Genomic DNA, 40,626 nt, shown 5'->3' on the forward strand with positions numbered 1-40,626 from the left:
TTAGTCTGGAAACCATAGCATTGTGGCCCCACCTGATCCCATCTCGAACTCAGAAGTGAAACGCAATCGCGCCGATGGTAGTGTGGGGTCTCCCCATGTGAGAGTAGGTCATTTCCAGGCGCCTAATTAAGTGACGAAGCCACCTGAATAAGGTGGCTTTTTTGCGTCTGGGGTTTAATAAGATTTTGGCTGTTTAGCTCGAACTTATCAGTACAGATATCAGGTGACTTATCCACTTAGGAAGGCATGAATGCCTACCCCCGATGTCGCCCCGCCGCTGAGCGGGGTCCCCAGTTCAGTGACTACGTTGCTTCTCGCTACAAAACAGTTGAATGCTGCGCATCCAAAGCACTGGTTTTTCGCCCCCATGTGTCCACTTCGTGGATCGAGTAGGTCATTTCCAGGCGCCTAATAACGATAAAGCCCGTTGCTAACGCAACGGGCTTTTTTCGTTTTTAGTCTGGAAAGATGACCACTCGAACATGGGGAATAGATAGCGCATGCGAAGCATGCATCTTATCCATGTGATAGGCAGTAAATAGCTCCTGCATTTACTGCATTCCCTACATTCATGTAGGTCATAGGGGGGAACTGCTGCGCTTATCAAGCGAAGCTTGATGCAGCGGTGTAACGCGGAGGATTTATCCGCAGCTGACCATGACAGGCGCACTCCTTAATTAACACGAAAAAGCCCTAGCACTTCGTGTTGGGGATTTTTTCGTTTAACAGCTGTTGAAATGACCACTCGAACATGAGAGCTGGCATTGTTTAATTGTGTAGGACCGGCTTTAGCCGGGAATGGGTCGTTTAGTTATACAAGCTTTGCGGCTGAAGCACGCTCCTACAGAGAGGCTGGGCATTGTTCGATTGTGTAGGACTGGCTTTAGCCGGGAATGGCTCATTTCGTTATACAAGCTTCGCGGCTAAAGCGCGCTCCTACATGGGGGCTGGGCATTGTTCGGTTGTGTAGGGCCGGCTTTAGCCGGGAAGAAGGTATTAAATAGGCCTTGCATATTTTTTTGCTAACCCCTTCGCGGCTAAAGCACGCTCCTACAGAGGGAGCCGCTTATTTCTGGCACTACTTGTTTTTAATGCGAGCCTTGAAGGCTTTTCGTGTCTCTTCATCGGCCTGTTGGTACCAAAAGTCGAGTATCTGTCCAACATTAATCTGATCGGGTATCTCTTTGCTTTGAGTGGTGGCTTGCTTGTTTACCGATGACTTAGCTAAGGCTGTGGTAGCAACGACATCGGCGCTATGAACCTTAGCGGTCTGCTTTTCAACAGAAAAATGATTCACAGCGGCATTAGCTCCACTCTGGTTATAGAGTGATATTTCATCGCTGTAATCCCGGCCTAACTGTAACCCCTCTTTGGTTAGAATGTCAGTGTCGTAGTTTACTGCCTGGCCTTTATTATCTGAGAGCTTAATAGCGGGAGTTGAATTGAATTTGTCGGCATCACTACTGGATTTCAATTTAGGCAAGATTAGCTTGTAGGTTTGATTGCTCGCTTCAAAACTTAGAATGATAGCTTCCGATGAAAACCTTTTCTGTTGTCCCTGTTGTCTGAAGCTCGTGTTGTATTTAAGTACTATCTGGTTTTTTCCCTCGGAGAGTGTCACTGGAGAGTCTGATTCTGTGGCTTTGCCGTTGACTACCAATAACTCTGCAGAATTTGGAAAACTGAGGGTGGGCTCTGCCCAGGCCTGTGAGGCGAAGAGTAATGTTGTGATTGTGGATAGACTGGCCAATAAGGTGAGGTGCTTCATTTCAAATCCTAAGTTTTCGTAATTTTCATGATAAACCGCCCTATAAATTGTGCTTACTTTGTTGACGCAACATGCAAGGTTAAAAATTCATGCTGAAGTTTGTATCGGGGCGGTTTGTATAGAGAATAGTACAGTTTGTTGGAAAAAATACTAGCCGGAATATATTAGTAATTAAATACATTTAGTCTGTTTGATTAGAGATTTATAACAGTTTTATCGGATAATTGGCGCTATAATCTGTCACGTTTGTTTCCATTGGAGTTTGTTGTGCTTACAAAAATACTCGTTACTCTACTCGTGATCGCTGGCGCACTTTTTTATATTCGAAAGCCTGCCAGGGCAGCAAAGGCTGAAAGAACTTCTGATGTCGGGAAACAGATTTTATTTAGGTATGTTATTTATGGCTTGATCGCCTTATCTCTGCTTGGAAGCAGTGGGTACTGGTACTGGAATTGGCAAGATGGAAACGAAATTGTAGATGTTACTATTGTCTCTCCAAGTATTGCGAGTTCTGAAGTTTATCAGGTAAGAAAGAGAGACATCACCAACAATATGCTAACAACCGTTGATGGTATTAGCATCAGGTTATCGAATCAAGAACGTGTTATCATCGCGAAAAGCAAAAAACAGTAAAATTTAGTTTTATTCAAGTTTTTATATCTTTTCAATGGGGTTTATTAAGGTAGAATAGCCTCGTTTTTTACCCTGCGCTTTGTCATTTACTTTTATAGGCAAGGTGTTTTTTCAGGAGGCCTCCATGATAACTGCTTATGTCTACCAAGATCGCAAACTTACGATTAATGAACTACATATTCAGGATATAGTCCCTCCGGGTACGTTATGGCTCGATCTTTTTAAACCGTCCGATTCTGAGCGTGAATGGTTAAGTCATTATTCGGTGGAAGAAGTTCCTGATGAAGATGATATCAATGAGATTGAAGCATCTGCACGTTTTTATCAGAACAACGATGGTCTTCATATTAACTCACTGTTTCCTCAACGTGTGGGTCAAGATGTTCGTGGCGTAAACGTCTCTTTCAACTTGCGTAAGGACTTTCTGCTTACTATCCGTGAAGAGGATGTGGGGCTGATACGTTTATTACGTAATTATCTCAGACTCGGCAGGCTTGAAGTGACAACCCCTCAGGCGCTATTTCTTGAGCTGTTTAATCTCAAAGTTGATTACCTCTCGGATCTCATTGAGGACGTCTATTCTGTTGTAGATGGAGTTAGCGAGCAAGTATTCGAAAATGATGAACTTGATGACGTATTTAAGTTGATCACACTGCAGGAAGACTCAAATGGTAAGATTCGGTTAAGTCTGCTGGATACTCAGCGTTCGTTAAGATACATGCAGCGATATTATCGTGGGCAGCTTACCGATGATAACCTAAAAGATCTGCGTGAGATGTTGTTAGACATTGAATCTTTGATGCCGCACAGCCAATTTATCTTCGATAAGTTAAACTTTTTACTCGATGCTGCCATGGGCTTTAGTGGTTTACAGCAGAATAAGATCATTAAAATATTTTCAGTTGCAGCTGTCATTTTTTTACCACCGACAGTAATTGCAAGTGCTTATGGTATGAACTTTACCAATATGCCAGAGCTCGATTGGCGTTTTGGCTACCCTATGGCAATTCTGATGATGGTAGCGAGTGCAGCCGGAACGTATCTGTTTTTTAAACGTAAAGGCTGGTTATAACTTCTTAGCAGGCAAATTGAGTATCTCGGCATTATTCTGTCGAAACTCTATTGGATTGTTAATTATTGTATTTAAAGCAAGAAATTTTTCATTCATGATACTCATCGCCAGATAACACCTGTGATAAGGATTAGAGCAGCGAGATAATTGCTGCTCAAGGTGATGTTGCATCGATATCAACTGCTTCTTATTGGCTTCAGGGCAATGTTCAATAGCTTCATTGCAGAGTTTTCTTTGAAGTTCTTCCAGTTCATTCGGTTCGTTTTCTGCGAGCCATTTTAGACTATCGAAGTTTGGAAGTTGTGTCATATCATCTCCTCATTGAAGATACTGATACTTTCAACCTAGCGAATAGTTTGGCATTCGGCAAGAAAACTTAAGAATAATAGGGTGATTAATACAATTTTTAGTTCTAAGGACTAAAATCGCGACTGTCCGATTGGGTTATTCAGCCAATCGGTTTATACCAATCAGTATAAGAAAGTGACCTACTCAGAGTTTTTTTGGCCAACTAATTCAAGGCGAATGGATGAGAGAATGGTGATCCCTTCTGAAGTCATTCAACGCAGAAGTAGGCAGCCAAAAATACTCCTGAAAGGCGAGTTTTAGTGCATCCGATGCTGTGTTAACGAGCTTAAACGTAGAATAACTATGCTCTGCACTCGTTGCCTTGCCTCAGAAGCGCTAAATTCTCGCTGAGCGATCACATCTTTATACCGATTGGTATCACTGCTAGCTTTTACTATCGGAACCTAAGAAATAGCTGACTCTTTCTCTGGGATTCAGGTATTTAAAGATCTTCTCTGGTAGGGCGGCGGGGGGAAGGCATCGAACGATACTGAGTCCTTCGGCTTCGAGATCTACGATAGGAGCCTGATCTTTAGGAACCAGAGCATCGTAAGCAAGAATTCTCGGAAAGAGGATCTTATCTAAGTTTACCGACATCACCATAGCAAACTGACCCGATGATAACTCTACTATGCTGCCGGGCGGGTAGATCCCGAGCATTTTTATCATCTTGCCCGTGACTTCCTGATTCAACTGCGTTTTAAAGTTCTTAAAGATATGTCCCAGCGCAGCATAAGGCGTACGAGCTTTATTCTGAAAGTTAGGGTGACATAAAGAATCATAAAGGTTAACGACAGTCACCAACTGGCATAGCTTGTCTAAGCTTTCAGCCTTAAGCCCCTTAGGGTAGCCCGAACCGTCGAGATATTCATGATGGTTAACGACTATGGGCAGAGCCTCGGCTGGAAAGTTATCGGCGAGTTTAAGCAGGTCTGCGCCCATGTTGGGGTGCTGTTTCAAAAAATTAGTTTCGGGTGCCGTTAGCGGTGTTTTCTTTCTCAACAGCTGAGGTGGGACTTTTAGTTTTCCTGTATCGTGGAAAAGTGCGCCAATTCCCACTAATTCCATCTCTTCTTTAGTCCAGCCCAACTCTTTTGCCATCAACATCGAGAGGACTGCCACATTCAGTGAATGGTAGTAGATGGTCTCATCATTCTTGGCTTCGCCCATAAGGTGAAGCACTAAATTATCTGAATTAAGTAATTGATCACTGAGATCATTGATTAACTCTTTGGCATCATCGATAGCATTGAGGGGGCGATTACGCAGCTTAGAGACTAAGTTACGCATTTTGGAGATCGAACGGTCAAACTCCTTTTCAGTTTTTTGTAGATCCCGGCGCATTTTTTTCAAGCTCTCAATACGTTCGCCCTTATATTTGTTCATGTTTTTTGTCAGACGATCGAGTTCTTCTTGATTGATTTCGCTCTTCTGCTCTTTAGCTTCACTCTCATTTAATACAGAGACGTCGCTGCGTTGCAGATCGACAAAAACATGGGTGATCCCTAATTTTTTTATGAGTTCGATTTGTGCTTGTTGTTTGATTCTAAAGCTACTAAATAAAAAGGGGTGATCTTTCCATGAAACCGGCAGCCGGACAAAATTGCCCACTTGTAACTGTTCGACGGAGACTTTACGGTTTTTGTTCATATTATTCTTATAGGTCTTATGAGACGTCTCAATACTTCTACTGACAATTATTTCAGAATTCCATTACTTGTTGTAGTGGTATTTTAACTTAACCCCACGACTTTACAATTACTTAACCTATATGTAAGCATAGTTAGATTAGTCAGTAAGCAAAGATGGTTAAAATGGATTTCATTGAAGTATACCCTAATGCACTACCGGATGAGCTGTGTAAGAAATTAATTCGGGCATTTGAGAGTCATAATGGGGTAACAGAAGGTCGGACGGGTCATGGCGTCGATATCGAAAAGAAAAACAGTCGAGATCTTATGCTCGATAATTTTGATGATCTGCAGCCTCTGAAAAATGAGCTTTTGGCCCATACGCTAGCTTGTTCTACCGAATACTTTAAAAAATACTCTATGGCGTTAATGGGAGGCGTGTCGGTTCAGGTTGCGGATGAAAATGGTAAGGCGGTGACGCTAACACCAGATAATTTTGCTAATTACGGCGAACAAAGAAGCCAAGCTTTGGTTAAGTACCTTTATCGTAGCGGCATGATAAACATTCAGAAGTATGAGAAAGGTGTGGGGGGCTACCCCCATTGGCATTCTGAGCAGTTTCCTCAAGCGGGTCACAATGAAGCATTGCATCGAGTCGTGTTATATATGTTTTACTTGAATGACGTGGAAGAGGGAGGTGAAACGGAGTTCTTTTATCAAAACCGCAAACTGACTCCCAGGCGCGGCACTATGGTGATAGCGCCTGCCGGTTTTACTCATTCCCACCGCGGAAATACGCCTAAGAGTGGTGATAAATATATCGCCACATCTTGGGTGATGTTTAATCGTGCAGAACAATTATACCAATCGGTATAAAGATGTGGCCGCTCAGCGAGAATTTAGCACATCTGAGGCAAGGCAACGAGTGAAGAGCATAGTTACTCTACGTTTAAGCTCGTTAACACTGTATCAGATGTGCTAAAACTCGCCTTTCAGGAGTGTTTTAGGCTGCCAACTTCTGTGTTGAATGACTTCAAAAGGGAACACCATTTCCTCAATCATTCGCCTAGAATTAGATAGCCCAAAATAACTCTGAATGGACCACTTTCTTATACAGATTGGTATCATACCAATCTGTAAAGAGTTAAATCTGCAGGGGGGGTATAGATACTGAATTAATAGTTCAGTGCTAAGCCCCTATAAAGGGGGTTAGCACCTCAAGCGTATCTGTCGATTGAGATAGGATTAAATAGGGATAGTTATCCTGAATTTTGCACCTTCCAATTCAGACGTTTCGATGGACAATTTACCGTTGTAACTGATGACGATTTCGTTACATACCGCAAGCCCGATCCCTTGTCCGGCCTTTTGAGTATCGGCCCTGACACCTCTTTCAATGATCTTCTTCCTGATACTCTCTTCAACGCCTTGCCCGTCATCTTCGACTATCAGTTCAAACTCACCTGCGTCGTTGTAACTGGCAGAAACCCTAACCTGGCTGATACAGAGTTTGAATGCATTTTCCATCAGGTTGCCACACAGTTCCATCAGGTCACCTTTATCACCCGGGAATACATGCTCGATAGGAATATTAGCGGTAAACTCAACTTGCTTGTCACGGTAAACTTTAAACAACATTTGTGAAAGCTGGTTAACCAAGGGAGCGACTTGGGTTTGCTCCTGCTTCAACCCTTTGCGCCCCAACATGGCACGTTTCAGTTGATACTTAACCAATTGATCCATCTGACTCACTTGCTCCATGATTTTTTCACTGGTGGCCTGTTTGTCGAGTGTTGCGTCATCGGTAATGGCATGCACCGCGGCTAGTCGAGTCTTTAAACTATGAGCAAGGTCGTTCATCGCATTTTGATATCGCTGTTGCTGAGCACTGGATTGAACCAATAGTTGGTTTAGTGCCTGGGTGACGCCTTCTAATTCTACAGGGTAGTCTTGTGATAACTCCGTCGATTTTCCGCTATTAACGCTGTCCAGTTCATTTCTCATGCGTACCAGAGGACGCATTCCCCAGTATCCGGCACTGATCAGTAGCACTAGCGCTAAAGCCAACACCAAAGCTAGCCTGAAATAGGTTCGACGACTGAATTTATCCATCTCCTTCTCGAGCTTTTCAGCATCTTTCATCACCAACAAATTGTATTGGTTGCTGGCGATCTCAACCGACAGCAGGTAGATGAAATAGCCTTTGTTATCGGCAAGGTTCAAATAATAGGGTGGGGAGTCATTGCGGATCTCATCGAAACGTTCACAAGTATCAAACAGCCCTTTATCTACGGCAAGGGAAGAGGTCCAAACTTGCTTAAAATGTTGATCGCAACTGGCAATGACGTAACGTTCCGGGGTGTTGTTCTCATCGAGCCACTCACTGGTTTCAGGGATGAGATCGTGCTCTTTCAGCTCTGCGGCGACTTTGGGGATCTCGGCGATCAGCTGAGCCGTCTCCTCATTATAATTATTTTGTGCATGGAGGAGGTTAACTAACCAAGCCAGACCAAAGCCGACTAAAGCTATGATAGACAGAGAGGTGAGAAACATCCGCGTAAGCAGACGTTTCTTGGGTTTAAAGTTCAGACCGAACCTCATAAATAGGTGCTCTTTTTTAGACGGTTCTTAGAGTGATATACCCAAACTACTTCATGAAGACCACCACGGATGGGGGAATGTGGTTTATGCAAGAGCAATTAACCACCTAGAATACTGTAACTTCTCGATATGCTGAATCTTGCATTTCGAGGTCGTTTGGGTATACGGCATTAACTACAAGGTAAGTTAAATTTATAACCTTGGCCGCGAATGGTAACTACTGGGTTTTCAATTCCCCCTTTCGTGAGTTTTTTCCTCAGTCTGGAGACCATCACTTCGATCGTATTAGGGTCACCCTCTTTATCACCATAGATAACATCGAGTAGACGCTGCTTTGCGACGACCTCATGGCAGTGGCGCATTAAGTACTCAAGAATTAAGTATTCAAATGCTGTGACTTCCATGGGCTCGTTATTTAATGAAACTTGTTTGGCGGCGAGGTCCAACTCAAGCGCACCACTGGTTATTATGGGTTTTACAAAACCGGCACTGCGTCTGACCAGAGCATCTAGCCTGGCAACAAGTTCCTCTTTTTGAAATGGTTTAACCAGATAGTCATCTGCACCGGCATTGAGTCCTTCGACCTTATCTTGCCAGTTAACTCGAGCGGTTAAGATCAATACAGGTGCCTTTAACCCTGCATCTCTTAAGTTTTGAATTAAGCTGATCCCATCTTGATCAGGAAGACCTAAATCAACGATGGCAATGTCTATGGGATAATTGGTTGCTTGATAAAATCCCTCTTTTGCCGTGAGGGCTACCTGTACTTGGTTACCTAGTTCTGACAGCTGAACTTTAAGGTGGTGGGATAATAGGGGGTCATCTTCAACAACCAAAATTCTCATAATTAAAACGCCTTAATAATTCTTGAGGCCAGTTTACTCAGTTAAGTACTCTGTGCCAACTGTGTTATACCACTCCTGATACTTACCCGGGAATGATATGAATTTTTGTTCAATGCATTATTTTACTTGAAGTTAACTTAACCTAAGCTGACTTAAATATAGGGGAGATGTCACTGAGTTCAGCATTCATCACACTTTAAACCATAAAAGGCTATGTTTGTAGGTAGATTTTGGTTAAAATCCTGCAAAATTTTTACCAATAGGAAACATTTCATGAGGCTTTTACATATGGTCTGTTTAGCGTTGCTCAGCACGCTCTCTACCAGTGCTCTGTCTGCCGTTTTTACCTTTACAGCCATTCCTGATGAAAATGAAAGTCAACTTAGAACACGTTTCGAAAAAGTAGCCCTCTATTTAGAGAAAGAGCTAGGTGTAGAAGTAAAATATGTGCCGGTAAAATCCTATTCGGCAGCTGTCACCGCTTTTAGAAATAATCAGGTACAACTTGCCTGGTTTGGAGGCTTATCCGGTGTTCAGGCCCGTCGTTTAGTACCTGGCTCGTCAGCGGTTGCTCAGGGTAACGAAGACCAATTTTTTAAAAGTTACTTTATTGCTCATAAGTCTGCCGATCTAATTCCATCAGATAGTTTTCCTAATTTGAATGGTCTTACTTTCACTTTCGGTTCGAAAAGCTCCACATCAGGGCGTTTAATGCCTCAGTTTTTTATCGAAAGAAATTTAGGCAAGAAATCTGAAGATGTGTTTACACGTATCGGATTTTCCGGCGATCACAGTAGAACGATCACACAAGTTCAGGCTGGTGCCTATCAGGTCGGTGCGGTGAATTATAAGGTGTGGGAAACGGCGGTGGAAAACGGCACGGTCGATCTTGAAAAAGTGAATGTTATTTGGCAGAGCCCTGCCTATCCGGATTATCAGTGGACCGTACGAGAGGGGGTTGATAAAAAATTCGGTGCAGGTTTTAAAGCGAAAATTGAAGCCGCGCTTCTTGGAATGAAAGATCCTGATTTATTAAAAAGCTTTCCCAGGCATTCTTTCGTTCCGGCTGAGAACGCAGATTATGAGCCTATTGAGAGTGTAGCGAAAGCTATCGGTCTTATCGATTAGTCATACTCGGTCCTTTATGCTCAGAATTGAAAATTTAACACTCAAATATGAAGAAAAGCTGGCGATTCGTCAGCTTTCTTTGTCAATTAAGGCCGGAGAAAAGTTGGCTATTATTGGTACCTCAGGTGCCGGTAAATCGACACTCTTGGCTCATCTGTATCAATGCTTAAAGAATGATGCTGCCTATAGCTCTCAGAAACAGGGACTCGTAGAGGGGCTCAGCACCTATCACAATGTGTTTATGGGATCGCTTTCAAGACATCATTGGAGCTACAATCTATTCAACTTAGTCTCGCCATTTAAACTGCCCCTGTCAGAAGTGACACTGCTTTGTCAGGAGTTGGAGCTTGATTTTCCAGTGAGTAAGAGGTTGTCTGAGCTTTCTGGAGGTCAAAGACAAAGGGTCGCGCTGGCAAGAGCCTTGTATCAACAAAAAGATATATTTATTGGCGATGAGCCGTTTTCCGCGTTAGATCCTCTAATGAGTAGACGTTTACTCGACATGGTTTTTGAGCGCCATAACACGGTTATTATGGTCCTCCACGATAAGTCATTAGCATTAGAGCACTTCGACCGTATCATCGGCTTAAAGCAGGGACAACTTCATCTGGATGCCCGACAGGATGAGTTGAATTCACAACTTGTTGATGACTTTTATTCTGATGTTCCACCTCCAGCAGTGAGTCCTATTTTAACGGGCAGTGATGTTTAAGTCTCTGCCTTTCATCGGTTATTGGCAAAAAACAACCTTAAGCTTATGGTTGATTGCGGCACAGTGTTTCTATTTTGCAGATACTGAGATCATCTCTTTAGATCCCTGGAATGAGTTTCGCCTGATGGTTGAAGGCTTTATCCGCCCTGACTTTTTCGCTACCGAATATCTGCTTGAAGCTATGTGGCAGACGGTGAGTTTTGCGTTGCTCGGAGTGGTGTTTGGCTTGTTATGGGGAGCGCCGTTATCACTCGTCTATTCTAACCGTTTTGTTGCCACGCTATGTGCCCTGACTCGGTCAATACACGAGATTTTTTGGGCCTTGTTGTTTCTGCAAATTTTCGGACTATCTCCGATAACGGGTATTCTCGCCATAGGTTTGCCTTATGGCGCGACCTTTGCGCGTGTTTTTCACGATATCTTGCTGCAATCACCGAAAACGACAGTTCAAACCTTACCTTATGGTACTGACAAGGTAAGTCGATACTTTTACGGTCGAATTAGTCATGTTCTTGTGCCAATAATGGCGTATATCCGTTATCGTTTCGAATGCGCATTAAGAAGTAGTGCGGTGCTTGGGTTTATTGGCATGCCAACGCTGGGCTTCTATTTAGAAACGGCTTTCAGGCAGGGACATTATCATGAGGGAGCTGCACTCTTGATGTTGTTTATCGCATTGATAGGTACGATATCGCTTTGGTGTCGTCCCAGATTAATTGCTGTCTATTTTGTCGCGGCATTATTCACCTTACCGAGTATTCCGCCTGTCGATGGGGCGCTGTTATGGCGTTTCATTACTCAAGATATTCTTCCTCCGGCCTTACAGAATCTGAGCACTTGGTCCCAAATCGACCTTGGGGTTATGAAATCGCTATCGAATTGGAGTCTGGACTTATTGGTGGAACAAGCCTTTCCGGGCATGATCGTAACACTTTTGTTAGCGCTGGTATCTTTGGCCATGGCTCATGGTATTGCTGTTGCGGGTTCGGGATTGGCGTCAAGCTTACTGACTGGCAGGTTTATCTCAAAAGTTACTCACGCCTGCCTCCTCGTCATAAGATCTGTTCCGGAATATATCTTTGCCTTTATATTTATGATGTTGCTAGGGCCGTCGATGTTGCCTGCTATGTTAGCGCTTGCGCTGCATAACGGGGCATTAATCGCTTACCTCACGGTCAGACAATCGGACACGACTCAGGTCGGCCCCCATTATAATGGTCGAATCGATGGGTATTGTTATGATGTATTGCCTCAAATTTATCCTAATTTGATGGGACTGCTATTTTATCGCTTTGAAGTGATACTCAGGGAAACGGCCATTTTTGGTATCTTGGGAATAGCAAGTTTAGGCTTTTATATCGACAGTGGTTTTTCTGAGATACGATATAGCACAGCTCTATTTTTAATGGGATGCACAGCATTATTAAACATAGTCGTCGATATCATCAGCCGTCGTTTATTGACTGCAAACACAGGAACTCAGATAAGTTGTGCCCGGGATAGTGCCACCAGGGCGGACAGATAGGTAACCGCAAAGGGTAAGGCGCGTTATTTAATTTAGGGCTTAGCAGGTGAGATGATTACGTCTAAGTCGCTTAAGCTATTTAAACAAATTCAATTTAAACAACTTCAGTGAATCAGACGTAATTTTTATTCGGGATAGCCGCCGGAGTTAGTCGTAGGGATTAACTTTAGCTCTTTTGGTTATGACTCCGTTGCAGCAGAGCGCCGCAGTCAGTGTAAACAGGGTCACGGCACTCATGATGGCACCCAATCGATACCAAGGCTCCCCCATGGTGATGCGCATCTGAATGTAGTTATAACTGCTCATTCCCCACACTAACACTGCACTGATCACCAAGACGATTTGTAGCAACTTGGTGATGGCAGGATGTTTAAAGAAGAGCAATAAAGGCGCGCTGGCATAGGCGGCACATAAAATGACCTGTCCATAGCGCATAAAGTGTGCACCCAAAAGCAGATAGGCCAAGGTAATAATTGTTACACGCCACCACATACAGATATCCAGTCAACTTTTTAATGGCACCTAGAGTACGTTAATGACAAAGTGATAATCTATACCCTTGTTCACATTTTTTTAATTTAGTGCATCTTTAATTGCCCGTTTCTCCATGTCGGTCAATTTGCTAGCTTTTATGGCCTTTATCAGGTGCTCGACGTGTTTGTCTTCATTGCCATCACCGATAATAATGATGCGACTCCCATCGGAACCTATCTCATCGAAATCGATGTCAATATCATCGATATGCGACACTATCTCACTTACGTGTTGTTCGAGCGCCTCGATAACAACTTCAAACTCTAGCTCTTGCTGCTCCTGTAATACCTCAAAATCGAGCGCGTGAGCCTCTATCTCTGCGGCCTTGGCCTCTAACTTGATGGCTATTTTATGCATTTCAGCTTCTTTGCCCTCCATCTTTATCGCCAGTGCCTGAAGTTGTTTTTCAATTTTTGGGTCTAGCTCGGGAGTTTGAATGATATGAAATTTGTGTTCTCCGGCTTTATTCATCCGGCTCAATAGCTTTGCCAGTTTTTTACGTGACTCCTCAGGCAGGGGAGCGAGTCTGGACTCGATAATATTAACGTCTTTCAACTCCTCGGGGGTGAAAGTGAACTCATGTTTCTCATTATTCACCTGAACAGTCACCTGAGTCATCTCATTCTCATCTTGATTGACATGGGCAAGTGTTTCACTGTCTTCAAATTCGATGGTTCTCAGATTTATCGGTGCCGCGGTAAGTGTGAATGCCAGCAGGCCGGTACAAGTCAATAGTGTTGCGAGTTTGTTCAGTTTCATAATGTATCCCTTTAAGTGTGCGCTTGGTGTTTTATAACTGATTAGGTTTTGTCGAATCGCTAATGCCAATCGGTATAAGCGTATTCGTTCTCTTCCCTTTCGCTCTCTAACTGTTAACTCCCTAGCAGTTAACTTCCTAGTACAGCTAATACCGTGCCAACTGAATTTAAGACTTATAAAATAATGGGTTATGGGGTAAGTGTGATTGTTTTTTAGAAGGGGACTGCCTTATATCAGTATTTAATTTCCGCATTTGAGGATTTTTGTTAAAAATATGATAAATTTCATAACAGAGTTCGCGCTACAGCAAGGTTTGCCTGCTTGGTATTGTTTTTGTATAGCCAGTTAGAGTCCTGAATTATTTTGAGGTTTGCATGTCGATAAAGCGTTACGTTTTCTTACTTTTTGGAGCTTTGATTCTTTTACTGGCGGTAAGTCAGTTATTCATCTCTCAGTATTTCAAGTCAGAGCTTCAATCTGAGCTCAGCCACAGCTCTAAAGCCTTGTCTCAGAATTTAGTGAAGGTGTTGATTGATAATGTGGGTGATGAAAATGAGTTTTTTCGCGAGTTTGATGTTGAGGCGTTAGCCGAGATTGAGGAGGTGGCGGTTGCGTTTGCTGAAGATATTCGTGAGTTAGAGATTGAAATTAATGAGCTATCCATCGAGATGGAGCAAGAGCTTTCCTCCCCCAATCCTCCTCCACAGATCACCGATGTATATAGACGGGAAATTGCGGAAAGGCAGGTGGAACTTAAAACACATCTAAAAGCGATGGCTGAGCATGGTCGCGAGATGGAGAGGGCTGAGCGTAAAAACACCATTGAGATCCGCAAAGAGGCGGCCAGAGAATATCGGCAGCGATTGCATGATGCGGTCAGAGATGTCGAAATCCAGACTGATAATTGGTTAGATAGCGGCAGCATCGCTATCGTTGAAGGCGGTAAAGATGTCACGTTTACTATGACAAATGACTTTAACCTCTCTAACGAGAAGACAAATACCGAACTCGAACGTTTCAACGATTCTATGTTACTGCTTATCCTGGTGACATCTTTAGTGGCCTTGATGCTGGCTTACCTTCTGAGTCATTACGTCAGTGCTCCTCTTTCAAAACTTGCCGTGGGACACCAAAAACTCGGGGAGGGGGAGCTGGGTTATCAGCTTAAAGAGGAGGGAGTGAAAGAGCTGAAACAGATCTTAACCGGATTCAATGCCATGAGCCGAAAGTTGTCATTGCTCAGTGAAAAAGAGCACCTAATGAGTCAACAGCAGCAGTTGGCTGAGCTAGGTGAGGTGACTCGTGGCATTGCTCATAGCCTGCGAAATCCGCTACACACGGTTGGTTTACTGTCTGATGGAGTCGTCTTAGCCGACAGTGCCGAAGAGCGCTCACAGCTGATACTGAAGATCCAACAAAAAATATCCATGATGGATAAGAGCATCCAGTCATTGTTGACCCTGTCGAGTAATGAGGTGAACAGAAACGGTTCGGTGCCTTTGACCGCGATCATTCAGGATATCTTGCTGGAACTGTCTATCAACGGCTCCAAACCTGCGATCAACTTCGACTGTGATGATGCCAGTATCAGTGTACTCGGCGCAGAATCCGAGTTACGCAGTATCTTGCATGCCGTGATAATTAACGCTGTGGAAGCGACACCTGACGAAGGCGATGTCAGTATCGGATTAAAAGTCGAAGAGGAGGCTTATCACGTTATTGTCACTGACACAGGCAGTGGGATCCTCCCAGAGGTTCGTGAGCGCTTATCTCAACCCCATGTCACCACGAAAGCGGAAGGCACCGGGATGGGGATATACATTGCAGAGCGTCTGCTTAAGGGGCATTACGGTGGTGACTTAGTGTTTCAGGATAATCCCGATGGGGGCACGATAGTGACAATCAGTTTCAAACGACCCAGTGCAAATACCAGTATTGATGAGACATTAAAATGAAACAGCAACCCCTTAAAATTTTAGTCGTAGAAGATGAGCCCGATCAACGTAGCCTGATCACCAAGATGTTGGCCGCCAATGGTTATCAAATCAGCAGTGCTGCGAGCGTAGAAGAAGCCATTGTAATGATTAAATCGGATCTTCCTGATCTGGTTTTTTCCGATTGGAAATTAGGACAACTCAGTGGCATGGATCTGCTGATCTACGTCCGCCACGAACATCCGGACATGGGCTTTATCATAGCGACGGCTTACGGCACGATAACTCATGCCGTCGATGCCATGCAGGCGGGGGCCGATGATTACCTGGCTAAACCTTATCAAAGGCAGTCCCTGTTATTAGCCATCGATAAAGTGGCCAAATCATTAGTCTTGAAAAAACAAAACCGCAGGCTGACTTCCGAACTGTCCCAACAACAGGAACTGGTGGGGTTAGTCGGCAAAGCGCCCTGTATGCAGAAGGTTTACACTCGGGTTCAACGCGTCAGCGCCACCGATGCAACAGTGCTCATCGGCGGGGAGAGTGGGACGGGCAAAGAGCTCGCGGCTCGGGCCCTCTATCAGCTTTCACAGAGAAAACATAAACCGTTTATTGCGATTAACTGTGGTGCCATACCTGAGTCGCTTGCAGAAGCCGAGCTGTTTGGTGCAGAAAAGGGGGCATTTACCGGTGCAACAGCACTGAAGATCGGTAAGCTTGAAGCTGCCGATGGCGGGACCGTCTTTCTCGATGAGATTGGCGAACTGCCATTACTGCAACAGACAAATTTGCTTAGGTTCCTGCAGGAGGGAGTGATCAGTCGTTTGGGACAAAATGGGGAGATTAAGTTGGATGTCAGGGTCATTGCGGCGACCCACAGAGATCTACAACACGAGGTGAAAGAGGGGCGCTTTCGGGAAGATCTCTACTACCGATTGAATGTTGTGCCGATCCATATGCCGCCTCTGCGCGACAGACAGGAGGATATTGGCAGGCTGGTCGAACATTTTCTTAAGCTCAATAGCAGCCAATACAAGATGGATCTCCCCAAATTATCCGCAGCTACCATGAAACAGTTACTCGATTACCCTTGGCCCGGTAATGTCAGAGAGTTGGCAAACCGTATCGAGCGTTTCGTTTTGCTTGGCGATGAAGAGGAGATGGTTGAAGAACTGAGTGGCCAACCTCGACCCATAAACGCCAGCCAGTTTTCACTGCCCGAAACCGGTATTGAATGGGAGGCATTCGAGAAAGACTGCCTGGAGCAAGCGATGAATAAGCACCAAGGCAACCGAACTAAGGCCGCCAAGTTTCTGGGACTCAGTTACAAGGCATTCCTGTATCGGCTAGAGAAGTATCATTTGGTGTAGTTATGAAGTAGAGATTATTAACATACCTAGTGAATATTATTAATAATGTCGGTGTGATAAAAACACGCCGACTTATTAGTAAATAGTGTGAATTTAATTGCGAGTTAATATTGTTTTAAGGTTTGTGTTTGCAAAAGGGGGTTATTGATGCAGCGTACGGTTTACTTTATTGTTGTTCAAGGGTTTTAGTTTAAATATACTCTGTAAGTGTAATTATTAATTGTTTGGTATTGACATATGTTCTCAGGCTTTTATAATTCAGCTCAAACTTATTAGGCGAGGCCATTCCATGGACGTAGACTGTTTAAAGGGAACTAGCAGAAGCTGTATTGAGGCGTTGATTATAATAAAATGATCAGATTTGATTTATTTCAGTCCCCCTCCTTGTTTTTGTTTCTAGTGCTCCCCTGCCTCTGATTTTGTTACATGTGATTCAATTAACTGATTTTTCATCATGCTTAGATTTTAAGCCTTGTTTTAAACGTTAGGGTTTGAGTTCTCTCATTGTATTTCAACTTCTTAGCGGTTTACCTGCCCGTTCTGTCACTGTGTTTGAGTGGTGGTTTTTTAGTTTTCATTTATCAATTAGGAGTTTTTAATGGAAAGCGATATCCCTCCGAGTAGAGAAAACAGTCTAGGTGGATGTATGCAGTGAAACTAGTTATATATTTAGTTACCCTCTCTGATTTATCAATTCCCACCTTGCTGTTCACCTAATTACATTTACTAATTAACCTCTTCTTGTTGTTATTATAGGACAAGGTGATTACTGCTATCCATTAATTACTCTGTTGTTTAGTACGAAACGGTGAAGAGAAGTTTAAAATCCTATTTTATGGGAGGGCTTTACATGCCAGGTATTACAGCAAACACTTCAAATGTTATTAATGACGGTTTACTTTTTGATTTCGAACTATTAAATATAGGTCGTTCTCAATTTAAAAATGAAGAAACCAACAATCAATTAATTATTTTCATTCAAACAAAAAGTAGTGGTGTCATCCAGCGTTGGCTAGAGAATCAATCTCTGATGCATTACTTTCATATCTATAAGTGCCTGCCTAAGGCTGAGCAGGATGTCATTTATCGCGTTATGCCTGCTTGCTTTAAGAGCGATATGGAAAAAATCAACGCCGAGGCACACCCGGTTATCGCAGTCGCTGCAATAAGCCCTCAGCTTTGTTTTACTGGTGATATGCGGGTAGGCGAAGCTATCGACAAGATACTGCTAGCTTGTGACTCATTCGACGGTCGAGTGGTTTTCGTCATCGATGAACAGGGCTGTTATCGTTTCACCTTAGAATTACACCAACTACTTAAGCATGAGCAATCAACACTGTTAGCAGACATTGCTCATTGTGTTGAACCATGCCATGTCAGTACAGATAGAGAGATGGCTGTCACCCAACTACACCTCAGTGATTATGACCATCTACCTTTAGTCGACCTTTGGGGTAAGCCTGTCGGAGTTTTATATGCCAAAGAGGCGATGTCAGTATTGCGACAAGAGCAAACTCAAGATGTCGAAATGTTGATGGGCATTCAGGGGGATCACGATGATACACCCTATATGCAGACGACAGTATTGGAACACGTTAAGAAACGCATTTTCTGGATAGTAGGCTTATCTGCAGTTGGCATTTTATCTGGCATGGTGATCCAAAGTTATGATGATGCGATTATGGCACTGACTATTCTGGCGCTATATATGCCTATGGTTGCAGATACGGGTGGTAACGCCGGGAGTCAAGCGGCAACGGTGATCGTCCGATCTATGGCATTGGGTGAACTGAAGCTTAAAAATTGGTGCGATGTATTATGGAAAGAGTTGCGTGTGTCGCTGTTTATCGGTTTTGGGCTTGCGTGCGTCTCTTTTGCTAAAGTGTATTTTCTCTCCCACAGTGCTTATTTACCAGGCAATATTACTTTATCCATGCTTGGAAGTGCAATTGCATTAGCGCTATTCATTCAGGTGGTTACTGCGACGGTAATAGGCGCAGCTTTACCACTAGTCGCAAAGCTATGTAGACAAGATCCCGCCGTCATCGCCAGTCCTGCCATTACCACCATAGTGGATGTCACTGGTCTACTTATTTACTTCTATGTTACATCATTGATTTTACTTAATTAACCTTATACGGATTAGTTTGTCACTGACTTTACTCATTAGTATTACGTAGAGTCAGTCGTTCTCCAATGTTTCACGTAAATCAGCGACTAAGTTGATGACTAGACTCGCTTGTATGACTCTCTGTTGAAGTTTTGGTTTAGACCGCACCAAGGTGATGGATGTAAACCAGCACTGAGACAAAGTTGCGCTGAATGAACGGCTATATCCGGTGTGAGTTAGTTTGTTAAACCACCCGCCGCTGAAAACGGGTTGGTGTTATCAGATTGGCTTGTTTAAAGGGGGTTATTGATGTGCCTCTCTTCTCCGGGAGGCACCTCTCCTCATACCTCAAAAGTTCCTTCATTACTCAAGGATGCTGGCTATACTTTTACTCGAGTAAGATTCGTTAATCCTGCAAGGTAAATATCGAATGTTCAGTTATCGATAGAGAGTATTGTTATGTCAAAAAATCATAGAGTTGATTCAAACCATCAAGATAAAGAGATCCCCATAGCTAAGCTAAAACCCGGTATGTATGTCGTCTCAATCTCGAGCGAGAATGGGAGTGTCAGCGTTAAATCTGAAGGGTATGTGCTAAATGCCTCCAGTATTAATCAGTTGATCCAATCCGGGATATCCCATGTCGTCGTCGACCCCTCCAGAGAAAAGAAAACAGAAAAAATTGATAAAGTATTGCCGGATATAGGCGCGAGTGCTTTAGATAAGAAAAGGGAAAAGCCTGAGATCTCTCTCGAGCAAGAGATGAAAGCGGCGAATAAACTCTATGACAATGCGAAAAGTTTACAGCAGAAGATGATTCATGCCATCACCGAGGGCAAAGTAATCGATGTTGAAGGAATACAAGAAAGTACCAATGCTATTGTTGATTCAATATTCAGAAATCAAGATGCGCTCTCCTGTTTATCTCGTTTAAGGATTAAAGATGACTACTTAGTGGAGCATTCGCTTAATAGTTCGATCTTAATGACGATATTTGCAAAGCATCTGGATGTCGACAGAGCGACGATTGAACAACTCGCCCTTGGTGCTTTCTTGCATGATATTGGTAAGGTGATGATCCCCGATGAGATCCTCTGTAAACCGGGTAAACTCACATTGCCTGAATATGAGATTATAAAGAACCATGTGTCTTTGGGCGTCAATATTTTAGAAGATACGCCGCATATCTCCCATATGGTGATGAGTATGATAAAGGAGCATCATGAGCGCATCGACGGCAGCGGCTACCCATTACAATTAAGCGCCGACTCAATTTCAAAGTACGGCCGTATGATCGCAATCGTAGACAGTTACGATGCCATGACGGCTGAGCGGGTGTTTAAGTCCGGGGTTCATCCGATCACCGCGTTTAAAAACCTGATTAAAGAGTCTCCTTCCTGTTATGACGATGCTCTGGTAGAGCAATTTATTCAATGTTTAGGCGTCTATCCTGTTGGCACTCTTGTCGAACTTAACAGTGGCAAGCTTGGCCTGATTAGTCGATTAAACAAGAAGAAGCCGCTACACCCTTATGTTCGTGTTTTTTATAACACCCGATTAAAGCAAGCTATTGCAATGGAAGAGGTGGATCTGAGTCGTTCAAAATATAAAGACCAGATCGATCGCTGTATTAAACCTGAGGAATTTAACATTAACCTGCTCGGTTTCTTTAAAGCCGCGTTTCTTGATTGATGAAGCTAAATGGACAGAGGCGCGCCATCAAGAGGTTCTCTTAACATTAGGCTCAGAACAGCCCGGACACAATAATGAAGGCTACGCTGACAAACAGGAGTCCGGTGAGTAGGTTGATGACAGGCGTAGCCTTGCGGATCGTCTGTTGTATGGAGGGCTTTGACAATACTAATGCGATAAATACAAACCAGAATAAGGATAAAACCAGCAAAATAACGGCTGCGCAAACCTTTGTCGCCAGGCTCACTTCAGGGGTTATCATGGCAGAGAACAGGGTGATAAAAAATACCATGGCCTTTGGGTTAAGCAGGTTAGTGTACAGGCCCTGCATAAACCCTTGTGATGGCGTTAATTGATTGAATATTTTTGTCGTTTCTTTCTCTACGCGTCTTGCCTTAAAGTTCTGTAGGGTACTGATTATGGCATTTATCCCCATCCAGCCCAGATAACTTGCCCCTGCCAGCTGCACGATAATAAATAGGGTATTTGAGCTTTTAATCAGCAGGCTGACTCCGGTTAAACTCAACAGGGTGTGCAGCAAAATAGCAATGGAAATACCGACCGCAGAGGCAACGGCGGTCACTCTTCTCTCTTGGCTGGCCATTTTTACGACTAACGCAAAGTCTGGGCCCGGACTGGCCAATGCGACGCTGTGAATGACGGCAAGTGAAACGAGTAAACTAAGATCCATTAAATTATCCATAAAGTAATTATTGTAGTCATCATGCCGTGTCTCGATGCGCCGTGATAGGACAAAATTGCGCTGAATAAAAACAGCCATATCTGGTTTGAGTCGGTTTGAGTCAGAGTTGGTTTGAGTTAGTAGATTAAACCACTCGCCGTTGAAAATTAGCGGGGGTGATCAAATAGGCTTGCTTAAAGGCTTTATTGAGATGGCTCTGATCAAAGAAGCCGACTCGATGTGCGATATCCGCAACATTCCCACCTTTAATTAAGGCTTTTTTGGCATACTCGAGCCGCACCCTCTTGAGGTAAGCGTGGGGTGTCATTCCTATCGATTGCTTAAACCTCCTTAAAAACTGAAATTTACTTAACCCAACAGTGTTTGCCAGTGTTTCGAGTAAAAATTCCTGGCCCGGATCGTCATGAAACATGGCCATGACCTCCTTGATTTGGGACTGAGACAGAGCGTTATTATTGTCTGCGGTTTGTTCAGGTACGTTACCGTGGCGTAGAAAAAGCTCGGTGGTGAAGGCCATCATGCTGGTCTCTAACTGTAAACTACTGAGGTTGCTTTGATGCTGAGTCAACATCATATGAAGCTTTAAAAATGCCTGATATAGATGAGTATCATCGATTAAGGGGGTATGAAAGAAGCCCTCCGCTTGACTCATCTCCTGACTTATTTGAGACACATAATGAAGTGGAACAGACATCACATGGACTTGGTATCCTTCAGAGGTATAGCTTTGACCATTGTGGGTTTCGTCGGGGTTGAGGGTTGATATCAATCCCGGCCCCAAATGATAAGCACTGCCTCTATGGGTATATTGCTGACAACCGCTTGAAACCACACCTATGTGATAATCGAGATGTACATGTCTGTCGAACTCAAATTGCTTAAAATTGGCTCGGGTCAGCTCTCCCCCTGATAATGCAGGGTTATGCCAATATTGAATACTCTCTTTGTGCATAATGTTCATCTGGATTCGGTTAAGCGATCATTCTAACGTTAGCCTAAGGCGGTCTTCTAGTAAATAATTGCAGCGCCGATTTAAACCCCATCAGATAACCGTGTATTTCATTATTAAATAGCTCATAATATCTAACTGGCTAATTTGAAAACCCGATTGGAGCTCAGCTTGTGAAAGGACAGATTTTACGTGAAATGAAAGTACAACCTGCTATAGAGCCTGAATATGAGGTGCAAAGACGTGTTGCTTTTATTAAGTCTAAGCTGAAAGAGTCGTACACTCATACTTTGGTACTTGGGATCAGTGGTGGTGTCGACTCAACGCTTGCCGGTCGATTATGCCAGTTGGCCGTCGATGAGCTAAATGGGGAGAGCCAGCAGACCGGTTATCAGTTTATTGCCGTGCGTCTGCCTTATCATATTCAGAAAGATGAGCATGAAGCACAGCTAGCCTGTGATTTTATCTCTCCGTCGAAGCAAGTATCTGTAAATATCCATGATGGTGTCCTCGGGACCCACCATAACACGCTTAATGGCCTCGAAGCTGCTGGTGTTGACCTTGCTCAGGTTGATAATGTCGACTTTGTAAAAGGTAACGTTAAGGCCAGGATGCGCATGATAGTGCAGTATGAAATAGCCGGGTTGACCGGTGGACTGGTTGTCGGTACCGATCACAGCGCGGAGAATATCACCGGATTCTATACCAAGTGGGGAGACGGCGCCTGTGATCTGGCACCGCTGTTTGGATTGAATAAACGTCAGGTTCGTCTGTTAGCGGATTATTTAGGCGCTCCTAAATTGTTGGTTCACAAGGCGCCAACCGCGGATCTCGAGTGTGATAAACCTCAGCTAGAAGATGAGGCAGCCCTTGGGGTTACCTATGATCAGATTGATGACTTCTTAGAGGGTAAACCGGTCGATTCTGCTGTGAATGATAGACTCATAGGGATCTATAAAGCGACGCAACACAAACGTCAGCCAATCCCGACGATTTACGACTAGCCCCTGAGTTTAGGTGGTTTTGATGTTACTCATAGAGAAAGGCGCTATCGGCGCCTTTTTATTTGCTCTCGGGTCACTTCGATAAGTCTATTCGGGTATTGTCGATAGTCTAAGTAGGGCACTTTGAGTATTCGCTCGCCATCAAAATGTAACTTCTCTTCACTATCGAGAGGTATGAACAGCTTTTCTCTCGTCTCTGACTCCAGCAGTTTCTGTGAAACGCCGCCGACGATGAAGTGCCACTCAACCAGAGAAGATAAATGAGAAGCACCGACTAAGATCTGCTCATCTTGTTTTAGCAGTTGAGTATCACGATAGTGTTTCCAATTATCATCGGGTGCCGTAATCTTTGCCATAATGGTGAGGATCTTTCGCCAATGATTTCCATTGAGTTCGATGAGCTGGGCAACGGCACCGAGATGGTTGTGATGCCAGTTTTGAGGCATCACGGGGGGAGTCGGTAAATAAAAGCAAAACTTTGCTGATGGGCTACCTAAGTTATTTATGATGGGACGATCCAACATTATCTATACTGATACGCGATAGGAGTTTGATATAAGATACTCAAAGTGTGTAAGTTATACCAATCGATATAAGAAAGTGGTCTACTCAGAGTTTTTTTTGCAAACTAATTCAAGGCGAATGGATGAGGGAATGGTGCTCCCTTGTGAAGTTTTTCAACGCAGAAGTAGGCAGCCAAAAACACTCCTGAAAGGCGAGTTTTAGCGCATCCGATGCTGTGTTAACGAGCTTAAACGTAGAATAACTATGTTCTTCACTCGTTGCGAACAACACGGATGTTGTGAATGCCCTTTATGCAGGAGCAATAAAGGGCCTTGCCTCAGAAGCGCTAAATTCTCGCTGAGCGAGCACATCTTTATACCGATTGGTATTGGCAAATGGATCGGCTCTTTTCAGTTATCAGGCTTTCAATACCGTCTTCAAGGGAATTCATGAGAACGATAGTTATCGGTTCGACTAAGCATCTTATTCTGGCGCTCATTTATGCTTCGCTTGGGATCGCTATCGCATTGCTTACCGTCGGAGTTTGGTTGTTAAACTCCAGACCAGATCTTGATATTTGGCATACAACACAATTGACTTCTGAGTATGACAGAAGGCTTGAACTTACCGGTTTTACCGAGTATCAAGAGCTTGAAAAGCGGCTTTTTGAAGAGCTTGAGACCGAGATCTACAGTCACACTACAGGTCCACATTCATCAATATTAAATCGCTATGTACATGGCAGTTTAGCCGATCCTAAAAAGTGGCGAAATGATTGGAATCGAACTTACGAATGGCCGCTACCTGATGCCAGGTTTGGTGTTCTGCTGCTTCATGGCATGTCTGACTCTCCCTACGCCTTATCCCACGTAGCAAAGCATTTTAAGGGGGAGGCGCATCTGCTTGGTTTGAGATTACCCGGACACGGCACCATACCTTCGGGGCTGGTGGCGCTTGAGTGGCAAGATATGGCATCGGCGGTATCACTTGCTACCCGGCATATGCGAGAAGTACTGAAAGGGCGGCCACTCTATGTGGTTGGGTTTTCGACAGGGGCAGCCTTGGCGTTAAACCATGAATTGGAGCGACTCTCGAAAAACCAGGAGATGGATTACGCCGGGATGATATTTATCTCTCCGGCTATAGGTTTACCTCCCGTGGCAGCTGGAGCTAAGTGGCAAGCACGTTTAGGACAGATGTTAGGGTTAGAAAAACTCAGTTGGAATAGTATTCAAACGGAATACGATCCGTTTAAATATAACTCTTTTGCGGTGAATGCTGGTGATGTGGTCTATCAACTAGCCGAACGTAATCAAGCTATTATGGATAAGCTGTCGGCGGAGCAGTTATTGACTATACCGCCCATATTATCGTTTCAGTCTATCACCGACGCGACCGTCTCGAGTTTGTCAGTTATCTCCGATCTCTATCTGCGATTGCCTGATAATGGTCACCAGTTGGTGATGTTCGATATCAATCGAACCCAGGTGAATATGAGCTTGATACCCTATGATCCCTTATCTGCATTGAATGAGCTGATAAGGGGCCAAAATTTACAATTTGAGTATACCTTGATTGAAAACCTTAATGATTCAGATGAAAGCCTAAGTCGGGTACAGGCGACAAGTCACGTTTTTGATCGTCTCCCCACTAGCACATTGTTAACACAGAGATGGCCAAGAAATGTCTATTCTCTGTCCCATGTAGCATTGCCATACCCTATGGAGGACAGTCTCTATGGTCCGGAAGGAGTGCATTTTGTAGAGCGTGTTCAAATTGGTGCAGCCTCATCGAGAGGGGAGAGAGGCGTTTTGAACGTATCTGCCGATGAAATATTAAGACAGAAATGGAATCCCTTCTTCCCATATACTATCCAAAAGATTGATGACTTCTTGTTATCCCTTGATATTGAACCTTGATATTTTTACGCTGAGGGTTGGGTATCGGGGATTGAGATGATGACGCGATCCCTTCCTTGGTTCTTAGCATTATATAAATTCTGATCGGCCTCTTTAAACCAGGTTTCTAACGATTCACTATAACTCGCATTGGACACTATAGCGCCGATACTCACTGTCATGGTCATGCTTGTATTACCCTGTGGATTGTCAATTTGTAACTGACTGATCGTACGCCTGAACTCATTAAGGTGCTCTTCAATCATGAGCACATTACACAGGGGCAGGATTAACAGAAATTCCTCTCCACCATATCTGGCTATGACATCGGTATCCCGTTTGAAAAACTGCTTCATTTTATTGGCAATAACACGTAAGCATTCATCACCGCCTTGGTGCCCATAGGTGTCATTAATGTCTTTAAAATTGTCGATATCGAGAATCGCCAACGCCATGGCTTCATCACTTCGGTGACAAAATTCCTGTGTCGTACGGAATTTGTCTTCGGCATAGCGGCGATTATACAGCCCGGTTAACTCATCGCTTTCGGCGAGTGATTGAAGTTTCTTATTCACCTTTTCAAGTTCAAAGGTACGTATTGCCACTTTCTCTTCCAACTCTAACTGATGACTTATCAGTTGCTGTTTACTCTGACGCAAGCTTTGAAAAAGGGTCAGAAATTCGCGGGGAGACTCCTGATCGATATTATAATCGCTCGCATCTTGATATCCCTTTTCTGCAAACTTATTTGCCAAGATACTCAAAGGGGTGGTTAACCTTTGGCTGATAACGCGGGTCAGTATGATAGTGATGATAAGTGAAAGCATCAGGATAGCAAAAGTGGTGAGGTATTGAGTCTCTACTGTTTTCAATAGTGGCGCGAAGGGGTGAACAACATATAGCTGCCAGCCGTTGTTGAGTGTGTAGCTGGCATAGACAAATTCAGGGTTTGGGTTATCGATGTCGTGTAGGTTGAGCATATCTAAATTGGTTTTGTACTTTTTGCCACTCTTAGCCCTGGTGAATTGTGACAATGGGGCAAGACTAAGAGGAGACGATGCATAGATGACCCGGTCATTCTCGTCGACGATTATCATCGACTGTTGGTGATGATTATGGCTCGCGCTTTTTTTATCGATATCAGCAAAGGTCTTCAGGTTCAAAGAGCCTTCGATAATGCCTATGGGCTGATTTGTATTTTCACTTTGATAGATTGGCGCACTGACCGCGACGATGGGATCGCTGCCAAAACCTCTTCCTAGAAAAACGGGGGAGACGTAGGTTATCTGGTTGAAAAAAGCCTCCTGAAAGTAATGTCGGTCTTTAATATTTAAATTGTTAGTGTTTTCCTTATCATGATTAAGACGGGAAAAGGGACTCGCAGAGACGATTTTTGCATCGGCATCGGCAACCAGCATAGTGATGAAACCAGGATAACTTTGGTGAAGTTTTGAGAGTCGATTCTGCCAATTTTGACTATTCGTTTGAGACAGACTAAGCAATCTTGATGCATTATCTATCGCTTTCTTATGAGTATCGATAAATACTTCTGTGGCCAGACCTAAATGTGTTGCTGAGTCCTGTAAGCTTTGCTGAAGCCTAGCTTGCTGTTTTTCTATCATCTGGTGATTGAATATTAATGTCGAGCCTAGCAGAGAGATGGTGAGGACTAAGGTGAAGCTATAGGTGAGTTGTGCATTAAAGGTTCTGCGTTTTTGATCTTTTACCTTACCTTCTAAATTCCAAAGTGAAGAAAACAAGGTGACCACGAGTGAGCCAAGCGCTGCGTAGATTAAACCATTGACCCCTTGTTTAAGCGTAATAAATGAGATGTGACTCTCGGGTTGGTTGGAAAACAGAAGGATATAAGCGTAAAAAAGTGGCATACCGATGACCAGCCAATAACCAATGTCGGCATAAAGAGCGTAAATATCTTTTCTGCGGGCGTAACCCAGCCAGATGGCTTCCAGGCTAAATAATATGAATACATGCCAACTCCCCCAAGTGATAAAAAGACCAATAGCGCAAAGTATGGCAGTGAGCAGGGCGAACCAGGGGCCGAGCAGAATTGCCGAAATAACGACGACAATATTTCCTAAGATAAGCTGAACATTACCGAAAAGGGGGATAGGGTATAGGTTAGCCAATAGGCCCATCAGGCCTAGTACCAGAGATATTGTGAAATGTTGTCGATTTATTTTGAACATAAAGCCTTATAATTATTGATATCATGGCTAATTATAGATGCTAGCGGCTAAAACCAAGTTACTCAATATAAATGTAACATGTGGGGCGTTTTTGCTTAAAAAGCAGACAGCCCTAGTTCGATGCGTTCCGAGAGCAGGTGTTCATAAAGTGGATAAATACGAATGGAGATAAAAGTTCGGGGGGTCAACCGGAGACGATGATTTGCAGCCCGATCTAAGCCGCCGCTTGGTGAAGCCGGCAGCTTAATAAAGGCTCAGAATTTTTTCAGCTTATTTAGAATCTGCACGACTCATAAATTTATGCTCGGCAGTATTAATCTTAATCTTCTCACCGTTTGCAATATATTCAGGAACTTGTACCGAAAGACCGGTAGAGAGGATGGCAGGCTTAGTGCGTGCACTGGCAGAGGCGCCCTTAATGGAAGGATCTGTCTCAACAATGACCAGCTCGACGTTAGCGGGAAGCTCGATAGCCACAGGTGTCCCATCGACGGTAAGTACTTGCAGCCCTTGAGTCTCTTCATTAATAAAGAGGATCTCGTCTGCAATCGAGTCCTTATTGAAGTGGTAGGGAGTATAGTCAGCGATATCCATGAAAACATATTCATCGCCATCAATATAGGAGAAGCTCACTTCGTGGCGGCTTAGGTCTGCCAAATTGATCATCTCATCGGCTTTGAAAGTATGATCGAGTTTCGACCCGGTTGCCACATCGTACATACGCATGCGATATAAACTGCCACCGGAGCGACCTTGCGGTACAGAACGTTCAATGTCTCGGATGAGATAAACATTATTGTTAAACTCGATTGCGGTATTCTTTTTTACGTCACTAGCCTTAGGCATGATAAAGATCTCGAAAAATTCAGTGGCAGACAAAATATCATGAAGTTAGTCAGATACCAATCCAGCCTTGACCAAATCCAGCGGATTTGTGCACCAAAGCCCTGCGATTACCCTTTAATCTGTCGTTTATTCATCTTGCATTTTCGTTAATCAAATCCGTGTTATCTGACTAGGTTGAATAATACTCAACACTTGCGAATAATACATGCAAATAGTCAGTCGGAAAGTGCTTGGGTGGCGGTGACGCCAGACTCTTTAATAAACTCTTTATCGTGACTGACCAATATAAAGCTCCCCGGATACCGGTTAAGCGCTGCAGCGAGTAACTGTTTCGAAGCGATATCTAAATGATTGTCGGGCTCATCTAGCAAGAGTAAGGGAAGAGGGGTTTGATGAGTGACAATCAAAATACAGAGTTTCATCTTTTCTCCGCCACTAAGAACACCGACATTCCGGTTAACACTCTGCCCCCTGAATCCTATTCCTGCAAGTAGGGTTCGTGATCGAGTATCTGGGAGAGCCGGGCAGTAATGGCTGATATTTTCTAACAGGGATACCTCAGGCTTGAGCAGGTCAAAATATTGGTCCAGATAGAAGAGGGGGGCGTTTAGATAAACCCGACCACTTGCAGGTTCCAGCTCGCCTGATAATACTTTCATCAGGGTCGATTTACCCATACCATTATTACCTGACAGGTGGAGTTTATCCCCTGTAGACAATAAAAAGTTTAATGGGTTTACCCCTTTATAGGGCAGGATTAGCTCCTCGACGCGGATCTGGAGATGTTGTTTCTCTATGACCGACTGCATGTGTAATGCTTGGGGTTTTAACGTTTCTCTTTGCTGAGTTAATTGAGATATCGTTGCGTCATTCAGACTGAGTTGCTTATCTCTTTGGATTGCCCTGGCGGAAGCGGATTGCTCGGCTCTGTCACGCATGGTATTGAGTAACACCTTAGCCTGACTACCTGACCTTCTTAATCTTGTACCACCTGCGGCTCTCCTTTGCGCTTTTTCGTGACTCATTTGAGTTTGCTGTCGGATCTGCTTATGCTTAAGTTTTTCGTTGGCAAGTTTGCGGTCTATGGCGGTTAACTGGGCTCGCTTTTGGGCCTCATAACAGGTGTAATTACCACGGTATTGAGTTAGGCCTAAGGTATTTAACTCAAATATTACTTCGACATGCTTAAGCAGTTCACGGTCATGGCTGACGATGAGTATTCGTGCGCGTGATTTTTGTATCTGCTCAATGAGCCAGTTTTTCCCTTGGTTATCCAGATGATTTGAGGGTTCATCTAGAATGAGCAGTTCAGCACCTGAATTAAATAGTTTTTGCAGGCGTAATTTAGCCATCTCTCCACCACTTAATTGAGCGCAAGGGCGGTGGATAGAACGGGATAAATTGATAGCGCTAAGCTGGCTCTCTAAAGTCTCCCTGATATGCCAATTATCGCCTATGGTGTCGATATCCTCTAAGGAGGCTTGGCCTTGCTCTATTCTGCTTAGTGCGAGTAGCAGATGCTCTACCTCCATAAATTGCGCGATATTTTGCAGTTTCTTCCCGCTTGGCTCTTGCTGCCTGAAGTAGCCTAACTTAGCGCGACAAGAGACAGAGCCTAAATCTGGCTGGCATTCTCCCGCCAATATTGAAGCCAATACAGACTTTCCTGCGCCATTGCGGCCGACAAGAGCCGTTAATTTAGAATCAATGGATAATGAGAGTTCACTGAAAAGTCTCTCGCCTGTGTTTAACTTAAACGATACTCGATGAGCATGTAATATTGGCATAGCGCCTCCTGATAGCAACTTACAAAAGATGGATCAGGGGAGGCCTGTCTGCATAAGAAAGATCGTTCGTTCTTAGCAATTTGTTTATGCCTTAAGGATCTTCTGACTGAGACGACTATTAAGCTGTTAATAGCCGAACACGGACAATAGAGATACTTGAGCTGCGCCTTCTAACCCTGAGGTTCCATAAAAATTAAGATGGAAAACTTAGAGTTAGTTGTTCATCGAGGCGAAGACTCCAATAATAAGGATAGGAAAATTGACGCGCCAGTCTCAAGGGGAGAGTAGGCACTTATACCGATTGGTATTAGTGGGATGAATAGTAAAAGGCGGTGAATGAAAAGTAAACGTATTTTGTTCTTTTTAGAATATGGTCTGGCTGGCCATCAATTTAAGTTACAGACAAAATGGTGGGTTTGCTCGGTAGAAGATGCCTGCTGCACATATGTGGCTTTTAGGCCGGAAAGCAAAAAGGCAGAACTCTTTCGAATTCTGCCTTTTTAGAATGTGGTCGGGATAGCAGGATTTGAACCTGCGATCTCTTGTCCCCCAGACAAGCGCCTTACCGGACTAGGCCATATCCCGAATTCGCAATTTTTAGTTGCCTCTAAGCAGTTTTACTTGGGGGCTGCTTAGTTGAGGCAGAACTTTATCAACTCAATTACGCTTCTGCAAGCCCTTAGTGATGACTGATGATTTAATTGCTTAGTTTGTATACTTAATATGTGTTTCCGGCTATTTATACCACGATGTGCCGTTTGCCCTTAGCCGTAAAATCTAGTCGTAAAATCCACTGTCATGCACACTATCGGCACCGGCATGAGTTACCGGTGCTGGCTCAGTTAAAGATACGACTAATGATGATACATCCTACGGCCTTCGCGCATCACTTCGATAAGCTCTGGTGCACTCATTTTTTTGCGCAATCTTTTATCGAAGTTTTCATCATAGATACGGTATTGCCCGTGTCTGTCGATCACGGTGATCTCTGATTTTTGATAGATACCAAAGATACGGCTATCCCCGATATAAACCCAAGATTCGGTATCCGGTTCGAGTAAGCTTCTACCCGCGCTATAATCCGTTGCCGCATTGGTACAGCCCAACACTTGGGTCATCAATGTCGGTACTATTCCATAATGGCTGGTGCGGTAGTTGACATGTTTGCTCGTAGCTTGTCCTGGCCAATGAATGATCATAGGTACATGAACATTGGCTGGAGACATATTTCTTCTCGCTTCATCGGGATTACTGGTGAACAGCTTGCCGCTAACGCCAGTAATGATGACTAATGTATCGTCTGAAGTGGCTTCGAGCACTTCTTTTAGCTTCTGATCGATGAAGCTCAATGACTGCCTGTATTGATTGAACAATACCCGTTGAGCGGGTTTCAGCTTTTTATCGGCCTTGACGGTTTCTATGCCTAAGAAACCGACTGGAGTGTCGTAGGTTTCAGGAGAGCGTAAGTTTAACATTCCAAACCAGGGGGTTGTCTGGGTGGCTTGCCAGTTCTGAAATGCTGCAACAGATTGAATGTCCGCATCGGCATAACTGTCGTTTACTTTCGATGTGGTAAGTTCAAAATCGGCGAAAATCGCACCAGGTTGTAACTCAGACTCTTGGGTTGCGAACAGGCCTAATTGATAGTTTTGTTGCTTGAGTGTTTGCGTCAATACCGGGGTTGTATGGTTTAGACCGGCTGCATTGATGTAACTGCCCTGGAGTCCATAGAGGATGGAGAACATACCACTATCATATTGAGTGCCACCGCTTAAGTGCTGATGGAAAGACTGATTGTCTTCACTGTATTGGGTCAGGTAAGGCATGGTATTGACGTCGACCATGTCGGCTCTGAGATTATTAATGGTGATCAGTAAGATATTTGGTTGTGCTTCAGCACTACACTGCAATGGTGTTATCGGGTAGTTTAAGCTGCTTCTAAGATCTGAGCCGCGACGAGTCGTGTTTTTACCCTCTATACCATGGCTCTCCATAAACGAGCGTGCAGTAGCAGGGTAGGAGAGTGGGTAGGCGTCGTCCAATTGAGTGATCTCGGAAATATCGGCTGCATCGGCCCAGATATGGATCAGATGACTACTGACAAAACAGATACCGACGAAAGCCACCACCTTATTACCACAATTCACCTTATGAATTTTTTCAATTCGTTTCCAAAGGAAGTTGGCTAAGGTGAGTTCTAAAGCGATGATCCCAAGGGGTGTAATAATATAGGAGGTACCACGGAGCAATGCGTTGAGATCGGCCCAAGCCAGATCAAATACAAAGGGACTCAGATGGAGCCCATAATCATCATAGATGATGGTGTCATACAATAAGATACACAGGCTGAGCGTGGCAACGACTGCAGCAAACCCTCGTAATATTTTGGAGTAAGGCAGCAATAACGTGACCGGAAAAACCAGAACCAGATAGACGATGAAAGCTAAGAAACTGAAATGACCAATCGTGCTGATGGCAAGGTAACACCAACCCAACAAGGTTTCCGGATAGCCGACGCTATCGAGATAGCGGATCCCCACGATCATTGCGAGAAAGCCGTTGAAGAAGGCAAACCAATGTCCCCAACTAACTAGTCGTGATACGCGATCGCGTACCATCTCTTTTTTACGCTTGACCATGTGGCTCCGCTTACTGATTTAGATGCTGATGTATCTTAAGTGTTTTTTACTGTGATGTGCTAGTTTTTCAATCAGTAAAGACTGAATTAACCTTTAACAGATTGCGCAAGTGCCTTAGAAAATTGCTCTGCAACGGCAGCTCTCGCTTCTTGAGGAACTTTGCGAGCCAAAAGATCGGTGACGCAGTTTCCAAGCACCATGAGTCTCAGGTCGGTAGGGGCCTGGTGCTTATCAAGTACGGCGCTGACTTCGGCGATAATTGATTCAACTTGTGTGTTTGAATATTTAGATTGGATAGCCATATTTAAAACTGTTTCGCTTTGAAAGATATTTGGGGTCTATGATAACCGAATTTTCATAGGATCTCGATATCAATACGCAGAGTATATGCACTGAACATCGAGGGGCGGTATTCAATGAGTATTCAATTAGTATTCGAGTTAATACATCCAAGATCTTGCGCTTGAAGCGCTATCTCAATTGGGGCAATATAGGCACAAATTTTATGTTTGTGGATGGGGCTTTTACTCGTCTGCTACAAACTCCATTTTATGTGGCCGGTGTCTATTGTGTCATTAACCTGTTTTGCTAAAGGTTAAATGTCTCAGGCTTTACAAGCGGTAGTGAACACAGCTATCGGCTACTCAATCATTATTTTTATCGAGGCTTATGAGTATTAACGTCGAACAAGCAATTATTCACGCGATTTCACAAGACCGTGAAGGACAGTTAAGCTGTCGATTGCGTCCACAGCCGCTTCTTAACAGCGAAGCCGTTGAAGCCATGCTCGAAGAACTTCACCAAACTTATACTACCAAAGCAGGTAAAGGTTTTGGTTACTTTGGTACTCATGGCGAAGACGGCGAGGCCAATCCAAAGTTTGAACAGGCATTGACCGAGTACCGTAATGGTGAGTTAGGTTTTGTCGAGTTTTCAGGTCTTGCAGGCAAACTATTGCAAGAGGAACTCTCGAAATATGACTTTAGCCAAGGCGGTTTCTTGTTGATGTCTTGCTATACCCATATGACGAGTGACTACCTTTATGTCTCATTACTGAATGCAAAATCGTCAATGACGGTATTAGATGATATGGAGTTGTCGCAAAATACCCATCTGGATCTGAACAATGTGCAACTTGCGGCTCGCATCGATTTGACCGAATGGCAGGCCGATAGTGACTCAAATAAATACATTTCATTTATTCGTGGGCGAGCGGGGCGTAAAGTTGCTGACTTTTTCCTCGACTTTATGGGGTGTGTGGAAGGGGTTAATACTAAGGCGCAGAACAAGCAGCTGATGAATGCGGTTGAAGATTTTGTTGCAGGTAGCGAGTTGACCAAAGACGAGCGTCAGCAGTGTCGTGAGAAAGTATTCGATTATTGTACCGAGCGTTGTGATATCGGTGCCGATATCGAGATTAAAGATCTGGCTGATGAACTTGCCGATAGTGGCATGGACTCTTTCTATGATTTCGCCCAAAGTGGTGAATATGAATTAGAAGATGAGTTTCCCGGTGATAAGCCAACCTTAAGACAGTTGAAGAAGTTTTCCGGTACCGGCGGCGGAGTTACCCTAAGCTTCGATGGTGCGCACTTGGGCGAACGTGTGATGTATGATCCTATCTCTGACACCATCATGATCAAAGGGGTTCCGGCGAACCTCAAAGATCAGCTCGATAGACGCCTTAAGGGCGGTAATTGATAGAGCGGCTAATTGGTTGACACATAGAGGCCAATTAGCCGTCACTGTTGTTAAAAAGAGCGCCCTTGGCGCTCTTTTCGATCTTGTCCCTCATTAATCTGAATTCTTTGTAGAATTTTTCTTATTTAGTAGCCAACATGCCCCTATAGCCAATGAGATCGTTTGATTTTCACACTTTTTTATATCGGACAACGAAAACTTGTAAAAGCGGGCTAGAATTAGCTTGTAAACGACTCGAAAAAATCTATTCACCAAGGTAAACTTGCCAAATATGAAACGAGGAGACGTTCTTCTCTATTCAATGGATATTTTGTCCCTTGGCCATCGCCGATAGGACGTATACAGGTAGACTGTTTTTCTGCCTAGGAGAGTAAATGCAACTTTTTGTCAGAGATTTAACCGTAATCGATTTTTCATACTTATGCCCGATACGCGGTATGGTGGGCGAAAGCTGGACAGTCGATGTGCTCCTCGATGGTGCCTTAGATGAACAAAATATGGTTTTGGACTTCTCTAAAGTGAAGCGCACCATAAAAGACACTATCGATGATATTGCCGATCATCGATTACTTATTCCTACCGCATATAGTGATGTTCGCTGGCAACAGCAAGGGGATAGGGTATGGATGGATTTTAACAGCCTACAAGGTGACATCCATTTAGCCTGCCCTCAACAAGCCTTCGCATTGATACCGAGTGAAATTATCGATTTCGATAGTGTGAATACCTTCCTGCAGAAGGCGTTAAAGGAAGCCCTGCCTGACAATGTTGACGGTATTGCCCTGACATTGAGAAATGAGATACACGACGCCCCCTTCTATCACTACTCTCATGGCCTTAGAAAGCATGATGGAAACTGCCAACGCATAGCCCATGGACATCGAAGCCCGATAAATGTGTTTGAAAATGGCATGGCAGCCCCTAAATGGGATGAATATTGGGCCGAGCGTTGGAAAGATATCTACTTAGGCAGCGAAGAGGATGTGGTTAGCGTCGGTGAACTGACTCTCTCGCCTCAGGCTAAAGTGTCCGATGATACTCACTTTGGTTTCCATTATCAGGCGCCACAGGGAGACTTTCAGTTGGCCATGCCTAAGGCTCGTTGTGAGATCATTCCCCATGATACGACAGTAGAGTTACTGGCCGAATTTATGGCAAGTACCTTAGTGGAAAAGTCTCCCCAGAGTGAGTTTAAAGTGATCGCTTATGAAGGTATCGGCAAAGGCGCGATATCGGTAAAGGGCAACCAAGCCTAGAATAGTTTTTGTTGGAGCTGAATTTGAAATACCTGACGTCTGTGTCGCTGACACTATTATCTCTGGTGACGACGAGTCTGCTAATCTCATCTGAGGTAAGCGCGCAAGTGTTACTCACGGGGCAAATGGAGCAAGGCGCCTTAATTCGTGGTCAAGTAACACCGGGCACAACTGCATTTTTAAATGGAGAAGCGCTGAAGGTAACGCCTCAGGGGGATTTTGCCTTTGGTTTTTCCCGGGATGCTGAACTCAAACAGGAATTGAAACTCGTTTATCCCGACGGTTTAACACAAATTAAACCGCTATCGCTTCTTGCCAAAAAGTACAAGATAGACAGACTGACCGGGATCAGTAAGAAGATCATGAAGCCGGATCCTAAGGCGCAAGCGAGGGCGGCGAAAGACAGTAAGCAGGTGAAGGCGGCAAGGGCGCAATTTTCAGATAAAACGGCATTTAGTCAGGAGTTTATCTGGCCTCTGACAGGCAGAATATCTGGCGTCTACGGCAGTCAGCGTGTCTATAACGGTAAGCCGGGCAACCCTCATTACGGGGTGGATGTTGCGGCTAAAACCGGAACGGTTGTGGTCGCACCCGCCGATGGGAAAATCAGCCTTTCGGTGCCCGATATGTTTTACTCGGGTGGGACCATTATTTTAGATCATGGTTATGGCGTGAGCTCGAGTTTCCTGCATCTCAGTAAGTTATACGTTAAAGAGGGGCAGGAGATAAAGCAGGGACAACCCATTGCCGAGGTTGGTGCTACGGGTCGTGTAACCGGACCACACCTCGATTGGCGGGTTAACTGGTATCAGATGCGATTAGACCCAGTGACCATAGTGCCCTCTATGGCCACTGTGCTTAAACAGCAAAAGAGCCAATGACGCTGGTCTGAAAAGATTTAGCTAAAGCTTAAAGAAAAAGCCGCCTCTATGAAAATCGAGGCGGCTTTTTTGTCTGCTGTTCTTAATCAAACTGTTGTTTAACGTGTTGTTATTTAGGGGCAACTCAACTATCTTCTGAGATAACAATAAAGCCACGGCTATTTTGCTTATCTATTCTTGCCATTGCCTGCATCAGCTGTTTGCTCTCAACCCAAACCCAGGTTTGGAAGGTATTGGATACGTCCATGATAAGAAATGAATCAGATGCTGCATGGTACGCGGCCAATGGCGAAAAGTGGCCGTCGCCTCTTTGATTCAAGGGCTTTCTGGAGTAATTGATGATGACGAATTGCTCATTGTTGCTCAATGCATCGATGAGGTGCTGTTTAACCTTGATGCTGTACGTCTGGTCAAGGAGTTTATCTTCGGCAACATAGGTGGTTTGTGTTTTAAATTTTAATGATGCTGCCAGAGCATCAAGATCTGAAAGCTTCATTCCATAGTCACCCTCAGAGTCAGAGTCTGAAGGTGCCCCCATGATCTCTATTCGGGTCTTACCCTGGCCGGTTAAAATAGATTCTTGTGTATAGCGATGGAAAAACGGACTCCAATCTCCCTTTGGAAAGAAGCGCCTTTCCTGAGTACTGATCCGGCTTTCATCCAATGGGATGTCGGTGGCATCTCTGTCTACCCTCAGCGTGTTGGCCACTATGGCCATAGAAGCTACGCCACAAAAGACCTTATTTGATTGTCCTTCGAAGTGAGGAGTGAGTGCATAAAAATCGTGTTTAACTCTGGCTTGTTCCAGCCTGCTTATCCCCTCATTACTGTTCCAACTGACAAGTTCATCGGCGAAGCTTGGCGCCTGGTTGAGTAACAAACCAATGAGAAGGATTAACAGGCTAACAGTGGTTCTGCGTATTGTCGGGTTCATGTTCTTGAGTCTTTTAGAATTTAATTTATATCTTAGGGAGATCTGATTTACTAATCATTAATAAAGCTCTTAGAAAAGATTAGTGATAGAGAGCCAGGCAAACTGGCGTTTTTTACGCATAACTCACCGCTTGGTGAGAGTTCTATAGGAGCTTAAATGCATCCATCTAATAGCGCAGCTTTAATGGCTTTCTCGGCGCTGACCTCTTCATCAGTCTATGCACACGATCACCATGATGAGATCGAAATAATCTCCGTCATGGGGGCGAAACAGGCTCTATCTTCAAATAGCTCGGCGATGAAGATGGATCTGAGTCAGCTTGAAACCCCGGGCTCAATTTCGGTTTATAACCAGGATCTTATCGAGGCGCAGGGTGCAGTGTCCCTGGGGGAGGTGCTGAAGAATGACGCGAGTGTTTCAACGGGGAATGTCAGGAGAGGGCGCGAGCGTTTCTACATGCGCGGCTTCGTATTAGAGCCCGATCAGAGCTATCTGCGTGATGGTCAGTTTCACCTTTCGCGCTACTCTCAACCCATAGAGCTCTACGAGCGTATCGAAGTATTGAAGGGACCTTCGGCACTGCTATACGGTAAGTCGACGCCGGGCGGTATGATAAATTTAGTGACAAAGCGGGCTCAGGAAGAGGAGTTTCACTTTAACTTTCAGCAAGAATTTGGCTCGTTCGGCTATAACAAGTCGATGTTGGATGTAGGGGGAGCCCTGAACGAGAGTGGCAGTATCAGAGCCCGTTCAATTCTGTCTAAGTCGAGCGAAGACGGTTGGCGTGAATATAAAGATGGCAGCAAGGCGACTCAGGAGCGCTTTGTCGGTGCCTTGATGCTAGAGGCTGATCTCAGCGATGACACGGTATTGAGTGTTAATTATGATCGCACCGAAGATGAGGGGGGGATAGACATGGGTCCCCAACATATCAGGAATAAGACAAACGGTAAGTATGAACTGGCGGGAAAGTGAGACTACATCTGGGATATGCCATGGTCATCGCGTGACTCCAGTGTAGAAAATATGGGGTTCACCCTCAACTCATACCTCAATGATGACTGGACTATCAGCGCAGGCTTTAATCGGCAACGACATCAACGTCAGACGACAGAGAGCCTATACGGCAAGGTCCAGAATATGGATCTCGGCGTTGGTGAATATGCACTGCGTGGCAGAGACACCTACGAACAATACGATGTGTCGACCGGCTTCTTCGATTTTAAGGGGGAGTTCTATACCGGTGACGTACACCACAGAATGCTCATCGGCTCGAGCGTGGTCGATTATCAAAAAAGTGGTATGCAGAAAAAGTTGAAGATAGCCGGTAAGGTAAACATCAACGACGCAATCACTATTGGCAAGCCAGAGGAGCTGGATTATCGCAATGGCACAGCGCTGAAACAGGTTCAGCGAAAAACCTACGGCGTTTACATTCAGGACCTTATCGAATTCAATGACAGCTGGCACCTGTTGGCTGGTGTCAGGTTGGACAGAGAGGAGAGTCAGGAGGCGACCCATAACAACATCTTACCTAAGTTAGGCGTCATGTATCACCCGACACCAAATACGACTCTGTATACTACCTATAGCGAGAGTTTTGAGCCCAAAGATCCTGTCAGTGAAAGCGATGACATTAACTTTGGCAAGCAACTGGATGCCGAAAGAGGTGAGTCATTGGAAGTGGGCGCTAAGGGTGAGTTTCTCGATGGTACGCTCTTAGTTACAACTGCGGTTTTTGATATCGAAAAAAGCAACAAGGTGGTTACCGAAAAGAGAGAGAACCAACCATCCATAACGACTCAGAGCGGTAAAGTTCGCCATAAGGGGGTTGAGTTTTCGATCGAAGGTCAGCTGAGTGATAACTTATCGATACTAAGCTCTATGATGTACCTCGATGGTAAGATTATCAGTGACCCCAAGTTTGCGGGAAAGCGCTCTAAAGACACCCCAAAATTCAGTGCCAGCACTTGGTTTAATTACCGTGTGGGTGATAACAGTCAACTCTCTGTCGGTGCCATATATGTGGGTGAACGCTTCGGAGATACGCCTAACTACTTTAAGAAAGATGCCTACGTTAAAGTCGATATGGGCTTTAGCCACACCATTAACTTTGCCAATGAACAGCAAGGTATTATCTCGATCAATATCGATAATCTGTTCGATGAGGATTACCTGCGAGGTGGCTGTAATAACAGCGCGATGTTTGGCTCTGCAAGATCGGTAAAGGCCTCATTTCAGTATAAGTTTTAGTGTGTGGGATTTAAGCTGAGCGGTTAATATCACAAGTTTGTCAGCCTTCGAATGAAGGCTGTTTAACAGCCAGTTCGATATCCCTATCTCTCGCTCGGTGAGTTTCACCTTGTGAAACCTCGCCATGCTGTCAACGACCACTGCCGCATCTACACTTGGTGATTTCCCCTCTTCGATTAGTCTTTATAGCTAGGCTTCGTAGCTCGTTTATGCCTCAAACTGAGTTAACGTAATTACTCAGTTGCGGAGCAGCCCACTGAGCTTTAGATACTTTTCCGGCTCTTCTCCGCTTAGGTGAGTCGACTCATATCAAAGATCGTAAATAACATTATTATTTATAACACTTTTTTGTTTGTGAATAAGTGAATATACCTTGTCATCATTATCATCCGCCCTATTTAG

The 40,626-nt window shown here is 44.3% G+C and carries 34 protein-coding genes, 1 tRNA gene and 1 rRNA gene; 19 read left to right on the forward strand and 17 right to left on the reverse strand.

Annotation, left to right across the window (positions count from 1 at the left end):
* Nucleotides 1–4 precede the first annotated feature (4 nt).
* Nucleotides 5–120 (forward strand): 5S ribosomal RNA (gene rrf, locus EKG38_RS23690).
* Between the two features lie 958 nt (nucleotides 121–1,078).
* Here the strand turns inward: rrf and EKG38_RS23695 are convergent.
* Nucleotides 1,079–1,768, reverse strand: a complete 690-nt coding sequence (locus tag EKG38_RS23695) for a YccT family protein (RefSeq protein WP_126523362.1) — start codon at nucleotides 1,766–1,768, stop codon at nucleotides 1,079–1,081.
* Between the two features lie 267 nt (nucleotides 1,769–2,035).
* On the opposite strand from EKG38_RS23695, the gene EKG38_RS23700 reads away from it, so the two are divergent.
* Nucleotides 2,036–2,401: a hypothetical protein gene (locus EKG38_RS23700; protein ID WP_185826943.1), complete on the forward strand. Its 366-nt coding sequence runs from the start codon at nucleotides 2,036–2,038 to the stop codon at nucleotides 2,399–2,401.
* A 124-nt stretch (nucleotides 2,402–2,525) separates the two neighbouring features.
* On the forward strand, nucleotides 2,526–3,473 hold the full coding sequence (gene corA / locus EKG38_RS23705; RefSeq protein ID WP_126523363.1) for a magnesium/cobalt transporter CorA: 948 nt from the start codon (nucleotides 2,526–2,528) through the stop codon (nucleotides 3,471–3,473).
* Here corA and EKG38_RS23710 read toward each other — a convergent pair.
* Together EKG38_RS23710 and EKG38_RS23720 are read right to left on the reverse strand one after the other, a co-directional pair.
* Nucleotides 3,468–3,782 (reverse strand): DUF3135 domain-containing protein, encoded by a 315-nt coding sequence (locus EKG38_RS23710; RefSeq protein WP_126523364.1) that lies wholly within the window; start codon nucleotides 3,780–3,782, stop codon nucleotides 3,468–3,470. The two genes, corA and EKG38_RS23710, sit on opposite strands and share 6 nt — an antisense overlap.
* A 423-nt stretch (nucleotides 3,783–4,205) precedes the next feature.
* Nucleotides 4,206–5,471 (reverse strand): cyclic di-GMP phosphodiesterase, encoded by a 1,266-nt coding sequence (locus EKG38_RS23720; protein WP_126523365.1) that lies wholly within the window; start codon nucleotides 5,469–5,471, stop codon nucleotides 4,206–4,208.
* A 164-nt stretch (nucleotides 5,472–5,635) separates the two neighbouring features.
* Here EKG38_RS23720 and EKG38_RS23725 point away from each other — a divergent pair, with 164 nt between their 5' ends.
* On the forward strand, nucleotides 5,636–6,328 hold the full coding sequence (locus EKG38_RS23725) for a 2OG-Fe(II) oxygenase (RefSeq protein WP_126523366.1): 693 nt from the start codon (nucleotides 5,636–5,638) through the stop codon (nucleotides 6,326–6,328).
* A gap of 369 nt (nucleotides 6,329–6,697) precedes the next feature.
* Here EKG38_RS23725 and EKG38_RS23735 read toward each other — a convergent pair whose 3' ends face one another.
* Together EKG38_RS23735 and EKG38_RS23740 are read right to left on the reverse strand one after the other, a co-directional pair.
* Nucleotides 6,698–8,053 carry an ATP-binding protein gene (locus tag EKG38_RS23735; protein ID WP_126523367.1) on the reverse strand — a complete coding sequence of 452 codons (1,356 nt, stop codon included), beginning with the start codon at nucleotides 8,051–8,053 and terminating at the stop codon, nucleotides 6,698–6,700.
* A 170-nt stretch (nucleotides 8,054–8,223) separates the two neighbouring features.
* Complete coding sequence (locus EKG38_RS23740; RefSeq protein WP_126523368.1) at nucleotides 8,224–8,898, reverse strand: response regulator; 675 nt, start codon at nucleotides 8,896–8,898, stop codon at nucleotides 8,224–8,226.
* Between the two features lie 273 nt (nucleotides 8,899–9,171).
* Here EKG38_RS23740 and EKG38_RS23745 point away from each other — a divergent pair, with 273 nt between their 5' ends.
* Genes EKG38_RS23745 through EKG38_RS23755 form a run of 3 tightly spaced genes read left to right on the forward strand, consistent with a single transcriptional unit; the run spans nucleotide 9,172 to nucleotide 12,263 of the window.
* Nucleotides 9,172–10,026: a putative selenate ABC transporter substrate-binding protein gene (locus tag EKG38_RS23745; RefSeq protein WP_126523369.1), complete on the forward strand. Its 855-nt coding sequence runs from the start codon at nucleotides 9,172–9,174 to the stop codon at nucleotides 10,024–10,026.
* A 16-nt stretch (nucleotides 10,027–10,042) separates the two neighbouring features.
* On the forward strand, nucleotides 10,043–10,738 hold the full coding sequence (locus tag EKG38_RS23750; protein ID WP_126523370.1) for an ATP-binding cassette domain-containing protein: 696 nt from the start codon (nucleotides 10,043–10,045) through the stop codon (nucleotides 10,736–10,738).
* Nucleotides 10,731–12,263, forward strand: a complete 1,533-nt coding sequence (locus tag EKG38_RS23755; RefSeq protein WP_126523371.1) for a PhnE/PtxC family ABC transporter permease — start codon at nucleotides 10,731–10,733, stop codon at nucleotides 12,261–12,263. The genes EKG38_RS23750 and EKG38_RS23755 overlap by 8 nt, the downstream gene beginning before the upstream one ends.
* 147 nt (nucleotides 12,264–12,410) lie before the next feature.
* Here EKG38_RS23755 and EKG38_RS23760 read toward each other — a convergent pair whose 3' ends face one another.
* Complete coding sequence (locus tag EKG38_RS23760; protein WP_126523372.1) at nucleotides 12,411–12,755, reverse strand: hypothetical protein; 345 nt, start codon at nucleotides 12,753–12,755, stop codon at nucleotides 12,411–12,413.
* A gap of 81 nt (nucleotides 12,756–12,836) precedes the next feature.
* Entirely contained in the window at nucleotides 12,837–13,556 is a 720-nt protein-coding gene (locus EKG38_RS23765; RefSeq protein WP_126523373.1) for a hypothetical protein, read from the reverse strand.
* A 413-nt stretch (nucleotides 13,557–13,969) separates the two neighbouring features.
* Here EKG38_RS23765 and EKG38_RS23770 point away from each other — a divergent pair, with 413 nt between their 5' ends.
* From EKG38_RS23770 to EKG38_RS23785, 4 genes are all read left to right on the forward strand, one after another.
* A complete protein-coding gene (locus tag EKG38_RS23770; RefSeq protein ID WP_246033254.1) occupies nucleotides 13,970–15,511 on the forward strand; it encodes a sensor histidine kinase in 1,542 nt (513 codons plus the stop codon).
* Nucleotides 15,508–16,860, forward strand: a complete 1,353-nt coding sequence (locus tag EKG38_RS23775) for a sigma-54-dependent transcriptional regulator (protein ID WP_126523375.1) — start codon at nucleotides 15,508–15,510, stop codon at nucleotides 16,858–16,860. Before EKG38_RS23770 ends, EKG38_RS23775 begins: the two co-directional genes overlap by 4 nt.
* 850 nt (nucleotides 16,861–17,710) lie before the next feature.
* A complete protein-coding gene (locus EKG38_RS23780) occupies nucleotides 17,711–18,991 on the forward strand; it encodes a magnesium transporter (protein ID WP_246033255.1) in 1,281 nt (426 codons plus the stop codon).
* Nucleotides 18,992–19,429: 438 nt separating this feature from the next.
* Complete coding sequence (locus EKG38_RS23785; RefSeq protein WP_126523376.1) at nucleotides 19,430–20,662, forward strand: HD-GYP domain-containing protein; 1,233 nt, start codon at nucleotides 19,430–19,432, stop codon at nucleotides 20,660–20,662.
* Nucleotides 20,663–20,714: 52 nt separating this feature from the next.
* Here the strand turns inward: EKG38_RS23785 and EKG38_RS23790 are convergent, their stop codons facing one another.
* Nucleotides 20,715–21,353 carry a LysE family translocator gene (locus tag EKG38_RS23790; RefSeq protein ID WP_126523377.1) on the reverse strand — a complete coding sequence of 213 codons (639 nt, stop codon included), beginning with the start codon at nucleotides 21,351–21,353 and terminating at the stop codon, nucleotides 20,715–20,717.
* A 136-nt stretch (nucleotides 21,354–21,489) separates the two neighbouring features.
* On the reverse strand, nucleotides 21,490–22,326 hold the full coding sequence (locus tag EKG38_RS23795) for an AraC family transcriptional regulator (RefSeq protein ID WP_126523378.1): 837 nt from the start codon (nucleotides 22,324–22,326) through the stop codon (nucleotides 21,490–21,492).
* Between the two features lie 161 nt (nucleotides 22,327–22,487).
* On the opposite strand from EKG38_RS23795, the gene nadE reads away from it, so the two are divergent.
* Nucleotides 22,488–23,318 carry an NAD(+) synthase gene (nadE, locus tag EKG38_RS23800; RefSeq protein WP_126523379.1) on the forward strand — a complete coding sequence of 277 codons (831 nt, stop codon included), beginning with the start codon at nucleotides 22,488–22,490 and terminating at the stop codon, nucleotides 23,316–23,318.
* Between the two features lie 44 nt (nucleotides 23,319–23,362).
* Here the strand turns inward: nadE and EKG38_RS23805 are convergent, their stop codons facing one another.
* On the reverse strand, nucleotides 23,363–23,842 hold the full coding sequence (locus EKG38_RS23805; protein WP_126523380.1) for a DUF6942 family protein: 480 nt from the start codon (nucleotides 23,840–23,842) through the stop codon (nucleotides 23,363–23,365).
* A gap of 429 nt (nucleotides 23,843–24,271) precedes the next feature.
* On the opposite strand from EKG38_RS23805, the gene EKG38_RS23815 reads away from it, so the two are divergent.
* Nucleotides 24,272–25,741 (forward strand): alpha/beta hydrolase, encoded by a 1,470-nt coding sequence (locus EKG38_RS23815; protein WP_126523381.1) that lies wholly within the window; start codon nucleotides 24,272–24,274, stop codon nucleotides 25,739–25,741.
* Nucleotides 25,742–25,746: 5 nt separating this feature from the next.
* Here EKG38_RS23815 and EKG38_RS23820 read toward each other — a convergent pair whose 3' ends face one another.
* The 3 genes from EKG38_RS23820 to EKG38_RS23830 form a co-directional block, all read right to left on the reverse strand.
* Nucleotides 25,747–27,927, reverse strand: coding sequence for a diguanylate cyclase (locus tag EKG38_RS23820; protein ID WP_126523382.1), 2,181 nt, complete (start codon nucleotides 27,925–27,927; stop codon nucleotides 25,747–25,749).
* Nucleotides 27,928–28,197: 270 nt separating this feature from the next.
* The gene (gene efpL / locus EKG38_RS23825; RefSeq protein WP_126523383.1) at nucleotides 28,198–28,773 is read right to left on the reverse strand and encodes an elongation factor P-like protein EfpL; all 576 of its coding nucleotides are present in this window, start codon (nucleotides 28,771–28,773) and stop codon (nucleotides 28,198–28,200) included.
* A gap of 215 nt (nucleotides 28,774–28,988) precedes the next feature.
* The gene (locus EKG38_RS23830; protein WP_126523384.1) at nucleotides 28,989–30,560 is read right to left on the reverse strand and encodes an ATP-binding cassette domain-containing protein; all 1,572 of its coding nucleotides are present in this window, start codon (nucleotides 30,558–30,560) and stop codon (nucleotides 28,989–28,991) included.
* Between the two features lie 336 nt (nucleotides 30,561–30,896).
* Between EKG38_RS23830 and EKG38_RS25040 the strand changes: the two genes are divergently transcribed.
* Nucleotides 30,897–31,064, forward strand: a complete 168-nt coding sequence (locus tag EKG38_RS25040; protein WP_185826944.1) for a hypothetical protein — start codon at nucleotides 30,897–30,899, stop codon at nucleotides 31,062–31,064.
* A gap of 4 nt (nucleotides 31,065–31,068) precedes the next feature.
* Here EKG38_RS25040 and EKG38_RS23835 read toward each other — a convergent pair.
* The 3 genes from EKG38_RS23835 to EKG38_RS23845 all read right to left on the reverse strand — a co-directional run bounded on the left by EKG38_RS23835 (nucleotide 31,069) and on the right by EKG38_RS23845 (nucleotide 33,501).
* Nucleotides 31,069–31,145 (reverse strand) — tRNA-Pro (locus EKG38_RS23835).
* A 269-nt stretch (nucleotides 31,146–31,414) separates the two neighbouring features.
* The gene (locus EKG38_RS23840; RefSeq protein ID WP_126523385.1) at nucleotides 31,415–33,199 is read right to left on the reverse strand and encodes a DUF3413 domain-containing protein; all 1,785 of its coding nucleotides are present in this window, start codon (nucleotides 33,197–33,199) and stop codon (nucleotides 31,415–31,417) included.
* A gap of 86 nt (nucleotides 33,200–33,285) precedes the next feature.
* Complete coding sequence (locus tag EKG38_RS23845) at nucleotides 33,286–33,501, reverse strand: YejL family protein (RefSeq protein ID WP_012142156.1); 216 nt, start codon at nucleotides 33,499–33,501, stop codon at nucleotides 33,286–33,288.
* Nucleotides 33,502–33,868: 367 nt separating this feature from the next.
* Between EKG38_RS23845 and yejK the strand changes: the two genes are divergently transcribed.
* From yejK to EKG38_RS23860, 3 genes are all read left to right on the forward strand, one after another.
* A complete protein-coding gene (yejK, locus tag EKG38_RS23850) occupies nucleotides 33,869–34,900 on the forward strand; it encodes a nucleoid-associated protein YejK (RefSeq protein WP_126523386.1) in 1,032 nt (343 codons plus the stop codon).
* Nucleotides 34,901–35,274: 374 nt separating this feature from the next.
* Nucleotides 35,275–36,156, forward strand: a complete 882-nt coding sequence (locus EKG38_RS23855; protein ID WP_126523387.1) for a 6-carboxytetrahydropterin synthase — start codon at nucleotides 35,275–35,277, stop codon at nucleotides 36,154–36,156.
* A 47-nt stretch (nucleotides 36,157–36,203) separates the two neighbouring features.
* A complete protein-coding gene (locus EKG38_RS23860; protein WP_126523391.1) occupies nucleotides 36,204–37,037 on the forward strand; it encodes a M23 family metallopeptidase in 834 nt (277 codons plus the stop codon).
* A 124-nt stretch (nucleotides 37,038–37,161) separates the two neighbouring features.
* On the opposite strand, the gene EKG38_RS23865 is transcribed toward EKG38_RS23860, so the two are convergent.
* On the reverse strand, nucleotides 37,162–37,971 hold the full coding sequence (locus EKG38_RS23865) for a phytochelatin synthase family protein (RefSeq protein WP_126523388.1): 810 nt from the start codon (nucleotides 37,969–37,971) through the stop codon (nucleotides 37,162–37,164).
* Nucleotides 37,972–38,127: 156 nt separating this feature from the next.
* On the opposite strand from EKG38_RS23865, the gene EKG38_RS25305 reads away from it, so the two are divergent.
* Nucleotides 38,128–38,946, forward strand: a complete 819-nt coding sequence (locus tag EKG38_RS25305; RefSeq protein WP_246033256.1) for a TonB-dependent siderophore receptor — start codon at nucleotides 38,128–38,130, stop codon at nucleotides 38,944–38,946.
* Nucleotides 38,947–38,961: 15 nt separating this feature from the next.
* Complete coding sequence (locus EKG38_RS25310) at nucleotides 38,962–40,224, forward strand: TonB-dependent siderophore receptor (RefSeq protein ID WP_246033257.1); 1,263 nt, start codon at nucleotides 38,962–38,964, stop codon at nucleotides 40,222–40,224.
* Nucleotides 40,225–40,626 lie beyond the last annotated feature (402 nt).

The sequence above is a fragment of the Shewanella canadensis genome (genome assembly GCF_003966225.1).
GTDB lineage: Bacteria > Pseudomonadota > Gammaproteobacteria > Enterobacterales > Shewanellaceae > Shewanella > Shewanella canadensis.

What these genes read in the sequence shown, in the direction of transcription:
- EKG38_RS23695 (WP_126523362.1), bottom strand. Translation starts at nt 1,768, where the DNA reads ATGAAGCACCTCACCTTATTGGCCAGTCTATCCACAATCACAACATTA.
- corA (WP_126523363.1), top strand. Translation starts at nt 2,526, where the DNA reads ATGATAACTGCTTATGTCTACCAAGATCGCAAACTTACGATTAATGAA.
- EKG38_RS23710 (WP_126523364.1), bottom strand. Translation starts at nt 3,782, where the DNA reads ATGACACAACTTCCAAACTTCGATAGTCTAAAATGGCTCGCAGAAAAC.
- EKG38_RS23720 (WP_126523365.1), bottom strand. Translation starts at nt 5,471, where the DNA reads ATGAACAAAAACCGTAAAGTCTCCGTCGAACAGTTACAAGTGGGCAAT.
- EKG38_RS23725 (WP_126523366.1), top strand. Translation starts at nt 5,636, where the DNA reads ATGGATTTCATTGAAGTATACCCTAATGCACTACCGGATGAGCTGTGT.
- EKG38_RS23735 (WP_126523367.1), bottom strand. Translation starts at nt 8,053, where the DNA reads ATGAGGTTCGGTCTGAACTTTAAACCCAAGAAACGTCTGCTTACGCGG.
- EKG38_RS23740 (WP_126523368.1), bottom strand. Translation starts at nt 8,898, where the DNA reads ATGAGAATTTTGGTTGTTGAAGATGACCCCCTATTATCCCACCACCTT.
- EKG38_RS23745 (WP_126523369.1), top strand. Translation starts at nt 9,172, where the DNA reads ATGAGGCTTTTACATATGGTCTGTTTAGCGTTGCTCAGCACGCTCTCT.
- EKG38_RS23750 (WP_126523370.1), top strand. Translation starts at nt 10,043, where the DNA reads ATGCTCAGAATTGAAAATTTAACACTCAAATATGAAGAAAAGCTGGCG.
- EKG38_RS23755 (WP_126523371.1), top strand. Translation starts at nt 10,731, where the DNA reads ATGTTTAAGTCTCTGCCTTTCATCGGTTATTGGCAAAAAACAACCTTA.
- EKG38_RS23760 (WP_126523372.1), bottom strand. Translation starts at nt 12,755, where the DNA reads ATGTGGTGGCGTGTAACAATTATTACCTTGGCCTATCTGCTTTTGGGT.
- EKG38_RS23765 (WP_126523373.1), bottom strand. Translation starts at nt 13,556, where the DNA reads ATGAAACTGAACAAACTCGCAACACTATTGACTTGTACCGGCCTGCTG.
- EKG38_RS23775 (WP_126523375.1), top strand. Translation starts at nt 15,508, where the DNA reads ATGAAACAGCAACCCCTTAAAATTTTAGTCGTAGAAGATGAGCCCGAT.
- EKG38_RS23780 (WP_246033255.1), top strand. Translation starts at nt 17,711, where the DNA reads ATGCCAGGTATTACAGCAAACACTTCAAATGTTATTAATGACGGTTTA.
- EKG38_RS23785 (WP_126523376.1), top strand. Translation starts at nt 19,430, where the DNA reads ATGTCAAAAAATCATAGAGTTGATTCAAACCATCAAGATAAAGAGATC.
- EKG38_RS23790 (WP_126523377.1), bottom strand. Translation starts at nt 21,353, where the DNA reads ATGGATCTTAGTTTACTCGTTTCACTTGCCGTCATTCACAGCGTCGCA.
- EKG38_RS23795 (WP_126523378.1), bottom strand. Translation starts at nt 22,326, where the DNA reads ATGAACATTATGCACAAAGAGAGTATTCAATATTGGCATAACCCTGCA.
- EKG38_RS23805 (WP_126523380.1), bottom strand. Translation starts at nt 23,842, where the DNA reads ATGTTGGATCGTCCCATCATAAATAACTTAGGTAGCCCATCAGCAAAG.
- EKG38_RS23815 (WP_126523381.1), top strand. Translation starts at nt 24,272, where the DNA reads ATGAGAACGATAGTTATCGGTTCGACTAAGCATCTTATTCTGGCGCTC.
- EKG38_RS23820 (WP_126523382.1), bottom strand. Translation starts at nt 27,927, where the DNA reads ATGTTCAAAATAAATCGACAACATTTCACAATATCTCTGGTACTAGGC.
- efpL (WP_126523383.1), bottom strand. Translation starts at nt 28,773, where the DNA reads ATGCCTAAGGCTAGTGACGTAAAAAAGAATACCGCAATCGAGTTTAAC.
- EKG38_RS23830 (WP_126523384.1), bottom strand. Translation starts at nt 30,560, where the DNA reads ATGCCAATATTACATGCTCATCGAGTATCGTTTAAGTTAAACACAGGC.
- EKG38_RS25040 (WP_185826944.1), top strand. Translation starts at nt 30,897, where the DNA reads ATGAAAAGTAAACGTATTTTGTTCTTTTTAGAATATGGTCTGGCTGGC.
- EKG38_RS23840 (WP_126523385.1), bottom strand. Translation starts at nt 33,199, where the DNA reads ATGGTCAAGCGTAAAAAAGAGATGGTACGCGATCGCGTATCACGACTA.
- EKG38_RS23845 (WP_012142156.1), bottom strand. Translation starts at nt 33,501, where the DNA reads ATGGCTATCCAATCTAAATATTCAAACACACAAGTTGAATCAATTATC.
- yejK (WP_126523386.1), top strand. Translation starts at nt 33,869, where the DNA reads ATGAGTATTAACGTCGAACAAGCAATTATTCACGCGATTTCACAAGAC.
- EKG38_RS23855 (WP_126523387.1), top strand. Translation starts at nt 35,275, where the DNA reads ATGCAACTTTTTGTCAGAGATTTAACCGTAATCGATTTTTCATACTTA.
- EKG38_RS23865 (WP_126523388.1), bottom strand. Translation starts at nt 37,971, where the DNA reads ATGAACCCGACAATACGCAGAACCACTGTTAGCCTGTTAATCCTTCTC.
- EKG38_RS25305 (WP_246033256.1), top strand. Translation starts at nt 38,128, where the DNA reads ATGCATCCATCTAATAGCGCAGCTTTAATGGCTTTCTCGGCGCTGACC.
- EKG38_RS25310 (WP_246033257.1), top strand. Translation starts at nt 38,962, where the DNA reads ATGCCATGGTCATCGCGTGACTCCAGTGTAGAAAATATGGGGTTCACC.